Consider the following 57,671-nt stretch of genomic DNA (forward strand, 5'->3'; position numbering starts at 1 on the left):
GGTGGCTCTCGCCCCACCGAGGAGTGTCAAAAGACAAGCTAACACCGTATCTTAGAGCCTTTCAGCTCCGCTGCGAACTCTACAGAAAACCAGGTGACGAAGCGCTCAAACATGCTCTCGACGCCGCCCTCTGAAAATCAACAACGTGCTTCACAAGAGCGTAGATCAAATAGAGGGAGTTCATTCTTGGGAGGGAACAGAAAAAGTCCGTGGTAAATTAACCTCTGCCGAGACAGAGTTCACGGAACTTCTGGTGTCTATCAGCGAGCATTCTGTCGAATTTGCATATTGGCATAAGTCTCACAAAGAGTGGCGAAATATTTCGGTTCCATGTTCAGAAGTGGTAGAGAACGACCTTCCCCAAGGAATAGAAAACGTAGAAAAGCTCTATAGCACATTCTACGATTTCTTCACCGTTGAGTATGATGGGGAGATAGACCATTTCAATGAAAATGTCAATTCCTCAGAGGCGACAGCGGTTCATAAAATAGAGAAAATTTTCAATCGCTTTGGTGAAATTGCTCTTCCACTACGGGAACGACGATCAGACAAAGAACCACTCGAAATGAACGATGAAGCGGATGTTCAGTATCTTCTCCACGGGCTACTTAAACTGGACTTTGATGATGTCCGCCGAGAGCCGCACACCGAACGTCATAGCTCCGTGTCCCCTCGGATAGATTTCTTGATACAGGATGAAACGATTGGAATCGAAGTAAAACGAGCTTCGCCTACTCGTCAAGAGAAAGCACTTCGCAAGGAGCTATCTGAAGATAAGGAACAGTACCGGCTTGACACTAACATCGACACTCTGTTAATGTTCATATACGACCCTGAGAAGCAAATTGAAAACAAAGCCGAATTTGAGTCTTCATTCGAACAGGAAACGCCACAGATGGAAACCAGAGTGACGGTCACGAGATAGCACAACCGGGATTCAGATACTCATTCTTCAAGTCGGAGGTCGTCGGCGTCTAGATCGCCCGCAAGGTAGTCGCGGCCTTTCTGCGTAATCTGGTAGTAGCCCTTCCCCTCATCAACTTTCTCCAGTAGCCCGCGTTTCGAGAGTTTCCTCATCCGGCGAGCAACCGTCTCGTGGCTCTTGTCAATGAGGTTCCGCTGGTCATGGAGATTGTACCAGACCAACGCAGGCGAGAGTACGAGAGCGTCATCTTGGACCGCGAAGAACTCCAGAATGGAGTCATCTACTTCGTTCATTCCTGCCACTCGCGGGCGCATACCCGGAAATCTCGCGGGTTCCCGATAGTTGCAACGGTCGGATTTATCGCGATGGGTGTGAAAGTCGTTTCTGACATATACAGCACAAAGTTGAAATGGATAGCACAAAAGTAGGGTAGGTATAGAGCGCATCACCGGGCCGTCGATGGAGCAGGTAGGGGTGAGAAAGAGTTGGACGCCGACGAGCCACCGTCGGCCGGGGTGCCGCTCTCGTGAGCGAACACATGACCACGACCGATGCACGCCGCCAAAAGACAGGTGGCACGACCGACCGCCCGCGCCCCGGTTTCACTTTCACCTCCGAAATAGCGAATATTTGGGGGACGGGGTGGCGAAACGATTACTTTCACTTCCACCACACGCGTCTGGATTCCTCCTTTTGTACCCCCCTCCGTCAGTCCCGAGCGGTAATGTCGGAGACGAAGAAGACGGTCGAGATAGAGAACCGTAGCGACCGGTGGCGGTTCGTGTGTCCCCGCGGCCACCGGTCCTGGGAGCCCACCAACCACCACTTCTGGTGTTCGAAGTGTGCCCGCGCCGACGACGTCGACGGCGTGTTCCACGAACTGCGTGACCGTCGCGACGGCGGGCTGCTGGAACGCGAGCAGGTCCGACTGCTGACGCCCGTTGGTCCCTACGACCGCGACCTCGACGGAGGTGAGCGCGCGTGACCGACCTCGAACCGCTCGTCCCCGCCCGCGGCATCGAGATGTACATCGACGCCCGGCAGGACGAATTGAGCGAGGCCACGCTCCAGTCACAGGAGTACCGGCTGGAGGCATTCAGGGAGTTCTGCGACGAGGAGGACATCGACAACCTCAACGACCTGACCGGCCGGGACCTGTACGCCTATCGCGTCTGGCGGCGCGAGGGGAACGGCCTTGACCGCGAGCCCATCGAGCCTATCACGCTCCGCGGCCAGCTGGCGACGGTCCGCTCGTTCCTCCGGTTCGCCGCGGAAGTCGACGCGGTGCCCGAGGACCTGCAGAACAAGGTACCTCTGCCCACAGTCAACGGCGGGGCCGGCGTGAGCGCAACGACGCTGGAACCGGACCGCGCCGACGAGATACTCGACTACCTCCGGAAGTTCGAGTACGCCTCGAAGACCCACGTCATCGTCCTCCTGCTGTGGCACACCGGCGCGCGTATGGGCGGCATCCGCGCGCTGGACGTAGACGACTGTCACCTCGACGACGACAATCCCGGTGTCGAGTTCGTGAACCGACCGGACACCGACACGCCGCTGAAGAACAAGGACAAGGGCCAGCGCTGGAACGCGATCAACCACCACGTCGCCGATGTCCTCCGCGACTACATCGACGGCCCGCGGCACAGCGTCTTCGACGAGTACGGCCGCCGCCCGCTCATCACGACGACGAACGGCCGGGCGTCGCGCTCGACGATTCGCTCGGCGGTGTACAAAGTCACCCGTCCCTGCTGGCGCGGCGAGGAGTGCCCTCACGACCGCGACCCTGAGGATTGCGATGCCACTGCGCGGAGCCTCGCTTCGAAGTGTCCCTCCGCCCGGTCCCCCCACGACGTGCGGAGCGGGCGGGTCACCTCCTACCGACGCGAGGACGTGCCCCGCCGAGTGGTGTCCGATCGACTGAACGCGAGCGACCAGATTCTCGACAAACACTACGACCGACGCGGCGAGCGAGAGAAGTCCGAACAGCGTCGCGATTACCTTCCAGATTCATGATTAATTCCAATTTGACAAGCCGCGGTAACTACCAGACGAAGAGACGAAACCGGCAGATTTCAACTAGTGCCTGCACGATTCTGAGTCGGGTCCAGTATCGTGGCTAATCATATCATTCTCCAAGCGGTGCCAATTGCCACATGATCATTCTTCGACCGTGTCAATGAGGTCGGCCGCCGTCGCCGAAATTCGGTCCAACCGGTCATGGAGCGTCTCCGGCGCGTCGTCGTCCCACGCAGCTAGGTAGAATGCCGAGTTGTCCGGGTCCAACCCGAAGTGCCGACTCACGATGTAAGCGACGGCTTCAGCCTCGACTTCGAGACAGGATGTCTCCTCGTCAAAGTCGGGCTCGAAGTGCAACAGGGCGTGCGCGAATTCGTGAATGAGGGTTCTCGCGAGGTCCGCACGGTTGTCCCGGTCGACAACCTCGACAATCGGATTGGTCGTCGTGACACTCCGACGCTCGCACACCCCACGTGCCGAACCGTGCGTCCATTCCTCGGGATCGACAATGGTTGCGTCGACGCCGATGTCGTCGGTCGCCACCAACAGGTCCTCGACGAGACCGTCTGCCTCGCCATGGGTCTTGGTCTCGAGGTCGGGTAGCGGCTCTCCCTCAGTCTGCGAGACATCGAACACCGCCGTCGGCCGGAATCCCACGAGGCCTCGCGACCAGTTGTCTGGTTCTGCCTCATCGTACTCACACTCGGTATTTGCGTGGTACGAGGGCGAATTGCCGCACTTGGGACACTTGTTCGTGATGATGGGTGCCCAGATCCAGATCGCGTCCTCACCTTGCTGGACCTGCCGGTCGAACTCCTCTTGCCAGGTGTTGTACCCCGCGACTTTGGTCGCTTCGGGACACTGCAATTGGATGAGGAGCGTGTTCCGGGCCGAGTAATCGTGAAACTTGCTCTGGACGTCCAGCCACTGCTGGAACTGCTCGCTGGCTTGTGCGTCGTCGGTCAACTCCGCGAGGTCTGCAACCCACGCATCAAGCTGGTCACGCATGTCGTCGGCACGCGTGTCAGACTCGTCGAACGAGCAGGTAGTCTGTTGGCTGGCCGCTGTCTTGGGAAGGTCGGTTTGGATCGTCGACATCGTTGTGTCCGGGACGCACTCTCGGGCACGCCCCGCACCTCCCACGGGGCACACAAAATCCGTCTGTGGGTGCTACTCGCCGTCGTCGGCAGTCGCGGCCTGCCAGCCCGTGTGGAAGTACGCAACTGCCTTGTCCGATCCAAAGGCTCGTCCAGACGGAGAATGGACGAGCAACTGCTCGTCTGGAACGACGTCGATAACGCCCTCAGCACGGAGGTCCTCGACGAGATCGTGAGCAACCGACTCGTCGAAACGCAGAGCGGCCGTTCGCTCTTTGTCGCGGTCGTTGGCTAGCTGTCGACGCTCGAATCGCTCGTAATCTGGGATAGTCTCGTCCATGATGTCGCGAGAGGTCGCCCTCTCGCTTCACTGGGGGCGCAAAAATCGACTAACCAACAATCAGCGATTTTCTACCGATTGTTGGTTAGCGACACACCACTGTGTCCGGAGCTTTCGACCGAGAATGTGGTCAGGTCGGCAATTTCGGTGCAACGATGAACTGACAGATGGCCTCGGTGTCAGGGAATGGTGCGCTGATACGGACAGGATTGTGTCGATTCACTTGGAGTTTGCAAGGAGACTCACCCGGCAAGGCACGGTCGATCGTTCGGAGGCGGCTCGTTTCGAACCGCGTCAGTGCCTCGGTAGCCTCGAATGCAACCAGTTCCTGCTGCTGATGCCGGTACACTATACTGTCGACATCGCCGTCGGCATGGACTCGGAGTTCACCGTCGTCGTCGACATCGATCTCAACCCGTTCCGAAAGGACGCTACGGCAGACAGCGAAAACGAGAGATCTGCTCGCGAGGTGTGGGATGTCTCTGACAACTCAATCTCGAAGAGACTCGCTGGGGTTCTGATGAACTCGGCCGAAAGGAGTTTAGTCATCCGGGTGATCCCGTCAACCTCGAATACGCTCGCACTAGCGTTCATAGAGAACCATCCGACATCGTCTGAACTCATGATGAATTCCCTCACCCGCTAAGGGAGCACACAGAATCCAAGAGACGGTATGAGGGTATCATAGAACAGTTCGCATACCCCGCAAGTCGTCACAGGGTGAATCGTTCAGTACAGTCAAGTGACTCCGCGACACAACAGCCGCCAGTCGACGAAGGTGAAACACGCCGCGTCGAGATTGAGAGTATGGGCGATCAAGGTGACGGAGTGGCACGAGTCGAACGGGGTACGTCGTTATCGTCCCTGACACAGAAATCGGTGAACGCATCACTGTCGAGATCGAAGCGGTCAATCAGAACGTGGCTTTTGGCACCGTCACTGAGCGACATAGCTACTACGAGTGATATCCATCCTACGCCGCAGGACAAGACTTTGAAATTGGATTCAAAAATGGCGACAGGGTGGACGGACACGCTGGGAGAGTGATGGCTTCGGTCATGCCCGCATCTAACCGTTTTGATCAGGTAGTGGTTTCAGAGCAGGTGAAAGAGGGGTCACCGGCTCTGATGGGGTGCCTCTGACAGCCCGCAGTGCGTCGTTTGATACGTGTTTTTATAGTCCTATTGGCATTAGTCCGTACTCCATTGAAAATCGCTGAGGATACCTCAGCGATACGTCGACGACCAGCCGTGGTCCTGCGGTCGCCGACGTTGCTGTCAGAGGCACGGGCATTCGGGCCCGCGTGAGGAACATGTGCTATCCCCACTCAAAAGTTCCGAGAACATCAAAAATTGACAGACAACCTTGCACTCGAGGAATGTCGGTGCAAGACCTGTCTTCAGAAACCTACCAGTGAGTCCTAGAGAAGAATCCATAACGGACTGACATTGGTCTCCTTCAGCAGGGCATGCGTCTTTGTCTGGGAAGTTCAGATACAAGGACTCCGATATTAGTCGTGAGACCCGTGTGTGGAGTGCGCCGTTATGTCACCTGTCGATTGAAAGTGATGAAAGAATGAGCCGCTTGATTCCCCGGCGAAGTAGTCCACCGGCAGCTGGTTGGGAGATCCCGAGCTCCGCTGCCACATCACGGAGGCTCGCTTCCCGAGGTTCCTCAAAGTAGCCGGCCTTGAGTGCGAGGAGTAACGCTTCACGCTGACTCGTGGTGAGTCCTGCATCCGTTTCTAGCGGGCTCGCGTAGCCGTTCACTCGCTGTAGCTCAATTTCTATGTCGTTCTCCGACGCAAATTCCCAGAGGCGGGAGAGTTGCTCACGACTCGGCATCCAGACAGTCATAATCCAGGCTGCCCCGTCGTTTTTTATTTCAAGCGCTACCCCGTTAGAAATAGAAATGACTGGAGAGAAGAGTTGCGACTGATTCGTGTATTCAAAGCTGTAGATCGCCTCGTCGTCCGTTCGGAGGACTTGTTCGTAGTCCGCTATTGTGTGATCGTTTTGCAATCCAGCCTCAAACTGCTCGAAACTCTCTGAGTGAATGTGGTATAGATATTTACCCGAATGGGGGTCAGTTCCGGCTTCCGAGATCGGTTCTACCGTAGCTGTTTGGTCGTGAGCTAGTGTTTGTGTCAGGACCAAATCAGGATGTTGGACTCGGAAGACAGCCGTTACATCACTCATTACCTGTACGATACGGACAGCGACTACGAATAAACTGGCCTCGTTTCTTCGTCGTTTACTGACCCTTTTATATCAAACTGCTCCTTGGCGGCATAGTCAGGCTAAGACAGGCAGACGGCTCACTTGCGCTCAAACTGTGTACTCATTCCATCAAACGGAACGCAGGGAGGATGATGATAGTACCTCCTATGATGCACACGGTAATCTGTTCGTCCCCGATTCCCCCTGGTTGGGACTGCGATGAAAGAGGCGTCGGAATGATTACAGCTACAGTATTAAAAACGAAAGAAGCTGATTCTATTTCTTACTGACCGTATTTCCCTGTGTATACGTCCTAAACTCAGAATGAAGAGAACTGAACAAAGCTTTCAGAGCCTGCTCAGTTCTACCCGGTTCCCGAGAAGGGCGTGGTGAGCCAGGGAGATAGAATTTAACCTCATCAGCGTTATTCGTGTTCGTTCGGTGGCGTCGTTTTGTCATACACCCAATAGTACGATGTGGACAGAAATCGGAATTCTCCATAACTGTATAACCCGTTTTTCACATCGTGTCGAAGAATCACCGAGAGAGGGTAGACCAGCAATGCTGAGTCAGAAACTGCAGTAGTACAACGAGGTCCTGATCGATGATTGCGATGCGCAGATTGATGCCGAGTGGCCGTCGACCATACAGACGCTCTTGGGTGAGAACATGAGTGGCCGACGACCGTATTGTGACCTTGTACTCCCGACACAAAAACAGTTGGAGAATACTGTTCGGTTTGGCCCGGATTACCCTGCAGTGCTGGCGATGGGCAAGTACGCCACAACTTGTGTAGCCGTAGCTGCTTCAATTTCCCGAGGGGCTGCATGTAACCGCCTTGGCCACGCGACACGGCGTTGACGGTCCAAGTGTTTGCAGATGAGCGGGGCGAGTGCCTCGGGGCTTGACTCCGAGGGCAGTCCACTGTAACCCTGTCGGCAATCGGGAAAACGATGGTACTACCTCTTGTGTTTGTCGGGCGCTTCGCTGCATACAGCATCCCTGGCATCGGTGACAGTATCCGGCTGCCCGTCAGCACGACGCTGTTCATCGAAGAGGGTGAGCGACTGAACGCCGTTGCCGGCAGTTTCTCGCTCCGATAACTCTCGTGGAAGATTGGACAACTACCCGGGTCGGTGGCAGTCGGCGCAATTTAGCATCGGCGCTGATTGCATTTTGGGTGGCTGCGGCCTGTGCTGGCGCTGCTGCAGTGGGGTTTGTGGCCGTGGTAACTCGACCAGCCATGAACAATCGGCATCGACAGCTGTCAATTCTGCGGACTGAGTCCGCTTAGTTACAGTGGTCGATTGGTACAGTTTCTCTGTTCAGAGCCACTCGTGTAATCGTTGCAGAGTAAACACATGCATGGTACGGTGAGGACTACTCGTCCGTCTCGAGTTCTTTGACTATCGTCGCAGGATTCCCCTGAACGACGACGTCGTCAGGGATGTCCTCTGTCACGACTGCTCCAGACCCAATAACAACGTCGTCACCAACCGTTACACCGGGATTGAGAACCGCTTGGCCGCCGATCCAGACATTATCGCCGACCGTCACTGGTTTGCCGTACTCCAGCCCTTTGACCCGTTCGGTCGCATCAAGCGAGTGGGTCGCGGTGTAGATGTGGACGCCTGGCCCAATCTGACAGTTCTGGCCAATATTCACTCGGCAGACGTCTAGGATAACGCAGTCGAAGTTCGCATAGAAGTTCTCTCCCACATGGATGTTGTAGCCGTAGTCACAGCGAAAGGGCGGCTCTACATGGCATTCCTCGCCAAGTGACCCGAATAGGTCTTCGAGTAGCTTTCGGCGCGTCTCATGATTGTCCGGTGCTGTCCGATTGTAGCGTCTCGTCAGGTTACGCGCATGATTCCGCTCGGCCACGAGTTCAGGATCATCGGCGGCGTATAGTTCCCCGTTCAGCATCTTCTCTTTTTCACTGGCCATGGTTACGGTTGCCCGGACACGTCCGATACGTATTCCGAACTCCGTTTTTGGGGATTCGGAGGTATGCAAACCAGACGTTGCAGACAAGATGACCGAGATTTAAACTAGAGGCATAGCAAGAGTGCTGGATTCTCGAGCACCGTATTGGGGGATCGTACGCCGGTAAGTACAGGCTGGCAACCTATCGTTCAGTATGGCGTCGTCAGTTAATTTGTTGTACTACAGTCAGAAATAGGATCCGTCACTTCGAAGGTTACACTGACAAGCTCGGGATTGTGATCTGCGTTTTCTTCGAGAAAGACCTCGATATCGTTGAGTTCAAGATTTTTAGTCGTCGGCTCACCGTGTTGCGGTTCGAGGGTAAACTTTCGGCGGGATAACTGGCCTGACATGCCAAATAATTCTCTTTTTGCATGACAAATGACTGTTGCTAAGAGATATATTTCAGCCACCATCTCTTGAAGTAACGCTACTGATGATATTGGTTTGCACAGTATCTCGTGGAAGCCGTTCTCGTCTATGGTCGGCTGTCGGGGATATTGAGACAAAAACCGGCACACCGGCTTATTGAAGGGAATCTAGCGCTTCCCAGCGCTGCATGGATGGCAGGGTGTTCGGTTCCATCGCTTCAATTATGGGTATTTCAAAGGACGGAATCAACGAAACAATGATGATGCGGTCGCTGGCACGGCTAACCTAATGGACCCCCGCTGGACGTTCCTGGCGGTGGTCGCTACCGAGGAACAGACGCGACTCAATGAACTCGGAGCGCAGGTCGAACAGTCCTGAAAACCACGCCTGGTCTAAATACCCGACGCGGTCATGGATGGTGAGGGTGAGACTTTGGCGTATGGCGGGCACCTGAGGGGGTACGGCAGTGCCCGCACTGACGGCTATCGGTCATAGTCAAATGGACGTTGTGTCTAGGCAAGTAAACCGGGCGGCGACGTCACCCGTCGGCGGCCGCGCGCCGTACTTGCTCGCGCCCGGTGCGACGACGTTTATCGGACAGTGGACGGAGTCTACAGGGAGTTGCACTCGTCAGCGAATGAAGTGGCTTCTGGTCGGTGAATACGGCGATTGCCCACTGTCGGCGAAAATTCTCCCCGTTCGGTACAATATGATACGAAATATCATGGGCCGTGTGTCGGTTGAACGACCGGTCCTCGGCATCGTAAAAGCTGCCGTCACGTCGACAGGTACGTTCTAGAACGCCTCTGAGTTGCCCCCTGGTTCTGGAGCCACCCATGCGACCGCAATCCCGCAGATGGCGAGGACTCCAGCGAGTAAGAATGCAGTATCGAATCCAGCAATGTCAACAATAACACCGCCTGCAATCGGGGCAAGGAACGCTCCCGTCAACCCAACACTCGTCTGGAACGCGACAGCTGTCGCAGCGACCCGCGAATCGACAACCTCTCGAACGTACGTGAAGGACAGGCCGAGCGTTAGCTGGACTGCAAACCCGGTGAGAACCAGGAGCCCAATGAGCAGTGGAAGTGAGCGAAATCGGGTAAAGACGAGCACGAGTGGAGCGGCAACCCCAAAAGATCCTAAGACGATGGGCTGGCGGCGACCACCGAAGATCCGGTCGGACAGGAGGCCACTACTGATCCGGGAGACAACACCGATGGCCGGAAACACGGCTACCAGAAGGCCACTCGCTGCGAGTGAAAGCCCGAGTTCCGCTGTGAGATACGATGAACCCCAGCTATTCACGAACAGGTACAACGAATAGCCGAGAAACCCGAGCAGCCCAACTGTCCAGACATTCCGGTTCTGGAGAACCGCACCGAACTCCTGAATGGAAGGCGCGTCTCCCCGGGTCGTTCCGAGTCCTCGACTGGCCGGCCAAAACAGGAGGAGACCAACGATTGTGAGGCCCGCGAATGCAACAAAGATCGCGGGCCATCCGAATCGATGCGCAATCAGTGGGCCAGTCCCCTGACCAAGTGCGAATCCGATTGGCCCACTCGCGGTGAAGATGCCGACTGCCGTTGCCCGGTTCTCAGCGTTCGCTGCCCGACTCACGATATCGATGCCCGCATTCCAGACGACGACGTAGGCGACGCCACCGAGCGCTCGTGATGCAATCAACGATCGGTAGTCCCCTTGGCGCCCAGCGAACCATCCCCACGTCCCTGCAGCAACGAGTGTGAGAACCGCGAGTGCCATCGCGTGCCTGGAATCTGTTCGGTCGAGCACCGCCCCAGCCGGGAGGCTTGCAACCACTGCAGCGCCGAACATGATCCCGACGAGGAACCCAGCGATTGTCGGGCCGATACCCAACGAGTCACGAATGAGTGGGGTGACACTAGCCGGAACGATCTCATAGGCAGCCAATCCTGTCGAGATGAGGCTCGCCCCAACGACGAGTCCCCACGTCGACTGGTGGTTCTGTTGTGGTTCACTGTTGGTTGCGTCTTCAGACTGGGTAGTGGTAAGTCGGCTAGTCATTAGTTGAGGTGGTGGGCGCTGAAATCGAGAGGAGACGGTCGATCGTGATGAGGTTCGATAATCGCATATCCACGTTACATATCGCTTCGCATACCTCTGGGGGTTAAATAACAAACAACTTTGTCAATAGCTGGTCTGATGATTAACTAGCCCTACACATGTATTCCGACTCAGCACAGCAACAGAACTGGATGCACATTCGAATCGGCATTGAAAAAATCGTTCGCGCTACCAGTGTATTCGAATAATGGTTTCTTCTCCACCTGTTCTCGATTCGTCGACGGTGTTGCTCGTCGGGACGGATGACTGGATTGCGCGATTTGCCACGACCCTTGAGACACGGATTGATGCGACTGTGCATACAGCTCGAACCAAGGCGAAAGCGATCGACATCGTCCGGAAACGGACTCCGGACTGTCTCATCAGCGGATACACGCTCGAAGAAACGACGGGGCTGGAATTACTCAGAGAAATACGCACCGAAACCACGACTCTACCGGTACTACTCTGTACCGTCGACGGGAGCGAAGCCATCGCCAGCGAGGCTATCGAGGCTGGTGTTACCGATTATATCGTGCTCACGGAACCGGTAGAACAGATGCACGAAGAACTCCTCGAACGAAGTGAACAGGCCGTCCGATCTGCACAGCGGTCGGTAACGCAGCGGGAGCGGGCTAGACAGTTCGACGCTATCTTCAACGATTCGCGAACCGCGACGTGGGTGCTTGACCCGGATGGCTCGCTCGCCCGTGTGAACGAAACAGCACGGGAGATGATAGAAGAGGACGTCGAAACGATCGTTGGCGAGCCATTCTGGACGCTACCATGGTGGGCAGAGACCGATGCAACGAACGCAGACATCGAACAGATCGTGGAGAGCGCACTCGGCGGAACGTTCGGCAACGCGGTCGTCCAACAGCCCCCACACGTCCAGGACCCACGCGTCATCGATCTCTCCGTGCATCCGGTCGAGAACGAACGAGGTGACCTCGTCTCGATTGTCGTCGAAGGCGTCGACATCACCGAACGCGTCGGCCTCGAACGCGATCTCCGTCAATCAGAGCAACTTCATCGCGTCACGCTCAACAACATGACCGACACCGTCCTCATCACGGATGAGGCCGGCGAGTACACCTACGTCTGTCCCAACGTCCACTTTATTTTCGGCTACACAGCTGACGAGATTCACCAGCAGGGGACAATCGACGACCTCCTCGGTGAAGATCTCTTCGACCGCGACGAACTCGCGGCTGACGGCGTTCTCAGGAACATCGAAACCACAGCGACAGACAAGGCGGGTCGCGAACACACACTCCTCGTGAACGTCCGGGAGGTCTCGATTCAGGACGGAACACTCCTCTTCAGCTGTCGGGACATTACGAAACGAAAGCAACGCGAGGAGGCCCTCGCAACGCTTCAGGAAACCGCTCGGGACTTCCTCTACGCCGAAACCCATCAGGAAATCGCCCAGCACGTCGTCGACGACACACCCGGCGTCCTCAATCTGGATGCGAGTGCGGTCTATCTCTTCGATGCCGATACCAACGATCTTCAACCGGCAGCACACTCGGCGACGATGAAAGAACTCAACGGCCCGCTCCCCACCGTTCACGCCGACGGCGAGACTCTTCCGAGTTACAGTTTCGTCGAAGACGAAGCCCTATTCTTCGACGACGTTCACGAGACGGATCGGCTTGAGAACCGGGCGACTGACCTTCGCAGTGCAGCCTACATTCCACTCGGCAACCACGGCGTTTTCGTTGCTGGTTCGGACCGAGTTGGTATCTTCGACGACGTGACCAAGGAACTGGCCGATCTGCTCGCCGCAACAGCCGAGGCAGCCCTCGACCGCGTCACGCGAGAGTCACGACTCCGTGAACAGGACCGTACGCTCCAGCAGCAAAACGAACAACTCACCGCCCTGAACCGTATCAACGAGACGATTCGGGAGATCGATCAAGCCCTCGTGCAGGCCGAAACGCGAGAGGAGATCGATCACACGGTCTGTGAGTTGTTGACCGCCGACGATCGGTTCAGATTTGCCTGGATCGGCACAGTCGATTCAGCGACCGACACCGTCGATCCACGGGCCTGGGCAGGCACCGAAGAGGGTTATCTGGATAGCCAGTCGTTCACCGTCGACGCGTCAGGGACAGAGCCGGCCGGACAAACTGCAGCGACCAGCGACGTGACGATGGTTACGAACGTCGCTACCGGTCTCCGTGACGAAGTCTGGCGGAAGGAGGCACTCACTCGCGACTATCTCTCTGTATTGAGTATCCCGCTCGTGTACAACGACCTCATGCACGGTGTCCTAACAGTCTACGCTCCAGACCGGGATGCGTTCGACGAGACGACGAAAGCTGTCCTGGGTGAACTCGGTGAAACCATCGCGTCTGCTCTCAGCGCGATCGAGCGGAAGAATGCGCTGCTCTCGACCTCGATGACGCGTGTCGAGTTCGTCATCGACGATCCGGCGTTCGTCCTCACACGGCTTGCACGGGACACAGCGTGCACACTCACATATCAGGGTGGCGTCCAGCGGTCAACCGAGGGGAACTACGTGTTCGTTACTGTCGAGGGCGCAGCTCTGGCTGACGTTGCAGACACCGCTGCACAGCTAGTCGCAATCGACGATGTCCAACAGATCAGTACCGATGGTGATGGGGGTGTCTTGCGGCTTCGGCTCACTCAACCGTTTCTGGCTCTGGAGCTGGCTGATCACGGTGCTGTCTTCCGGAAAGCGACGGCAAACCCCACCACGACAACGCTCGTCATCGATATTCCGGATAGTATAGATGTTCGAACGATCACACAACTCGTCCGTGAGGCGTTCTCGACCGTCGAACTCCGCTCCAAACAGACGCTCGATCAGACCGCAGAACGCGACCTTTACGCGACGTTCCTCGAGAAACTGACCGAGCGACAGCTGGAAGTGATCCAGACGGCGTACTACAGTGGGTTCTTCGAGTCACCGCGTGAGAGCACTGGCGAAGATGTTGCAGAGACACTCGGTATCTCCCCGCCTGCATTTTATAAACACGCCCGCACGGTTCAGCGGAAACTGTTTGCCACGCTCTTCGAAGAGTATAACCACCCCATCGCAGCCTCTGTTAGTAGGGTTCAATAACAAACAACTAGTTCAGAATAGGGTTCTTTAACAAACATCTCATTATTCCCTTATACACTTATTACGATTTATCAGAGTGCTTCCGATCCACCGATCGGCGCTCGTGAATTCATCATGAGGAATGTCGATCCTGAACCAGACGAAGAAACACCGTACGAGTGTTTCGAGTGTGGCAATGTCATCTTCGCAGAGACCAGTCCCGGCCAGTGCCCCGACTGCAGTGGCCCGATGCGAAACCGTCGAACCCCGCTTGAATGACCATGGCTTCCAAAACCCATAGCTCACGCGGCGAATCAGAAGACGCGACGGTAGAATCGTCCGAGCCGGGATCGGCACTTCAAACGGCCCGTCGACAGCTGTACCGTGTTTCCGACCATCTTGACATCGACCAGAACATCGTCGAACGGCTCAAATACCCTAAAACGGTTCAGGAGGTCACAGTTCCAATCGAGCGGGGTAAGCTACCACGGCCTGAAGGCCGTGGCATTCAGCGTGGACTCCCACTCAAGCCAAATTTGGCACGGATGTGACTCCGTTCGTGTTCACCATCCCGCTGTTCAAGCGCACGCCTACGGGTGCGCCTCCCTCGCCTCCAGTTTGGTTGCGAAGGAGTTTTAGTCCGATGTTCTTCGAGGCGTTGTAGTCAGCGTGGTTCTCGTACCCGCATTGCTGACACGCGAACGACTCTTGGTGGCGATTCCCGCCGTGGGTGAACCCGCACGTCGAGCACCGCTGTGACGTGTACGCAGGATTCACCTGTTCGACCGAAATACCGCGTTCTTCAGCCTTGTACTCGACGTTCTCGTACAAACTTCGGAACGCCCACTCGTGAAACTTCCGTGCGTTCGGCATTCGCTCTCGAATGTTGGTCAAGTCCTCGAAGGCGATGTGCGAGCAGTCGTTCTCGACCGCTTCTTCGACAAGCTCGTTCGCAATGCGGTGTAGTTCCTGTGTGAACCGCCATGTCTCCGTCTCACCGACCGACTGGACGTTCTCATGTGCCCACCGCGTCCCACACTCCTGAAGCGACCGACGGCGCTCAACGTACTCAGTACGCCAGTGGTTGAGTTCGTCGGCAGACCAGAACGTCCCTGCCGAAGTGACAGCGATGTTCTCAACCCCGAGGTCTACCCCAAGAACCGTTCCGTTCTTGGAGCGTTCGGGGGTGTCCACATCCGCCTTTGTTCGGATATGGAGGTAGAGTCCGTCGTCTCGCTCGTGGAGCGTCGCACCTGTTCGTTCGTAGTCCTCGTTGAACAGGTACTCTGCGTGGGGTGTGTCGCGGTCCTCGTTGGGAAGGATGTACTCGGCGGTGACACGCCCGTCAACAGTAGACAGCGTGGCGTGGTCGTCGTAGAACGTTGCGTTGCGCTGGTTGTACTCACAGAACGGGGTCGTGAACGTCGGGAGCGAAGCGTACTCTCCTTTCTTCCACTTCGATACGACGCTTTTGAGCGCGTCTACAGCGCGGTCGCGTGCGGACTGAACGTGGTTGCTGTGTAGCTCGGTTCGGTCGCGCACGTCGCTGTAGGTTTCTTCATGGAGTACGGACTTCCGTGTCTCGACGTACTCTCCTTCGGACGCAACGTCTACGATGTAGTTAGCTGAATCGAGGAACTGCTGGATTGTCGCCCGAAGAAGGTCAGCGTCGCTATCGTCCACGTCGAGCTTGACGGGGACGGTTCGACGGACCTCCATATACCTCACAAAACACCGAGCGTTTTTATGTCTTAATTAGGGAGTCGCCCTGCCATCGACGGTGCTTGGTGGAGGGAGTGTCGGTTTCCTCCTGCGCCTAAAGGCGCAGGTATCCACCTTGCATCTCTATGACGCCGCAAATCAGTCGTTCAGCTAAGCTGCTTATTGACCAACAATCATTCTCTCGGGCGATCAGAATATTCTGGAGAGCGGACTGATTAGAACTAAAGCTGCGTTCAGACCCGGAATCGCACCTTAATTCCGTCCGGCCCTGTGACGGCGATACCGTCGCCCGTCTCAGTGACTGTATACTGACTGTCCGCGGCTCGCTCATGGACTTCGTCGAGTGTCTCTGTGTCGTGAAGGACCACTTCAAACCAAGATAGACCTGTGCCGCCGGCTGGCGTTGATCGATGGTTCCACGTGTTCGCACCGATATGATGGTGGTATCCGCCAGCACCGATGAAGAGTGCGGCTGGCACTTCCGTTTGTACATCGAACCCGATGGTGTCCACGTAGAAGTCGCTGAACACCTCCAGTGAAGACACTTCGAGGTGAACGTGCCCCACGTCCGTTCCAGCAGGAAGTCCTGACTTACCGGCGGCAACAGCCTCTACAGATTCCAGATCAAGGGGATACGTTCCCATCCGAACGCGCCCACCGTCACCGAGAGGCCAGTCCTCACGTGGGTAATCTCGGTAGATCTCGATGCCGTTGCCCTCCGGGTCAGTAAGGTACAGTGCCTCACTGACGCCGTGGTCGGATGCACCGCCGAGTTGCCAATGCTCCCGGATGCGGGCTAATGCATCGCCCAACGCCTCACGCGAGGGAACCCTGAACGCGTTGTGGAAGAGGCCTGCTCCCGACTGGTGTCGGGAGAGTGCATCCGGGTCGTGCTCTAGGACGAGCAGCGGGGTCTCCTCGACACCGAGAACGGCTGTCGTGTCGGCGTGACTGAGAACGCTGAGTCCAACGACGTCCCGGTAGAACTCGGCCATTTCCGTGAGCTCCGAGACGCGAAGCGCTGTCCGTCCGATATGTGTTTCCTGTGGGAGTGTTTCTGTATTCATTGAAGTCAATAAAATGGATGTGGGCGCTGCTTATCTATCTACGACCCGCGCCTGAGACGAATCAGAAGAGCTGTCCTCGTGGTCGAACAGCACGTGTTCGATCGAGAGTGCTCCAGGGCCACTCAGAGAAAGCGCTACTGCGATCAAGGTGAGTGTGAGCGTCAGTTCGATACCATTACTCGCGGCTGGATACCCGTTGGGTAGGTGGAACAGCAGTGTCGCGACGAGCATATCGATGGCGATTACCACACTTACGATTCGAACGGCCAGGCCGGCCAGCAACAAGATGCCGCCGACAAGTTCGAGGAGACCGACACCCCATGCCGCAATCGTTGGAAGCGGAACGCCGAGGCTCGCCAAGAAGCCCGTGAACCCCGAGATGCCCATCGACTTCGGCCCGATTGCGAACACTTTGCCAACGCCAGAGATGAGCATCGGAATCCCGAGGGCGAGTCGAACGATGGCAAGACTCCACCGCCTAGCCGTCTCGGACGACTGCTGATGTGACACGGTCTGGGCCATTAGATCTCCACCTCTGACTGGCCGCCAGTCATCTGGACAATCTGCCCCGTGACTCCCTCATTCGAGAGTAGATGGAGTACTTCGTCGACGATGGCTTCGGGTGCGGTCCACTCGGAAAAGTCCGCATCCGGCATCGCTTCGCGATTCCCGGGAACGTCGATGAGGAACGGAGCGATCGCGTTGACGCGGCCATCGAGTTCGACGTCGAGCGATTCGGCCAACGTGCGGACAGCGCCCTTCCCGACGTCGTACGCGAGCGTACCGCCGACAGGTTCGATAGCCCGGTCCGAGCTGAACAGGACGACACCGCTGTGCTCGTTGAGGTGGTCCGCAAAGGCCTTGACAGTCAGGAAGGCCGTTTTCGCGTGCCGATTGAGCGCGGCTTCGAACACATCACCGTCGGTATCATTGATGCCGCCCATCGAGAACCCCCCGGCGAGGCCGACGATATGATCGACCGGCCCGAGATTGCCGGCGACAGTCTCGGCGAATGCTTCGACCGCCGCCTGATCGGTTAGATCGACCTGGTGGTACGACACTGCGTCGGCGTACTCGGCCCGCGTCTCGACACCGTCTCTTGCACTTTCGGTAACGTAGGTACCGACGACGTTGGCACCGCGATCAATGAGCGCGTCCGTCACATACGGGCCCATATTCCCGGTAGCACCGGTTACCAGCACAGTTGCGTTTTGTAGTTCCATTACATTACCTAGTTTGTAGGCAAACCTTCTTATAGCTCAGGCAACAACCATGTGAGTAGGTTATGTCGACCCAACCACCCGAGGGTGATTCGGAGGAAAAGACCGACGTTGAGCGGCGAAATGCAGACGTCTGTAACGTCGTCGGAGCAGTTGAAGAGGTGGGGTCGAAGTGGAAACTCGTCATACTCAACGATTTACGAGATGGAGAAAAGCGGTTCAACGAACTCAAGCGGTCGACGGGAGCGAGTTCCTATACACTGTCTCGCGTCCTTAATGATCTGGAGGAGGAAGGATTCATCGACAACCGCAAGGAGTTGGAGTCACCAGTTGCAAGCTATTACACGTTGACCGAGAAGGGGGGCGATCTCTGCCCCGTATTTGATGCTTTAGATGAATGGGGAGCAGACTGGCTTGAGTAGTCCAACGACCGTCCGAGTCCCTGGTATCGCTGTATCTTCGAAGAACAGCGCCGTCATGAAACATTAGCGTAATCTTCAGAATCGCCGTTGACATCCTCCTCCGCCTTCAGGCGGAGGAATCCCACGGCACCGCACCGCTGGATTGGGATATTACGGTCTGCAGTCTACCACTTGTTCCTGCGGTTGGAATCCGCTGGACAAGTCGTAAAGGTAGACTCCGGGCTGTGCCAACCAGCCGATACTCCTATCCTCGTCCAAACTGGTCGAAGACTTGGAGTTACTTTGGTTCAAGTCGAGACGGATGTTCTCCGCCCCATTCACGTTAGCGTTGAACGCTGCATCACACGGCTCGCAGACGTACAACCCGCGCTCAAGACGCTGACTGTCGTCTTCCCTCCCGCAAACGCAACACGTCTTGCTCGTGTCTCGCTCGGACACTTCCACGACCGTGATGCCCTCGACTTTTGCCTTGTATTCGAGGATGTTGGTGAACCGGTCGAACGCCCAGCCGTGTAAGTCAAGGTTGCCGTGCTTTCCCCAGTTCTTCGACTCGCCGTCTTCGTCCTCGCGGACGCCTTCCAAGTCCCCGACGTTGATACGACCAACATCCTTCTCGACACACCGTTCAACGATGTGTTTGGCGAGACTGTGGAAGAAGTGGGTGCGGCGCTCCGACCACTTCACGTGGAGACGAGTGGCTCGTTCACCACCGGATTCGTCGCACTTGGCGATCTCTTTCGGGAAGTAGTACCCGTCCTGTTTCAGCCGATTTCCGGGGTACAGATCGGCGCCCTCGGTACTGTAGGCGACGGCGGCAAAGTTGCTGATGCCGAGGTCGATACCAGCAGTTTCGTTGCCGGGAGCGTCGGGAGTGTCGATTTCGTCTGTGCAGACAAGGTGGAGTTCCCACCGTTCCGTTGCATTGTCGTAGACGGCCCTGACTTGTTGCAGGTTTTCAACCTCTACGCCGGGCCGTGTCTCGTATTCGACGAGGATGTATTCCCACGCTCGGGGGTGTTCCTTGTGATTCGTTCCTTTGGAGAGTCTAACGCGGTTGTTATTGGTGTCGTGGCGGATGCCGTTCTGCTTCCACGTCACCGTGCTACGAGGGTGTTCTTCGTGGACGCGGCGGCCTTGGTCGTCGTAGTAGTTGCGTTTGCGGTAGCCGGGCGGATTGTCCCTGTCATCATCACTGGAGTACCACGAGCTGAAGGCTTCAGCGAGTTCCTCCAGAACCCGCTGACTGGACTGACTGTGCAGTCCCTTGTACTTGTCGTGACCTTTCAACTCGTCTTTCAACCCCTCGTGGTCGGGGATTTCGCCCGTCTCCTCCCATACGTCTCGGGAGTGGTAGTTAGCGACGTTCCAGAGCTTGCTGGCACTCCACCCGTGCCGGTCGAGCGAGTCCTCTACCTGCGCGTGGTTGAGGATTTTCGCTCGGTGGGTTCGGTGGACTTCCAGCATCCTGAACGCCTGTATAATCGCTTATACTCGCTTCTATTGTGAAATATTGGGTTGAAGACCGGTTGAATATCCGGGCTTGCTATCGACAATGGATTGTGGAGGGGTTGGCGGATTCATCCCGCGCCTAAACACGCGGGTATTCTCCTTGTTCTGTATAAGACCCGTGACCTCTTACCCAGGCGCTTGATCGTATCTTTGTAGGCCGCATCCCTCTCTGTCACCCTTATTGATATCATCAAAATGGCAAGCCTGCAGACCTTCTCTGTCCGCCGATTCTCGCGCACCAGACTTCTGATGACATCCGTGTAACCTACTATCCTCTATGTCCGGGAAGCGATATATAGGTTCAAATACGAACTAGGTAACGTAATGAAATCACAATTCCAGCGACGGTCAGATTGGAGACAGACGACGGCGCCGAGGGAGGTGCCCGAATGATGGTGTTTGATACGGCTTCCGGCGCGGTCGTTTTCCTGCTTGCGCGGATGCTGTTCGGTGGTGTCCTCGCGTTCATGGGCCTGAACCACTTCCTGAATGCCGAGCAGATGACTCCCTACGCCGAGGCGAAGGGCCTGCCAGCGCCAGGACTAGCCGTCTACGCCAGCGGGGGTCTGCTCGTCTTCAGCGGCTTGGGCATTATCCTCGGTGTGTTCCCGGCACTAGCTGCCGGCGCACTGGCGACGTTCCTACTTGTCTCGGCGGTGACGATGCACAACTTCTGGGCCGTCCCCGAAGACCAGCAGCAAGACGAGATGACCGGCTTCCTGAAGAACGTCGTGATGGCCGGCGGTGCGCTTGCCTTGCTGGCTGCCGCGGGCACGGTGTGGCCCTACAGCGTTGGCATCTCGCTATTCTGAGATCCTGCCCACTGTTCCTTGGGCGCGCTCTTTTCAGAATGCTTTCGACAACGGTTGTGGTGTTAGACTCAAACCCGCAGTCACACGGTGTGCTTTCGAGTTCTTTCCCACACTGCTGACTGAATGCAGTTTCTGACGATGTCACTCCCCAGCCACAGAGAACTCCAGTCTCCGTTGTAGTTTCACTACCTGTTGTCGCTCCTGTACTACCAGCTATGTCTCCACTTGAGGTGTTTACAGTAAGAGGAGTGTCACCGATGTAACTACCTGACACCGGTGTCCGCAAGCACTTTTGTACTAATTACTCCTCCCTGTAGATGCTGTTATACCTAACGCGAAATAATATGTCTCAACAGAAATCAGATTACGTAGACGACGCGGATGTTGACGAATCACTGGACGAACTGGCCTCCGAAGAGGCCATTGAGGAAACTGTTCAGAGCCTTGAAAAGAACGGGTTCGATGTTATCGTCGTTGATTCAGCTGACGATGCTCTTGCGGAGCTTCAGTCACTCATCCCTGCAGAGACGTCTGTGATGAACGGCCACTCGACCACACTTGAAGAGATAGGATTCGTGGAGTACCTGAGTGAAGGGGATCACGACTGGGCGAGTCTCCCCGACGAGATCTGGAGCATCGACGACGACGCTCAGCGCCAAGCTGCTCGCAGAGAGTCGCAAACGGCTGACTACTTCCTCGGTGGCATTAACGGCATTTCCCAGACCGGCGAACTCGTCGCGGCGGACCGATCGGGGAGCCGCATCGGTGCCTATCCGTTCGCTGCCAGTAACGTCGTCATTGTCAGTGGTGTGAACAAGATCGTGCCGACGCTCGACGACGCGCTAGACCGACTGGAGACCGTGGCCTACCCCCTGGAAAACGAGCGTGCGAAGGAGGCATATGGCGTCGACTCCGCGATTGCCAAACAGCTTATTCTCCGCCAAGAACTCGAAGACGACCGTACTACGGTTGTTCTCATCCGCGAGCACCTCGGCTACTAGCGGAAGTATCAGGTTATCGACCGGACAGTGGTCAGCGGTCGTATCTTTTTGCGTTATCAATCGTGTGCCCAATACTGAGCAACTGGTAACCCGATGTTGTATAGACTATAGACCCCGCTCCACGAAGGAACGTGGTCTCTCAAGCACACTCACGCGGTGTCTGCGAAATGCGTCATAGAAGCCTTGGGCCTTCACCCCCAGGGGATTCACAGTAACATCGCATCGACGTACTCACTCGCAGTCTGCCGTGCCGTTTCGAGTTCCTCGAGATCATCCAACACCACTGCCCGAGTCCGGGCACCATCGACGATAGTCATCAGTGAGCGAGTTACGTGGTCAGCGTCGACATCTTCGAACACGTCTTCGTCCATTCCGTGATTGATTACTGCTTTGAGCATGTACCGAATGTACTCATCGTTTTGCTGGAAGCGCTCGCTGAATGCCTCCTTGTACGGCGCCTGACTCCGCATTTCCAGCAACGCGATCGAGAGGTCAGGATTCTCTTGTGGTTTGACGAGGAGTTCGTTGAGCAGCAATTCCAGTCGTTCCTCCGGGTCAGTCGTTTCGACATCGTGTATCGAATCGACGAACTGTTCAAGGAGATAATCGAGAAAGGCCGCGAGGAGTTCGTCCTTCGTGTCGTAGTAATAATGCACTGCAGCAGTGGATTTCCCGTATTCGTCTGCAATCCGTTTAATCGTGAGCTCGGCGTACCCGTGTTCGCGAAGTGCCCTGTAGGTCGCCTCCATGATCGCTTCGTCAGGTTCTGAAAAAGTCCGATCTGAGGGGTCGGCCATTGATATTGATTTAGGCTTTGGTTGGATAACGGTTGTGACCACACGATGATTCCCGAAGAATTACTAACTAATTAGTTAGCTAATGCCCCGTTAGAGATCTCAGCTAATCAGTAACTCCCATTCTATCACTGCGGCCAAAGAGTTTTGACTAACTAGTTAGTAAGTTATGGTAGTCACCGCAATGGATGATGATACAGCTACCGAAATTCTGAAAGCAACGTATCGGGTTCTCTGCGTGCACGGCTACGCTGATCTCACTCTCGAACGCATCGCTGACGAGGCAGATCGGAGCAAAGCATCCATCTATCACCACTACGATAGCAAAGAGGGTCTCTTGATCGAGTTTCTTGACTTTCTGTACGACCAATACACTGCGCAGCTTCTGTCAATCGACGGTGGTACGCCGCGTGAACAACTCTATGCACTCCTTGACACGGTACTCACTGACGAAGACGCTGGGCCTGACCAAGAGATCCGAATCGCATTGTTGGAAGTGAAAGCACAAGCACCGTACAACGACGCCCTTCAGACGCAACTTGCCAGCTTCGATGAGGTACTCTTCGACCGGCTACGTGAGATCATCGCGGCTGGCATCGAGATGGGCGAATTCGATGCAACGGTCAAGCCGGCCGCCGCCGCTGACTTCCTCGTGACTGCCATCACGGGTGCCCATACGCGGCGTGTCGCCGTGGGGTACTCATCCGAGAAACTCTACGAAATGATAACACGGTACGCTGAAAGACAGCTTTTCGCAGACGAGCCATCGGAGGCGGCCCACTGATGGGGGTTCGAAATCGTATTTCCTCTCTGTTCAGAGGGCCCGACGAGTTCGATCTCACTACGGGTGACATCGGGAAGCCTCTGTTCTTCCTGTCGATGCCGATTGTCGTGACGAACCTCTTCCAGACGGCGTACAACCTCGCCGACACGTTCTGGCTCGGTCAGTATAGCACGGATGCCCTGGCGGCGATCAGCTTCGCGTTCCCGATGGTGTTCCTGCTCATCTCCCTCGGGATGGGGATCTCCGTCGCCGGCAGTGTGCTCGTCGCCCAATTTACCGGTGCAGACGAGGAACGCGAAGCCGAGTACGCCGCCTCGCAGACGGTTACGTTTGCGGTCATTGTATCAATCCTCCTCGGCGTCGTGGGCTACTTCGGCGTTGAGACGTTCCTCAGTCTATTGGGCGCGTCGCAGGATGTCCTGCCGATGGCGACCGGCTATATGGAGGTCATCTCGCTGGGCCTACTGTTCATGTTCGGTTTCTTCGTCTTCGTTGCGCTCATGCGCGGGTACGGCGATACGATCACGCCCATGCTCGTCATGTTCGGCTCGGTCGTACTCAATATCATCATCGACCCGTTCCTGATCTTCGGGTGGACTGTCGTAGAGAACGCGCCGCTCGTCGGTACGCTCTCCTTTCCCGAACTCGGGATCCAGGGCGCCGCCATCGCAACCGTGTTCTCGCGTGCACTTGCCCTGCTCGTTGGGCTCGCAATCATGTTCCGCGGAAACCGTGGGGTTCAGATCCATCTCCGGGAAATGATCCCGGATCTCTCGTACCTCCGGCGGCTCGTCCGCATCGGCCTGCCAGCATCGATTGAGGGTACGGGACGGGCGTTATCGATGAACTTGCTGTTGGTCATCGTCGCCCTCTTTCCGGACACGGTGGTCGCCGCCTACGGGATCGGGACGCGCGTGTTCTCGGTTATCTTTTTACCAGCTATCGCCGTCGCCCGCGGAGTGGAAACGATGACCGGTCAAAACATGGGGGCCAACAAACCAGACCGGGCAGAACGGGCAGCAGGGCTCGCAGCGAAGGTGCTCTTCGGCGTGCTGACCGTCGCGGGTATACTCGTCTGGGTGACCGCAGCACCGATCGCCGATCTGTTCACGACAAACCCCGACGTCGTCGAGATCACCACCCAGTTCATCCGGTATGTCGCGTTGACCTTCGGGTTTATCGGCATTATGCGGGCCTACACAGGCAGCTTTCGGGGTGCGGGGAAGACGCTCACTGCCGCGGCTATCTCCGTGCTGATGCTGGGCGTCATCCGCTTCCCGATTGCGTGGGTTGCTGCTGGCCCACTCGGGGAACTCGGAATCTGGCTGTCGTTCTCTATCTCGAACGTTGCGGGAGCAACAATCGCCTACGTGTGGTATCAGCGTGGAGCGTGGCAAGAGACAACACTCACGGAATCTCGACTCAACCTCAGCAAAACCGCCACTGAGGCCTCAGCAGATGGAGATTGATCGCAGTGACCCATTCAGAAATAGTCCCACAGTCGAAAATAGACGCACATCTCGACCAAGTTCTCAGTGATGCGGATGAACGCAGAGTCCGCCTCGCGCACGAGATTGTAGCCGAACCAGACGACAGGTGGTACAGGCAACTCGCAGTGAACGTCTACGCTTCGCTGACAGACACTCCGGATGTCGATACTGTCCTTCCCGCTGCCACCGCAATCGAACTGCTCTGCGGGTATGTACGTCTTCGGAATTTTATCGAGATGGTCCAAGAATACCTAGCCTACGAGAGGAAGCATCAGAATCGGACGCCCGTGCAGCACCAACTTCAACTGCGGGCTCGCAAACTTCGTCGGGCAGACTGGGGCATACTGGCTCCGGTCACGATTTAAAAGCGAGACTATCACTGTGAACCAGCTAAGCTCAAGACCAAGCCTCTGCTCAACCTATCGATTCGTAGAAAACACTTTCACCATCAACATTACGCTCGTGGTTAGTTGATCATTCTGTTGGAGCGAGAGCTCTCGTTGAGATAGTCAGTCCCAGTCAAACATTGCAAGCAGAAAGAAAGGGCAGGGAAGGGGGTGGATGGCACGTGGGGGTGGAACCCAGCCGGTGTGGGGAGGTACATTGCCAGACCGGCCATTCTCGATTTTGGCGTGACGCTGCATAGTGCTATTACCCTACCAATCCGGTAGAGCTATGATTTTGACGTGGACGAGCCAGGCGACTCTGCAGAGACTGTCGGCTCATCTGCGCTACTCCGGTGGGTAGCGAACGTCACAGCGACCCCATCCAACAAATGGCCGACTGCCTCGGCATGAACGTCTTTCCGTTCGGCGATCGCCGCTGGGCCGACATCCTGAGAATCGTATGTCTCGAACGCATCTGCCGGTATCTCGACCTCGTTCCCTTTAACGAGATGTCGACGTATCACGGCGAGGAGGCAGTGGATGTGGATGAGCTCTTGCTTTCGCATACACTGTACCTCTCACTCTAGGTCGGTAGCAATGTCACCACACTAATCCGGTATTGGCAGTCACAGGCCCTCGTCTGTGGTTGCCTCGACCGAGGCTGTGAGGAGTTTTTGCAACCCTGCACGGATATGTTGATGAAACGTCGAGGGTGAAATCCCGAGTGAATTCGCTATATCGTCTCCGGTACTTAGGCGCGGCCGTTCGAAGAACCCGGCGAAATAGGCGGCTTCGAGCGCATTGCGTTGTTTGTCCGTCAATCGCTCGTCGATCGTCGAGTGGAATCGATGTCCAGTCTGAATCGGTCTATCGACAGTCCGCTTCGCCCGTAGCTCAATCTCTGCCAACGTCGTCTCGAGAATGTCGATTATACGACCCACTTCGGCCGTCTGTGGGATTTCGACACGAACGGTTCCGTTTCCGTTTTTTGCGGTCATCTCAGTGACAGTCCCGCCCATCTCTGCAATCACTGTGAGGATCGATGACTCGTCCACACCGATCTCACAGAGACAGTTACCATTTTGATAATTGATCACTCGTGCATGATTGAGGCTCTCGAGTTGATTCGCTGTCTCTGAAACGGCCGTCGGAGATGCGCCCGTCACGGTAAAGTATTCGAGATACGAGGCGTCGTCTCGCCTCGCGATACCCTCAAGCGATACTGTCGCCTCTAGTTCTGTGGCAGTTTGGATGAAGAACTGCTGGTCGTCCCAACATTCGAATACGAGTTCGACGACACGATCCGCGGCGAGTGCCTCTTTCCGCTTCACTGCGGCTATCGCGTGTCCAATCGTTTCGCCGAGTTCCGCGAGTACTGTCTGGTGGCGCTCACCGATAGGGATCGAGTTGTCGGCATACACGACGAGGACACCATAGAGCGTCTCCCGATACGGTATCGGGATAGCGATGGGAACACTGCCGCCATCGATCGAGAGAACGTCGCTGGCTGCTTTGGATACCGGACGATTCGACCAGTCTCGACCCACACAGATGTCGTCCGTCTGGAGTGCTTGCTCAGACGGCCACACCGTCGCGTTGTCGTTCTCGACCACGTCGAGTAGCTCATTGAGGTCGCCATCGCCGAGTCCGGCCCACGAACGGGGTGTAAGATACCGATCTGGCGACTGTGGTTCTCCGATCCACGTAGCGGCGTACGCATCCACGGTCGCGAGTCTGTCACAGACTGCCTCTTCGATAGCGGTCCGGTCACCAGCCTTTACGAGCGCTTTTCCGATGTCGCGAATGACGGTGTTGACTCGATTCAGCCGCTCCAGATCGTCGCGCTGGCGTTCGATCTCGCGTTCACGTTCCCGCCGCTCTGTCATGTCACGTGTGACCTTCGCGAATCCCTGCAGTTCACCGTTCTCGTGAAGTGCCGTGATGGTCACGTGCGCCCAGAAGGTAGAGCCGTCCTTGCGGACTCGATAGCCTTCGTCTTCGACGTGTCCCTCGGTGCTTGCCTCTTCGAGTAACGATTCCGGAACGCCGTTCTCGACGGCTTCCTCTGGATAGAGGACTGAAAAGTGCTCACCGAGTATCTCTGATTTGGAATACCCTTTAATTCGCTCGGCGCCGCTGTTCCAAGTTCTGATTCGTCCATCGGCATCAAGGAGGAATATCGCATAGTCCGTGACCGCGTCGACGAACAGGTCGAACCGTTCCCGTTCACGTTCGGCCGCCTGTACCGCCGCTTTTCGGGCACTAATGTCGCGCCCTGCCCCGACGAGCCCCCAGACCGTTCCATCCCCGCGGGTGAGTGGAGCACCGTTGTACTCGTAGGGGAGTTGCGTCCCGTCCTTCGTCACGAGGAGTGATTCCTCCGTTTCGACGGTCTCCTGTTCGACGACGTTTGATATAGCCTCGGCGAGCCGTGACGTATCGCTATCGGGGACGAACTCCAGTGCGTGCATCGTGGCAATCTCGGCATCCGAATAGCCAGTCACCGTCGGGAGGCGCTCGTTCCACCACAGCATCTGGCCGTTCGTATCGAACACATACACGATCTCGGGGATGGCGTCGAGAATCCCGTCGATCAGCGTCGACTCGTCGAGGCGATCATGTGCTTCCTCGCTGTCCGTAGTGGTTGGTTCAGACGGTTTAGATTGGAAATGGCCGTAGAGTTCCCTCGTCGTGGACCGAGCGGTGTGGCGGAGTCGATCTTGAACAGCTGCCATTGATCGCTCTTCGGCGTTGATTAGTCTCCAGGCAGTTCCATGCCGGAGCGTCTGTGGAGACACGTCAGTTGCTTCGCCTCGGTCACGGAGTGTATACGGGCGGAGGGAAGCGGCTTCGGCGGTCTTGGTGACGATATCTCGAATCCCTTTCGGCGTCAAACGGTCTCGTTCTCTGGATGGGAATAGGATAGCAGTCTCGATATCCCGGTTGTAGAGATACGATTTGAGCAGGCGTATTGTCCCCAGCGAGTGAGCTGGATCCAGTGTGATTGTCACACTGGATGTCGATTCCGAGTGTTGTGGCGGTGGTTGTCTAGCACACGGCAAAGACAGTTCACCGCTCTCGAGGTTAAGTTGGTCGACGTCGAGTTCGACGAGTTCGCTGACACGGAGACCAACGTCGTAGAGTAATGTGATGATCGCCTCGTTCCGTTGTCGAAACTGGGGCTGAAAGGACTCATCGTAACAGGCTGTCCGCAGCCGTTGGATCTGGTCTGGTTGGAGCCACGTTGCAGCTCGTTCGGGGCTGGAATTGGTGGTTGGCATGAACGCGAACCCTCTCTCAATGAAGGTATTGTCCCTCTAGTGTACGATTATCTGCTCCTCTAATTTAAAAACACGTGAACATTTGACGTGGTGAAGCTGGGGCGACACAGGTAACAGTAGACGTGTCCGTGGCTTCACAGTGAATCTCTACAGGCGGAGGCTTCACTCTGCCTCGAGAGTCAAATACCCGTCTGAGTGGACATTGACGGTGTATTCGCAGTACTGAAACCTCACATGTCCGTCCAGTTGTGCGGATGGGTTGGGCCAGCTCGTGAACAGGGCGTCGAGCGCATCGGTGTCGATGGTGTCATGCAGTGGCGGCAGTTCGGATTCATCGACATCTTCACAGCCGGACACAGCCTGGATTACCGCTATCGACGGTGAAGCGTCCCCTTCTCGAACGTATCTAACACGTTGTGCCATTGCCACTTGTTTTTATTCACATGAGAGGATAGGTTTGGTACCGTAACTGTCCGTGGAACAGATGCTCGCCCACCACAGGCCAAGTGCTGAATGCAGGCGTAGATCTTAGGATGTGGCTACTCTGCCAGCGACATGACTTCGGAGGCTCCTCTCGGGAGCAAGCAGTGTCTCATCCACTACCACGAGAAGGCGTTCGTATTCCAACTCCCACACGAAGTGTGTCACAGTATCCTCTTAAGCGTTGAGCCAACTGTCGGGTCCCGGCTCCAGTCTTTCATCAACGGCTGTCAAGAGCAACTGTGACCAGGTATTTCAGCGCCGCCGATACTCTTCGAGAGCTTCTCCGCTCGCAGTTATCGATTTCCAGCGTTAGTCAGCGCTGTGAGTCGGGAGGAAACCGCAACTTGGGCACCCAGTGTGTTTCGTGGTCTGATAGCTCAATTTCCTGCTACAACTTGCACAATGGTATTGTACTCGTTCCATTAGGCGACAGTCATTCTCATAGACACATATGACTTGCGTGAGTTGAGTTCACGCAGCACTGTGTACTGGTAAGAGGGTCTCACAGACAGGCAGTTACCACTCGTATGCCCGCTGTGAATGTCTCCTACTCATAGTGGGATTACCTGCAACTGTCCCGAGTGGTTTGAGCAGTCTCTACGAGACTCGCACCCAACTATCGCTCGTGCTGAAGCTTCTCAGCCGTCTTGTTGCCGATACTGTCGACGCGCTGGAGGTCGTCGGTGTTAGCCACGTGTAGGTCCGCCACGCTGTCGAACTTAGCAGGGAAGTTGTGGAATAGGTCGTTGCTGAGCGTCGTTACCACTCCGCTCGCGTGTACATGCGGCGCCAGGAGTCTCTCTGGGGTGTCTGGACACCCAGACGTTTGCCACCGACACCTTCCTCGAAATCCTCGATCGTAAGCGCACTCGGCAACGGAGCTAAAAATCTCGCAGCCCGGCGATGTCCGCCACTCCGCAGACATCCGCTAGCCCGACCGCATTGCACCCTGCCTTGACGACGTCGATACCGGCACCTAGCTGTTAATCTATCCCACGAGTAGCCACCTCGACTGATCGACTGCAGACCACTTCACGGTCAACCAGTCCAACGGTTACACCAACTACGGCGCCCGCTGGTATATGGCCGTCGAGGGCGCCGACGCAATGCCCGAGGACACCGTTCGATGAGTCTTCAACGCAGACTGCGACCCCGGCATCCCACAAGAAAGTCGAACGAAATTCGGTAAGTGGCGGCCGTGTATCGACGACGAGGCTCCGAACGTGGCGGTGAGGAAATGACGATGCCAGGCGCTCGCCCAGTCACATGCAGGGCGCAACGACACGCTTGTTGGAGGGCCATGCGGATCACGAGGGCGGCGTGTCGGCCGCCCGGGGGCGGACATCACCCGGACGGCCGCCAAACAGGCACACACAATCAGTGGGGGCCGATAGTGCGCAGACGCAGACTCCGTTACAGGGCCCGATATGGATACCGGTGCCCAGTGCATTGTATCGGGGACACACCTGCTAAGTATACAGCCACTAACGAGGGGTTCGATGATGGCCAAAGCACTCTCAGAATAGCAAGAGGACTTAGTTGGAGATTGCTAAGCGGTCTTTTTCAATTCACTTGGTAGTAGATCTCTCTCTACGATCACTGGTAGATCGCGTTCCGTTGAACTTCGATCTTTCAACGATGTCCATTCGCAAATTGGAGTCCAATGATGGCTTCGGCGATACGGAAGCGGTTGAGCTGTTCGTTCGCTTCCCCATGAACTGTGTCACTCAGCGTCGATCATATTCTGGGCCTCGATCGTATCCCAGACTTCCCTGCCCGCGTCTGTAACGCCATAGACACGCCCCTTCCGGCGGTCCTCAGAGACCAAGAGCGTGACGAGATCCGAATCACGTAGTTCTTGGAGTGCTCGGGATATATGTGCGATACTGAGTCCGGTTTCATCAGAAATGAGTGACGGTGTCGCGGGTCCCTCTGCGAGGCGTTGTAATGTGTCAACGCGGTAGCGAGAACTGATGACGAAGCTAACGTCATCCCACTGCTCATCGGACGTCATAGGGGGGTCCGTCTCTGCCAGCTCTGGTCGTATTCTCCCATCATTGTAGGGTAGTTAACATATATTCATTCGGTAGCTGATTAATAGCGCTGATAGTTCAGATGGGTAAGAAATCACAAATTCGGAGATTGCTGATGGTAATCGACTGTTTCTTCACTTGATACAGATCCCCGTCCACGACGGTGTGATCCTGACGGAATCTGAGGCTGACTAAGAGATGTGGCGACGTCGAAAGCAAGACTACCGGAACCTGTCCCTTGAGCCGCGATGGGTGACGTAGAGTGTTTTGAGTGCAAAGAGGCTAGCAAATTGCGACATCATGTGGCCGACTCCAACTGGTGACGGCTAACAGCGCTTTATCCCACTGTCGAACATTAGGGCTACAGAGAATCGAAGAGAAAGCCCACGACTTTAGTCGTGAGAAAAGTCAGGATAGAATCGACCGCAAATCAACATGATGCTGTGTAGTCCAAGCAGTCCGAAAAAAAGTAGCACCTCTTGAATACTGTCAAGGCCGGCGATTAGCAGTGGTATGTATAATAATGGCAAGATAATCGAACTCCAGAAGAGAATGCGTAACAAGCCAAATTTCACGGATTGTAGGATATTGGAGATTCTTTGGAGCAAGGGGTGGTTCAGAACGTTGTTTTTTTGCAAATCTATCGGCCCCAACACGACAAAGTATAATCTCGCAACGCACGGTTAGTAATCCACTCGCTACATGCTCGTGAAACCGCAGTATTCCATTTCTACAGTTGAGATAGGCCGAGTGCCCGGGGTTGTTCGAAAGACTGACGCTCTCTCATGGTGACGAGACGCAGTCGGTGCCTCGAACCATTAAACTCCGAGGCAGTTCACGTTAGAGTTCTGGGTCGGTGATACGCAGTTCGCCCTCAACCTCATAGAGCCAGCCGTTGTCGAGCAGTTGTTCGATGGCATACTCAGTATCTGCTTGATCGGCTGGGAACTCTTCTTCCGCACGCAACAGTCTCTGAGCCTCTTCACGAGATATTCCGTTCTGTGGGGACTCAGTCCCAGACTCTAAGATTTCGTAGGCCTCCATGATCCAGTCCGGAAGTGAGCGCGAGTCATTTGACCACATTCGTATGCACCTGGGCTATCTGGTATCTATCGATTCGTGGGACAGTCCATTAAAACACTGCCCTCGGTGTCTGAACGGGCGACACTGAGAGGCGAACCTCAGTGATCTCACCTTCTTCCCAGCAGAGATTCCATGCTGGTCGGAAACCTATGTTTCCGAAGTATTCGCTACCTGATAGCGTGTATGCGAGGCTGGTAACTATTGCAAGGAGACCGATCGTGTCTGTGAGTCGCGTCGATCAGATGGCGGTGACGCGGGTCACGTCGTCGTCCAGTGCCTGTGCGTCTTCCGGGAGCAAGGCGACCACGAGATACTCAGCGTAGTCTTCGAAGTACTCGACGAGCTGGGCGATTCGAACCGAGTCGATAGCTTCCAGTGAGTCGAGCAACATGAACGGGACCGTCTCGTGGAGGTCGTGGACGAGGTAGCCTGCAAGTGCGAAGATGAGCCCCGTGACCTCGCGCTCACTCTCGCTCAGATGCTCGATGGTATCTTCGTAGGCTGCCCCGGCTTCGGTCGTTCGGACGATATGGATCTCGAACGCTGTCTGCTCCACCTTCTGTCGACCTTCACGGACGGTTTCTTCAACACGCTCGATCCAGATGCGATCGAGGTTCTCATAGGCTAAGATATCGAGAATCGCGTCCATATGTTCGTTGAACTCATCGACGGCGTCAGCTTCGATCTGGTCGATCTTCGTCCGTTCGTCAGTCAGTTGCTCGACCAAGTCCTCGCGATCGTTTCGGAGGTCTTCAGCACGGTCGAGCATACTCTCGATCTCCTCGATTTCTTCAGTGACGTCCTCTAAGTCAGACTCAAGGCTGTCGATCTCGAACTCGAGTTGGTTGGCTTCTTTGTGGAGTGAGAGTACTTCCTCGAAGTCTTCGGATTCAAGGTCGTCGACGTCAGCTTCGAGCGTTTCGACGTCGTCGGTTAATTCTTTGCGCTGGGATTTGAGCGAGTCGAGCTGCGTGTCTCGGCTCTCAAGTTCGTCTTCGATGTCCGCGAGTTTGCGCTCGATCTCTTCACGCCGATTTTGTTGCTGTTTGGCCTCACGCTGCTCTGCTTTCAGATCTTCAAGCTCTGATTTGACGTCATTAAGGTCTTGCATTAGGTCCTGTCGGCGTTCTTGGAGACGCTCGACAGTGTCCTCAATTTGGTTACGCTCGACTGTCGACCCACACGTCCAACACGTAACTGAATTACCGCCGTTACCGAGCAGTTCATCCGTTGGCGAACTAGTTGATTCAGACTGATCAGCTGCATCAAGCGTCTCGAGTATCTCGTAGTCGTCTTCTTCTAATCGCTCTTCGTTGTACTGGATGAGGCTCTGGAGGTCGGAGATCTGGGAATTCAGCGTTTGGCGTTTCTCGCGGAGTTGTTCGATCTCGGTTTCGAGGTGCTGGTGATCGCCCATCGGTGTCTCGGGTAACTCTTCGAGGTCGTCTTCGAGCTCGCTCCGTTCCTGCTTGAGTGACGTGATACTCTCGTTTTGCGTCTCGATTTGGCGCCGCACCGATTCGAGGTCTGAACGCGTTGAGCGAAGTTCGTCAAGTTTGTCTTCCAGCTCTTCTTGTTCCTGTCGACTCGTCTCAATGTCCTGATTGCTTTCGTCTATCTCTGCTTCTTTGTCAGCAAGCTCGTCCTTTTTGGCTCGTATCTGTTCCTGTATCTGCTTCCGATGTTGTTCGAGATCCGGAATATCCGTTTTTCTATCTTCGATAGCGGCTAGTTCGTCGTTAATATCGTCTTTTCGTTCTTCTAATTCGCGTATTTTATTCTTTATCTCTCCAATATCGACAGGCCGCATGATGATCTCACGAAGATCGTCCCCACGGGCGACAGACTGACGCGCTTCGTTGGTTTCGAGCAGGAACGCGAAGAGTTCTGCCACCTCGGGATCGTTAAGGTAGCCGTCGCCATCGAACGCGACTGAATCACCTGCACGAGTGAGTGTCTGTTCGTAGGTTTCACCATCGAGGTCAAGTTGGACGCGACCCTCGTCGGCATCACCTTTCAGAGTCGCATGAGTGCTTCCCATCGCGGCCATTATCGATTGCAGGAATGACGTCCGGTTGGTGGCATTCTTGCCAGTCAAGACGGTCACACCAGGGGGAATCGAAACGTGGGAACTGTCGATACCGCCTATATTCTCTACAGTGAATTCTGCTGTCTGAGACACCTGTTCGGAGGGGGCCATACGCCAAGGGAGTGGTTCGATCTATTAAAATCTTGCATGGTAAATTTGTTATGTCTGGGTGTAAGGCTATCCAGTCTTGTGTAGATGACAGAGAAGAGGATACACTGCAGTAAACTAATTCACTTCACAGCCAACGCCGAGTAATATGCTCTTCCGGCTCTCTAAATCAGGGATTAGCTCGAAGTCGCCGAAAAACACACTGAGTGTACTCTTTAATGAACTGTCCTGATTTTCCAGTGTAACAGACTCTATTCAACAACTCTCATATGAGAGATGGTGTCGCGAGACCGAATGCAAACAAAAATGAAAACGCAAGCAATAGCTTTCCTGTCCGTTCTAATGCTGGGTTGAGCGCCTCTCCCGTCGTCTCTTCTCGGATTGTCATCCAAAGTCGCCAAGCCAGCGGCGTCGTCAACAGTGGAGTAAGTGGAAACACACTCTGCCAACATACTGCGAAGACGAGAGGAACGAGATAGGAAAGTGCGAGCAGGGCAGTGTACTCGATTCTACTCCACTGGTATCCAATCTTCACAGCGAGTGTCCTCTTCCCCGTTTCACGGTCGGTTTCCAGATCGCGGATATTGTTCACCACGAGAATGTTCGTCGAGAGCGCGGCCGCCGGTAAACTCGCTACGACTGCCGCAACTGGGACTGTTCCTGCAGGTATCGAAATCGGAATTGGACCCACGGTAGCGACCGTCGATACAGCCTGAACGTAGTACGTTCCTGTGACCGCAACCAAACCGAAGAAGATGAATACAAACAGGTCACCGAGGCCATGGTACCCGAACGGATAGGGTCCGCCAGTATAAGCGAATCCAGCAAGAATTGAGAGGAGACCGACAGCAATGATCGGCACGCCACCGATATATACCAAGTAGATACCGACGAGTGCTGCAAGCGAGAACGACACGTAAATTGCTCCTTGGACACGCTTGGGAGAGATAAGACCCGACTGAGTAACCCTCTGAAATCCTTCTCTGTCTTCTGTGTCAGCACCACGAATTGCGTCGTAGTAATCATTCGTAAAGTTTGATCCTATCTGAAGAAAAAGCGCTCCGAGCAACGCAGCAACTGCAGGTCCAACAGCGAACACACCATCGTGAATCGCTAAACCGACGCCGACGATGACTGGGGAAGCTCCTGCCGGTAGCGTCTGTGGACGGATAGCCATCAACCACGCTCTCAAACGGGCTACACTGTGTTGATTGTCCATCGCTACAAGATTTCCAGTGACGCTATTTTTTTCTGTTGAGATCGATTCTCACCTGTCAGTGCGCTGTAGCGCCCATTATTCGACCGCGAGAGCGGACGGTTCACACCGAGAGAACGAGGCCCACCGCGTGGAGCACTTGAAGGTCCTATGCGACCTGCAGGACAGAACGGGGAACATCACAGAATTCGTCTCTCTCCCTTCCATCCACAAAATACTCGCCTCTGCGATGACGGCGTCGTCGAGTCCGGCGCCTCGAAGGCTGGTGATGAACTTCTCATCGCTGTCTCGCGACTGTTCCTCGATAATGTTGAACACATCCAATCGTGGGTGAAGTATGGTGATGAGTTCGGCCTGGAGATCCTGAACTGCGGTGTAGACGACTTTATGGGCACTATTCTCTCCGAGGAAATCACGAAGCAAGCGGGCGGCGAGTACGGCGAGTGCCGTTCGTTCAGGGACAATGTGGATATGCTGAGCGCAATCGGGTGCCCCCCGGTCAAGCGTAACACCGACTACAGCGAGCGCCGACGGATTGACCCGGACGACAAGGTGTTCAGCCCCGATCCAGGCGTGCCGTTCGCGCGCACGCCACTACTCGGATAGAGGAATCGGGAGTGATGACGACAACACACGGGGCGCTGGCAAGTTTTTCCGCCTCACCGCAACGATGTTCGACTCATTGTCTGCGGAATATAGTTGCAAACCGTAATCTTTGAGATACCGCCTGTAGGCCTGCAACGCGGAGGTGAGTAAAAGATTATAAATACTTGAACAGGCAACCTTCTCGTTGAGAGAAATGGCAGTTCAGCAAACACGACTAGAAATGGCTGAAGGGGAAGCAGACACGGTCTCTCGTGCTATTGTCCAACATGTTGCAGAGGTTGCAGACAAGGACTTGACCGAACTACCACCATTGTACGAAACGATTGACCCAGATGCATTAGATACGCTCTTAGATTCACTTGACGAAGATAACAGCTCGTTTTCGCTGGAGTTTACATATGCTGGACAACAGATTTCAATCAAAATAGATGAGACTGTGGGCTGTAGTGAGTAGTCAGTAGATTATTTTTGGAATTCTAAAATAGTCCGTCATACTAGGCAGTGAAGACGAGGGGCTCAGACGAGTCCTACATCCGCGGGAGCCATATAACGACTTACGGAAAATTGCGAGGATTAGAGGGGTCAGAAGTGACATCGTTCGTGGTGCCCTTTTATACTCGCTTTCGGACGGTCACTGCCGGTATTGGTGTCCTCAGTTATCCTGGACGAACGTGACTGGACAGGGTGCCTCAAGCATCAGCGTCTGTGCCAAGCTACCGAAGACAGCTTTGTCGGTCGGAGTACGGCGACTCCCACCGACCACGAGACGGTCGGCGTCAATCTCCGACGCTAGAGCGAGTAGTGCCTCGTCGGGTTCGCCGACCGCTCCGCGGATATCGTACTCAATCCCGATGTCCTCGAAGCGGTCGAGTATTGACTGGACTGTCTCGTGTTTGGCGGCGATCTCGTCAGGGGAGTACTCTTCGAGGAGCTCGTCGTACTCTGACTGAGAGAGAATCTGTGGAAAGCCCCCTCCTGATATCGGTGGGATCGTCGGCGTGAACTCGTCAGTGTCCTTAGGAATGGCGTGAGCCACTACGACGGTGGCATCGGTCGGTTTGGCGCTTTCTACAGCGACGTCGACGAGCCGGTGCACCCGGTCCTCATCTGCGTCGCTGACGGGAAGCAGGATTGACTCGACTGTCATATGTATACCAGTGACCATCAAGTATAATAATATTTGTTTTCCGTAATGGGCTGGCAGATTCGAAGAACGTGTCGCGTCATGTGACACCACTCACTGGTGAGGTTCGGCTTGACTACCGTGACCGATTGTCGCCAATCTCACCAGGTCTCTATCGTCGCTCAGTCGTCGGAGGGTGTTTTGCTCACCGTTGAGTCGACAGTGGATCGGGTCACGAACCAAGTCGCCACGAGGGCTCCTGCGACGACGAGTTGGGCGTAACCGACGATCCGGAGCATCCCCACGCGCCCGAATGCGTCAACGAGCGGCATTGGAGCGAACGGCGAGAGCGCGAATCCACCATAGGTCATCATGGTAATACCACTCAGAGCGCGCCCGCGAACCTCCTCTTGGACGACCGACGCCACCCAGTCGTTCACCGTAGGCATGACAATGCCGAATCCCATCGCACCGGCGATGACGACACCTGCTATCACGAGTGGGGCGGAGTTAGCGGCTGTGAACAGGAGGAATCCAGCACCTCCAACAGCGAAGGCGGCCGCCATCACCGTAATGTGCTGTACGTGTTGTTTGATTCGACCATACAGCGTGGCGGCAACGACTCCCGCGACCATCACGCCCGAAATCACCAGTCCGATCTGTGAACCGCCCACGCTGAGCGAACTTTGGAGGTAGTACGGGACCTCAATCATGACTAGATTGGTCGCCATCATCCCGAGAAGTACCAGGAGGTAGATACCGATCACTAGTTTCGCAGGCGCCTCCCGTACGATCTTGGCGGCCGCCTCGAGCCGGCTGACTTCGTTGTCTCTTGCCGACTCTTTCACATCGGGTTCCGGCAGGAACCGAATGATCGGTGGGACGAACAAAAGCGCCCCCGCGAAAACGAGGAAGATATATCGCCAACCGATACTCGAAGCGATGTAACCCCCAAGGGTGGCTGCGACAGCACCGCCACCGGCCTGTACCGCGCCGTAGTAACCCATAACCGATTCGCGACGGTTGCCTGAATAGTAGTCTGCGATGAGTGTCGGCACCGTCACCATGAGTGCACCGACGGCGATTCCATCAAGAATACGCGTTGCGAGGATCAGGTAGATTGAGTCGAGGAAGAACGCGGCGCTCGTCCCGACACCGTAGATGATCACTGCAGCGATCAGGATGGGCTTGCGCGCGTACTTGTCGAGCAGATACCCTGTGAGCGGCGCGACAACGATCACGATCCACGCTGAGGTTGTGCTAACGAGCTGCGCCAGCGTCTCCGAGTTCGGCAGGTGGGAGAACGTCTCCTGGATGGCTGGAATGGTCGGATTGATTAGCGCCCCAGAGAACGACGGGATGACGCCGATTAAGACCAACGTCACGAGCATCGACCAGTGGAACGACTTCGAGTGGTCTGCCGACATGCTCATTCACCGGATCTTGTTCCGCTCTCCGAACGGTGCATAATTGCAAATCGACTCCCTAAGAGATGACGTGGCATACACTTAGATGTGTACCCACAACTATTATAAATATCTTTCTATGACGGTTGCAGTGAGTGCAAGGCGCTTAGGTTCAACTTTTTATGGGTCTGCCCGATTCGGTGTCTTCCCTAATAGGCGTCGAGCAGCAGTGATCAGGATCGCCATACACCGGCGGCGATTCCCGGAACGATGACGCTCACGAGGCTGAATGCGATGATTGTCACGAGAACATCTGGTGAGGGAAAGCTTGTCGTCGCAACGAGCAATGCTATGGCCGCGTTTCGAGCCGTAGTTGACGTCGCGAGGACCTCTCGGGTGGATTTTTCCGGACCACCGAAGGCGTATCCTGTGATCATCGAACCAACCACGATCACGGAAGATATAATCATCACGCCAGTCCCGACCAGCCGGCCGATCTCGCTGACGTTGATTGCCAGCAAGAGCGCTATTAGAACAAAAAGTAAGATAGTCGAGAGCCTGCGCATCGGGCCGTGTAACGTCAAGGCGAGCGCCTGATGGCATTCACGTAAACCGAATCCTACGAGTAGTGGAAGAAGCTGAACGAGGATGACCATCCGTGCTATCCCGATCAGGTTGACACCTACATTCCCGGGGACGAGAAGCGCCAACGACGCCGGGATTGTGAAAACGGAAACGGTCGCTAACATGACCATGAGACCACTTGCGAAGGCAACATTGCTGTTCGATATTTCTGCGAGCTTCGGTCCGAACGGTGCACCGGGCGACACAGCAATCAAGAACAATCCGACTGTGTGACTTGTGTTCAGTGGAGCGATGAGGACTGCTGCCATCACTAATAACGGAACGCCGACGAGATTTACGAACATAGACCGCATCACGAGCCCGAACTGGGTAACCGAGGCCAGGACGTCGTCAATACGAATCTCAAGACCAACCGAGAACATAGTCGCGAGGACGAACATCGTGACCAGCGGATCCACAAGCGCGGCGGGGCTTAGAACCACCATTCATACTTGACTCGGTCAGAGAGCGTCAAAAGTGACGTGGACCAGTCGCGTCGGCACCATGTCTGTATTCACAGCGCCTGCCTCGTTGTATTGCGGGCATCAGTACGGGCACTGGAATCTGCGGTGGTCTCGAAACGATAATGTATATACGCTTCTGCCAACATTTGGCTAATATGGTTCGACCAGCCTTAGTGCTCCCCCCAGAGCCCGACGAGCGGTGGCAACTGGCAAAGCAGATGGGCGTCACCGACGCCGTAATACATCCTCTCGAAATCGGCGATGACAAAACTTCGTGGACCTATGACGAGCTCCGCGGACTCCAGAACTGGCTTGAAGACGCCGGCCTGAACTTCTCCGTACTGGAAGGCAGCGTTCCGCTAACCGACCGCGTCCGCCTTGGGCTCAAGGGCCGAGACGAAGACATCGATGAATTCAAACAGTTCCTCCGGGACTGCGGCGACCTCGGTATCTCTGTCGTCTGTTACGACTGGATGGCCGGCGTCCGCTGGGCTCGGACTGAGGCACATATCGAGTCTCGCGGTGGGTCCTACGTGACCGGCTACGACAATCAGAAGATGCAGGGTGGACCGACTGTAGCGGCTTCCGAGCGTAGCCACGAAGAGATCTTCCAGGCGTTGGCGTATTTCCTTGAGGAGGTTATTCCAGTGGCCGAAGAGGCGGGCGTCAAGCTTGGACTCCACCCTGATGATCCGCCGCGCGAGTCCGTTCGCGACGTCCCCCGTGTCGCCAATAGTGTCGAGAACTACGAGCGAATCTTAGATGTCGTCGACAGCGAGCACAACGGCGTCACGTTCTGCCAGGGCAACTTCGCCGCGATGGGTGCAGATATCCCGAAGGCGATTCGAAACTTCGGTGAGCGAATCAACTTCGTTCATTTCCGTGATGTCGAGGGCGATGCAAACCAGTTCGTCGAGACATGGCACGACGACGGTCCGACAGACATGCACGCAGCGATGGCAGCCTACGAGGAGGCCGTCGACGGCGAGGTGCCGATGCGACCTGACCACGTGCCAACGATGGCCGGTGAGGACAACTCCAATCCCGGCTACCACACGAAGGGACGACTGTTCGCAATCGGCTACATGCGTGGTCTGATGGATTCAGTCGAGTAGGGCAAAAAATAATCTATCGTACCGGTCGACGACCGATACTACCGATCAAGATTTTCTGATGTCGGTGGCGGGTGTTCTTTCAAGTGGTCCTGGCGTACTTCTACAGTGTCGTCACTGTTGCTCCGAGGTGTAGAAGTCCCGGAGGACGTGGAATGCTTTCTTTTTGCGACCGTGCTGATCAACGACGCCCTTCCGGTTGTAACCGCGCTGGTATTCGTTCTGGCGCATCGGTGCTCGGAAGTCGAAGAGGATCCACGGAGATATGCCGGCCACTTGCTCTTTTGCTGCGACCGCTTCCGTCTGACCCCGGTAGATTGCAGCCTGATACTCCTCACTCCAGCGGTCGTCCTCTGTTCCGTGGTTGCCCCACTTGGCACCGCCGCCGGTCTCGGAGATAACGACCGGCGTCCCGTCGGGATCATCCTGGAAGTGCTGCATATCCTCGGAATCACCGTAGTACCATCCGAAGTACTCGTTGATACCAACCACGTCAAGGGCGTCCTCCAGCGGATCTTGGATGACAAGCCCGTCGTCGGTCTCGTCTACGAAACACGCCGCGGTCACGAGTCGCGTGTCGTCGAGATTCCGGACATAATCGGCCATCTCTGGGAGCACCTCATTTCGAGTTTCGTCATTGTGGTCGGTCTCGTTCGCGATTGACCAGAGCACGACCGATGCGCGGTTCCAGTCGCGCTGAATCAGCTCGCGGAGCTGTTGCCGGTACAGCTCCTGTATGTCCTCGTCGCCGAAGTTGATGTCCCAGTATGCGGGGACTTCCTCCCAGAGGAGAATGCCTTCCTCGTCCGCCGTCCGGGCCATCTCTTCGGTGTGGGGATAATGTGCCAGCCGTGCGAAGTTACAGCCCAGTTCGTTGATCCACTGGAAGCGCGTCTGGACATCTTCTACGTCGAGCGCACGCCCCTTGCCAGCGACTTCCTCGTGGAGTGCTATACCGCGGAGCCACACCTCCTCGCCGTTGACAAGGACATCGCTCCCTCGAACCTCAACCTCACGGAAGCCGACACGGTCGGTGACCGCGTCGTCGCCATACGTGAGTTCAATCTCGTACAGGCGTGGGTTATCAGGACTCCACAGTGTCAGGTCGTCGCGGTCGAACGAGAGCTCCGCGCTGAGCCGTCCATCACTGTCGGACGTGAGCGATTCGTCGACATCAAGTTCTGGGAGGGAGATAGCGGCCTCAGCTCCCGTATCGGACCCGTCAAGCCAGGCATCGATATGGACATCGACTGCATCATCGCTGACGGTAGTCTCGACTTTGAAGTTTCGCAGGTACGTTTCCGGGACCGAAACGAGGTCGACCGATCGGTTGACACCACCGAAGTTGTACCAGTCGGTGCTCTCGTTCGGAATACCGTCCTCGTAGCGCTTGTTATCCATCCGAAGGACGATCACGTTCTCGCCGTCTTGGAGTTCGTCGGTGATTTCGAAGCTGAAGGGTGTGTAGCCTCCCTCGTGGTCTCCGAGGCGCTCGCCGTTGAGCCAAACTTCTGCCTTGTAGTTTACCGCACCGAATCGGAGGAACGTGCGGTCTTGTTCGTCGATCTCCTCTCGGTCGAACGTCCGCGCGAACCACACCCAGCCTTCGAAGTGACGGAACTCGGGCATTTCCTCGCCCCAGCTAGATGGGACATCCACCGAGTATCCGTCATAGATATTGAAGTCCGTGATGTCGTCGTTGCCCGACGCACTGGGCTCGTAGATCGATTCAAAGCTCAGCGCCGGCTGCCCGTCATCGTCAGGAAGTGCCGCAACGTCGTCGTCATCATCGTCGACGAAGTCGTCGAAGTAATCCCGGAACATCTCGTACTGATCGGGAATTGCCTGCCATTCGCCGTCAAGCGAGTAGCTATCTCGCGGATACTCTAACAGTTGCATCAATTATAGACGACGGGTCAACCGCATAAAAAAGTTCTGTGACGGGTCAACACTCCACGCCTCGCGTAAATTTAGGCGTCGATCGTCGTCTGCAGATCGTCTAATCTGCGACGTCAATACCCAATGCTGCGCTGACGGCCGGTCGTTAGTTTGAGACCTGTTCGACTCGTGGTTCGAGACCGTGGACAAGCGCATCGCCAGTCGCGTTGTCGAAGAGATGGATTTGAGCACGGTCAAGCGCGATGTCTACTGTCTCTCCGGTCTCGATGTCGACAGTCGGCTCGACGGTCATCAGCAACTGGTCTGTCTGAGTGTCGGTTTGGTCTCCCTCGTCGAGATCCGTCTCGAAGGCCACGTCCGCTCCCTCGGGACGCAAATAAACGACGAGTTCGTCGCCCATTGGCTGGACGACGTCGACCTCCATCGTAATCACGTCCGTCGCGGTGGCCGTGGTGCGGTGGGAATCGAGGTAGACATCCTCCGGACGAACACCGAGGACAACATCATCACCGTCGTTAGCGCCGACAGACGGTGGAATGTCGATATCCATGTCGAGGTCTGGGGCGACGAACGAACCACCGTTTATCTGACCGTTGATGAACCGCATGCTGGGCGAGCCAACGAAGCCTGCGACGAACAGGTTTGCTGGCTCGTTGTAACACTCGAGCGGCGGTGCGAACTGCTGGAGTTGTCCGTCGTTGATGATGGCGATGCGGTCGGACATCGTCATCGCCTCCGCCTGATCGTGTGTGACGTACACCGTGGTCACGTCCAGTTCCTGCTGGAGCCGCTGGAGTTCCGTCCGCATGTGAACCCGAAGCTTCGCGTCGAGGTTCGCTAACGGTTCGTCCATCAGGAACACCTCCGGATCCATGACGATCGCTCGGCCGATAGCGACGCGCTGGCGCTGCCCGCCCGACAGTTCGTCGGGCATCCGGTCGAGCATCCCGTTTATCTGTAAGATATCGGCAGCCTGGTCGACGCGTTTGTCGATCTCCGAGTGCTTGTAGTTCTTCAGTCGGAGGCCGAAGGTCAGGTTCTCCCGGACGGTCATATGAGGGAACAGCGCGATGTTCTGAAACACCATCGCGATGTCCCGGTCCTTCGGGGGCTTGTTCGTCACGTCCGTCCCGGCGATCTCGATGAGACCACTGGTCGGTTTGGTCAGCCCAGACACCGTCTCGAGTGTCGTCGACTTCCCACAGCCCGATGGGCCGATGAGCGAGATGAACTCGCCGTCTTTGATGTCTAAGTTCATGTCGTCGACCGCGACGACGTCGCTGTACCGCTTCGTTACACCGTCGAGTTTGAGGTGAGTCATGGTCTGTCTGGATGTTGGTGGTAATTGTGTGCCAAGGCTATCCCTTGATAGAGCCGGACGTGAGCCCGCTCACTATCTTCCGTTGTGCGAGCAGGACGATGAGCGCGACGGGCACGACGCCGATGAGGCTTGCGGCCGCCATCAGGTCGTACCTGACGGAGACCTCGGTCTGATAGCGCAACAGCCCCCAGACGATGGGCGACCAGTTCTGGGGAGAGCCGGTCGTCATCAGCTGGGAGAAAAAGAACTCGTTGTAGGCCGTGATGAACGTGAGGATACCTGCAGTGACGAATCCCGGCGCGGAGAGCGGCGCGATGATACGGTAGAGCGCGCCGATTCGAGTCGTGCCAGTTACTCGGGCAGCGTCTTCGAGCCCGTCGGGAATCTGGCTATAGAACGTCGTCAGGAGGAGGATGGCGAACGGTAGAGAAAGCGCCGTCAGTGGAAGTCCGACGGCCGCCGGTGAGTTGAACAAGTTCGGACTGCTAACTCCCAGCACGGTCACGTTCCCCGTCAGGAGTTTGAATAGCCCGACGATGAACGTCGCGCCGGGGAAATACGAGATAGAGATGAGCAAGAGGAACAGCGGCCGCTTCCCCCGGAACTCCATTCGCCCGAACGTGTATCCCGCGAGGCTCGCGAACACCAGCACGAACGCCGTCACGCCCGTCGCGATGATGAGACTGTTACGCATATAGAGGTGGAACGGAACCGCCTGAAACGCGCCGATGAACGACGTTGGGTCGAAGCCCGCTGGCAGCAGGCCGGCACTCGTCGTTTCACCTGGTGACGAGAGCGCCAGCATCAGCAGGTAGTAGAAGGGGAACAGCGAGATGAGCAGGATAAGGAGCGTCGTCCCATAGAACGTGTACCGGAAGAGTGGGCTGGAGTCGTCGTCGAGATCGACCGCGAACAACCGGTCTGAGAGCGAGGAGTCGGGCGCCATCTCAGATACCCCCCGCACGCGAACGGCTGAGGACCACGAGGTAGATCATCGAGACCGAGCCTATCAACAACGCCGTGAGGAACGCGAGTGCCGATGCGGTCCCGTAGAGGCTCCCGTTGAACGTCCCGACGACGGCACACGTGATCGACGGCATCGTACTACAGTTGGCGATAGCGTCGATCTGCCCGTAGACGCGCATCGATCCGATAGAGGTCAGGAGCATCGCGACCATCAACGTCGGTATCGCCTGCGGGAGCGTGATCATGCGGAACTGTTGCCATCGTGAGGCCCCGGCAACCTTCGCAACGTCGTAGAGGTGCTCGTCGATGCTTTGGAGTCCCGCGAGCACGATCAGTGCGACGTATGCCGAGCGTTTCCAGATGGCTGCCAGCGTCACGATTCCGACTGTCGAAGCGCTGTTGCTGAGCGGTCGCGCCCCGACGAGGCCGATATCGTGGAGGATCCGGGTCCCGAACCCACCGGGGATGAACATGAGGTAGAAGATCATCCCCTGGATGACGATTGGGACAGCCCAGGGAATCAGTACCGCGGTCCGCACGATGGAGCGGCCTCGGAACGTCTTGTTGAGAACTAGGGCCTGCACGAAGCCAAGCGCGGTAATCAGCACGACACTCACCGCCGTGTAGATCATCGTCGTTGGCAGAATGCTCTGGAACGGGTTGCTCAAGTCGAAGAACGGACGGATGAGTATCGCTCCGCGCTGCCCAGTCACGATTTCAACGTAGTTCTGGAGGCCGACGAACGCACCGGTGAACTGACTGAAGCTGTCCGCGTACATCGATGTCCGGAGTGTAAAGAGGATCGGCCACAGCGCGATAGCCGTGAATATCACTAGCGTCGGCGCGAGCACCAAATACGCGAACTTGGTCTCCGAGAGGTTCTCGACCCAGTTGTTCACGTAGGCACCGCTCCGTCGGAGACTGTTCGGAACTATCGACGCCTTTTGCGTTGCTGTCCGGTTACTACTGGCCATAGCTGTCCTCGATCTGCGCTAACTGTTCCTTGGCATCGGCCATCCCCTTCTTGGGAGCCTTGCTTTGGGAGACTACGTTGTGGACTTCTTGGGAGATGACCTTCGACTCCTGGAAGTAGATGGGTGTGACCGGGCGGGGCATCGCGTTGTCAGCCATCACCGAGAACGTATCCATGTACTGGCCGAAGAGCGAGTGGTTCTTCACCGCCTCGGACTGCAGGAGTTTCGGCTTCGCTGGCAGATAGCCCGACAGATTGAACCACTTGACAAGGAAGTCGTCCTTCATCACCGTTTGCAGCACTTCGAGCGCCGCGTCCTGCTTGTTGGAATTCGGATTGACCGAGAGGTTGTAGCCAGCCAGTGGTGACATCGTCCCACCGACACCCTCGTACGTTGAGTCTGACTGTTGAATCCCATACGGCTTCGGCATGAGACCGAGTTTCTCGTTCACGGCGTCGCCGAAGTTGTCTCCCGAAGATGCGAGCTTGGCGAACGCGGGGTTGCCGACAGTATAGGCGAACGAATTTCCGTTGAGGAAGGCATCGAGGTCTTTGGTGTATCGCCACCCGAGCACGTCAGATGGGACGATGCCACCGACGAACGAATCGTTGTCCAGCGAGTGCTGGTCCTCGTGCCCCCACATGAACGTCCGAAGCATCCGGAGTGCGCTGAGAACCTGTTCTTCGTCGATAGTGATCGGCCGGTCGCCGACGGGTCCGAACAGATGCTCTCGACCGCCGAAGTACGCACCACCCCACTGTGACATGATGGAGTTGAACGTACAACATGTGATGGTTTGTGAAAGCTCGAAGGGCATCGTGAGCCCATACTGGAGCCCCTGCTGCTCCTGGATATCGGCGGCGATCTGGGAGAACTCTTCCCACGATTTTGGTTCCGTACCCCAGTTCTCAGCATCGGGGTCGTACCCGGCCTCCCGAGCAAGGTCGCGCCGGTACCACATCCCTCGAACGTCCATGATGAGAGGGACCCCGAAGATGTTCCCGTTTCGGCCACGGCTCGAATCGATGCTCTCGGCGTTGTACTCGTTCTCGAGGGTCTGGACGTGTTCAGCGGGGAGTGCATCACTGAGGTTCAATAACTGTCCGCGGCGGATGAACGGGATCGACCACCCGACGTCCATAGTCAGGATGTCCGGACTGCTCCGACCGGCGTTGAGCCACTGTCGGTACTGCTCTTCCAGCGTTCCGGGTGACTTGGTACTGACCTCGATATTGATGTCCTCCGAGAGCCCCGCCTCGTGGAGCGCTGGCTCGAACTGTTCTATGGCCTGCTTTGGCGTCCGAGCTATCAAGTTCATCGATACTGTCGTCGACCCGGTTGAACCGCCACTGCCTCCCCCGGTCGTGTTTGATCCACTACCACCGTCGCCCGAACACCCAGCAATCGAGGCGCCAATGCCTGTCGTACCAACTGCTCGAATAAACCGTCGCCTGTGTACACCACTATCGTCGGACATGTTACGACCAGACATACATATACTATAATATTAATAGTTTTTGGCCCATGCAATTTCTGATCATGCTTGAAAGACACAACCATACCACTAAAATGTAGTCTTAGATCGACTACCGACTGAGAAGGGGCATCGGCTGCTGGATGTCTCAACTCAGAGCTTTCTGCCATCCCTCTAGCTACCCAAGCGCCCGGCGTGTCAGGCTCGTCCATTGCGATACCGCCAATCGTCCGAGGTCCACCCGCCGTCTGCATGGCGCACCTCATCGGTGACGAAGGTATCCTCACGGGCGAAGAAGAGAGCACAATTCGCCATACCTGCGACGGAGTTGCACTACGCTATCGTTGACCGTCGCTTGATGTCTTAGTCGGTGAAGCCCGCGGATTCTTGTGTTTCGTCGTGATATCGGTGTAGGTGAAGTGGAGACCAGCGCGGCCAACCACAGCGTCCAAAACCGATCGCCTCAGACGCCGCTGAACGCGGAGAATCCGCCGTCGATCGGAATCACTGTCCCGGTGATGAACTCAGAACCGGGTGCAATCAGCCACAGAATGGTCGTCGAGAGGTCCTCCGGATCGCCGAATCGGCCTTGCGGAGTATGGTCGATGATAGACTGTCCGCGATCCGTGAACTCCCCGGTTTCCTCGTCGATCAACAGATAACGGTTCTGTTCGGTGAGGAAGAACCCCGGCGCAATCGCGTTCACGCGGATATCTGGGGAATACTCCTGTGCCATGTGGACGGCCAACCATTCCGTGAAGTTCGAGACGGCGGCCTTCGCGCCTGAATACCCGGGAATCTTGGTTAAAGGTGTGAACGCGTTCATCGACGAAACGTTCAGGATCGTTCCCTTCCCCCGATCGGCCATGTACTTGCCGAAGGCCTGCGACGCGAGAATCGTTCCCACGAAGTTGATGTTAACGACACTTTCGAGGCCCTCCTTCGACAGATCGAAGAAGGACGTGTCTGCCCCCGTCGTTGCGTCGGGATGATTCCCGCCGGCGGCGTTGACGAGAACGTCGATGCGCCCGAATTCGTCGACGACCGTCTCAGCGGCCGCATCCAGTTCAGCGCGGTCGAGCACCGACGCCGGAATAGTGATGGCATCGATCCCCCGTTCCGCAAGTTCGGCTCGTGTCTCCTCAAGTCCCTCTTCCCCGCGGGCGAGGAGTGCGACCTTGCCGCCGTTCTCACCGATCGCTTTTGCCATTTCGGAGCCCAAGACGCCCGATCCACCGGTTATCACGCAGACTTTGCCGTCGATATCGAAATCGTTTGGAACAGTCATCGTGGTCTACAACCCAGATCGTAGCGGAGGTGTATGTATGTTCGTGTTTTTGGCGAACGTGGACGAGCCGAGGACAAATCTGTCGACCCGATCTTCCGGGGCAGATTATGCCGACCGGCCTGTCAGTACACTCGTCTACACTACTCGAATCCGTAGAGAGACTTAGGTCGATCGTAGGCCAGGTGAGTCGCGAGATTCTCGGCATGAGCCATCGGTATTTGCCCTCGATCGACCAAGTCGCCAAGCATGTTCGCCAACGAACGGCGGAACATCTCGAAACGGGAACTGAACGACATCAGCTTCCGGGAATCACTCACCATCCCAGCATGATTCGCGAGCAGGTCGACGCTGGCGACCTGACGCAATTGCTCGTCTATTCCATACGGACTGTCATTGAACCACCACGCAGGACCGACGCTGACGTTCGGGAACGCCCGCGACAGTGTCGTGATGGACGGATAGTGTGTCGGGTCGACAGTGTAGAGGACAATATCCATTTCATTGTCGAACGTGTTCAGGAAATACCGGAGGTTATCTGTCAACTCGATCGACTGCGTCGAAACATCCCCACCCGCGTCGGCGCCGACAGTCTCGTAGAGGGAGTCACGGTAGTCGCGGACAGGCCCGATATGAAGCTGCATGACCCAGTCTTTCTCGGCATTGAGCTTCCCTACCTCTTCGAGCAAGAACGCCTGAAGGTCACGAACACCCGTTTCCGTCAGGTTCTGTCCGTCGATGGCCCGTTGATAGAGGGTTCGCGCACGCTCTCGACTGACCGGTCTGGAGACTGGTTCGGTCAGACTGAGGTCGCTAGCCCGACAGCCGTGTTCAGCGAAGTAGTCGTGTGTCTGAGCCATGGCATCCAGGAACCCCGATAGCGTCTCGGTCCGAATTCCGGTTGCCGACTCAAGTTCTTCGACGAACCCATACCACGATCCATTGTCAACCTGGAACGCTCGGTCAATGCGCCACGTCGGACACACGTTAAGCCCGTCAATGTCGTCGGCAGCACGTTCGTGCTCCGAGAGCGAAGAAGTCGGGTCGTCCGTCGTACAGAGAACTTCGACATCCATGGCATCGAGAAGTTCTTGAGGACGCATGTCACGGGTGGATAACTGTGCCTCTGTCTCGCGCCAGATCTCTTCAGCAGTCTCTGATGATATCGGCTTCTCGATACCAAACTGCCGTTGCAAATCGAGATGTATCCACTCGTAAGTCGGATTGCCCGCAAGTTCTGGGAAGACCTCCGCCAGTGCCATCCACTTTTCCTTGTTCGAGGCGTCGCCGGTTATCTTGTGCTCCGGAACACCTCGTTTTCGCATCATCGACCATACGTAGTGGTCTGTCGCTCCTTCTACCTCCCAGATATCGTTCCAGCCGTCATTGGCTACGATTTCGTTGAGGTCAGCGTGACTGTGCGGGTCAACTATCGGAAGATCTCTGATACTGTCGTACAGTTCAACAGCTTTCCCCGACTCAAGGAGGTAACTGTCATCAACGAAGCCCATGTATTCGGGTCGCTGGTTCATATATATAAATCTAACGACAAGCCGGGCGGTATCGAGTCGATTCTCTTGCAATCCAATAGATTCTCCAGCAACGAATCAGGTGAGAAAGGGCTTCAGACTGGGGCTTGTCCGAGCAGCTCGAGTTCATAAACGGCAGAGATAGCTCGTATGTCAGCCATTGCTGCTCGTTACGCAGTGCTCATTTGAGAATCGAATACCGGAAACGACCGTGTGTTCTCGAAGAGCGAATCACCAGTCAGTACGATAGCTTCAGCATCTAACTGTAGCAAAAATCAGACGAGACGGGTTGGAATAACACAAGTACAACAGTTATCTCATGAGTCCGTTTAAGCTGCGTCACGGTGTAGAAGGTCCTGAGTGGGAGATCGCTTCAAGTGATTATGACATTCTTAGGCCCTCATCTAGCCGTTTCTCACTTGTCGAACGATTCTATCGGAAGTGATTGACAGGACTGGAGATCAACAAGCTGGTCCGAACGAGTTGGAAGCTGCACAGAGCACCGAGTGACGTCGGCCACCACTGTTACTAACACCAGTACACTAGTTATTTCCAACCAAAGGACCGCGTACTTCCTGTTCCGGCCCTGGAAGTATAGGTCCAGGTGCCAGACCTGCCTAGCGCGAAAGTTCCGAATGTAATTCGAATTGAAATATCTATTCTTCGTTTTCTGGCCCTTAGATGGTCTGAAACACAGGATTCGATAGAAGAGAACAAGGTATAAGTGGCGTCGCTTTGTTGTATGAACTATGCCCACGAACACGCCGCGAAAGATAGAGGCGGTCCGCAAGACCTGCCGAATTATCGATATTCTCCAGACGCGTGGCGAGGCAGGTATCACGGAAATATCCGAAGAGATGGATTTTTCGAAGAGTGCAGTACACGGCCATCTCGCTACCCTCGCAGACGAGGGGCTCGTTGTGAAAGACGGACATTCGTATTATCTTAGTCTGCAGTTCGTCGACATCGCCGAATCAATCAAGGAGCGGATCGCGAAGCGAGAGATCGTCAGAGAGCAAGTTCGTACGCTCGCAGAAGAAACCGGTGAAGTCGTTCACTTTGGTGCAGAGGAGAACGGGCAGGTAGTCTATCTCTCGAAATCCAAGGGTGATTCAGCAGTCGAGACCGCCTCGAAAGTCGGTAAACGGATGCCAATGCACTCGACATCGCTGGGCAAAGCAATACTGGCCGAACTACCAAGCGAAGACGCAGAACGAATCATCGACCAACACGAACTGACCGCACGGACAGAACACACGCTTACTGATCCTGACGAGCTGCTGGCGGAACTGGGCGAGACACGTGAGCGCGGATATTCCATCGACGACGAGGAAAACATCCCAGGGGTCCGCTGTATTGGGATGGCTGTCTCAGATCCGGAGGCAGGTGTCTTCGGCGCACTCAGCATCTCGGCACCATCCCAGCGGATGACAGAAGATAGAATCGAAAACGAACTCTCTGAGAAGATCGCGCAGGCCGCCAACGTCATCGAAGTCAACTCCATGTACTCGTAATCCCACGCCTCAGATTGATCTACGGCGCGAAGTGGACCATCTCATCAAAACATTTGTAAGCGGGTATCGGGTATCTACCTCTGATGTCGGAGAGCTACAAGAATTATGTACGCGGTGAGTGGGTCACCGCCGAGTCCGGAGAGTTGTTCAAGGTTATCGATCCAGCACAGTCCGACGAAGTCGTCGGAATGTATCAACAGTCCAGTGAAGCGGATGCTAACGGGGCGATAGAGGTCGCAGCTGCTGCACAGGACACGTGGGCGGCAACACCCGGACCGGAGCGGGGAGCGGTGCTGAAGCAGGCGGGCGACACGCTCGCGGACCGGAAAGAGGAAGCCATCGAGACGCTGGTTCGCGAAGAAGGGAAAGCACGGTCCGAAGCAGCGGGCGAAGTGCAGCGAGCTATCGATATCTTCGCGTACTACGGTCAGAAGGCGAGGGACCTCGGGGGGAAACACAAGGCGTCTAGCAGTCGCAGCACGGACCTCTACACGAAAGTCGAACCGCTGGGGACCGTCGGACTCATTACGCCATGGAATTACCCAATCGCGATTCCGGCCTGGAAACTTGCCCCAGCACTCGCGGCAGGCAACTCTGTCGTCATCAAGCCCGCAACCGCTGCACCTGGCCCGACGCGAATACTCTTCGAGTGCCTCGATTCGGCTGGTCTGCCAGACGGCGTCGCAAATATGGTCACAGGCTCTGGGAGCCAAGTCGGAACACCACTCGTCGAACACGACGACATCGATGGCGTGTCCTTCACTGGAAGTACGTCCGTCGGAACGCACATCGCAGAGAGTGCCGCTGCGGAACGCAAGCGGGTTCAATGTGAGATGGGAGGAAAGAACCCGACTGTCGTGATGCCGAGTGCGGATCTCGACGAGGCTGCAGAAATAGTCGCGAATGGAGCTTTCGGCACGACGGGCCAATCCTGTACTGCCGCGTCACGGGCCATCGTTCACGAGGACGTCTACGAGTCGTTCGTTGAGAAAGTCGTCGAATACGCCGACTCAGTGGATATCGGTGCCGGTCTGGACGACCCAGATATGGGCCCACACGTTTCGAAGAGTGAGCTCGCCTCCACGCTGGAGTATGTCGATATCGGACGTGAGGAGGGTGCCACTCTCGAAACCGGCGGGACCCGATTGAACGAGAACGACTTCGAAGACGGATTCTACGTCGCTCCGACCGTATTCTCCGACGTGAGCAACGACATGCGCATCGCACAGGAGGAGATATTTGGCCCGGTGCTATCCGTCATCGAAGCTGGTGATTTCGACGACGCGATAGAGTTAGCGAACGACACCGACTACGGACTCGCCGCGAGCATCGTGACCGATCGACTCTCTGAGGCCGACGCGTTCGTCGACCGTATTGAATCCGGTGTCGCTAAAGTGAACGAGAAGACGACTGGGCTGGAGCTACACGTTCCCTTCGGCGGCTACAAAGACTCTTCGACGAATACCTACCGCGAACAAGGAGACGCTGGCCTCGATTTCTTCACCTCGACAAAGACCGTCTATCGAAATTACTGAATCCTATCATCAGTGGACAGAGCAGACCGCGTGGTGAATCGCTTCCTCAACTGTTCACGTACGTCGCCGTCGTTAGCTAATTGGAATGGGATTTATGGACAGTTATTTATACTAGCAGTTACTGGGTCTACACAATGACACTCGGTATAGAGGAGGTCAAAGACCGTCTTAGAGGTGTGGCGGTCGGTCTCTTGACCCCCTTCGACGACCAAGGTGAGATAGAGTACTGGAAGATTGAAAAAAACGCACAGGCACATTATAAACGCGGAATTCGCACGTATCTCGCGGCTGCGAACATCAGCGAGTACCACTCCTTGTCTCAGGAAGAGCGTGTTGAGGTGACCGAAACGAGCGTGAAAGGGCTCCCATCCAACGCGTGTGTACTCGCTGGCGTCGGTGGGAGCACGTCGGCAGCCCGTGATTTGATTCAGGCCTACGACCGCATCGGCGTCGACGCGATGATGATAATGCCGCCAGACCACACGTACCTGCACGAACGTGGGTTGCTCGACTACTATCACAAATTAGCCGACGTGACCGAAACGCCGCTGGTCCCGTACGTCCGTGGCTTCGACCCATCTGTCGAGTATCTCGCGGAGCTTTCTCGAATCGACGGTGTCGCTGGCATCAAGTATGCTCTCGAAGATCCGATAAAACTCGGTGCGGCGACGAGCAAGGGTGCTGACGACGTCGTGTGGGTCAACGGCTTAGCAGAGCCCTACGCAGTCTCCTACTGGGCCGAGGGTGCAGAAGGCTTCTCCGCTGGTGTAAGCAATTTCCGGCCAGAGGTCGGTCTCGCCCTGTTCGAAGCACTCTCGAACGGGGACTGGGAACGCGCTCGAAACCTCCGGGATATCTGTCTGCCCTATCAGAACTTCCGCGACCGAACCGGCCAAAACAACTCGATTGCAGGCGCTATCAGTGTCCCGGCTGTAAAGAAGGGCCTCGAACTCGCCGGGATGCACGGTGGGAGTGTGCGAGAGCCGATCCAGCCCCTGTCATCGGTAGAAGCACAAGAAGCGACGGAGATCTACAACAAATTGGACGACGATATCGCACGGCTGATTGAGTGAGTTATCGTAGAACAAAGAGCTAAGACAGAGACCTACGTAAGTTAGCACATGACACAAAACATGACAAGCGACACAGAATCGCTCCCGTTGCGGAGTGGACTCAGGACACGGACGCTCTCGGACGAACGACTTCGCTTCTGCCGGCAGATCGGCGTCGAAGACATCTTTCTAGACCACCGGGATCCGCGTGGCGACGTTTTTGAAGACGAGGGTAGCAACGACAGCGAAACGATCACGATTGACGAAGGCGTCGTCCCGTCCGTTTCCGAGTTAGTACAGGCGCGCCGGCGCGCAGAAGATGCGGGCCTGCGGCTGATGGGCATCCAGTCGCTGAGTTACAACGTCTACGGAAAGATCATGCTCGGCAAGGATGGACAGGAAGCGCAACTGGAAACCATCAAGAATCTCATCCGGAACGTGGGACAGGCCGATATTCCGATACTGGGCTATCAGTGGAATCCGCGGGGCGTCGTGCCGATGCGCACATCACAGACGGTCCGTCTGCGTGGCGATGCGCGAGGGAGAGGCTTCGACATCGAGGACATCTCCGACCCGTACGAACGAGCCCCAGGTGTGGAGCGTGAGTACGAGGAAGCGGAACTCTGGGACAACTACGAACGATTCCTCGAAGAGGTCCTGCCCGTTGCCGAAGAGGCAGGCGTCGAGATGGCACTTCACCCCGCCGACCCACCCACGGTCGAACAACTCGGCGGTATCCCCCGCCTGTTTCGTAGCTTTGAGGCGTTCCAGCGCGCGATGGATCTTGTGCCGAGCGAGAATCACGGACTTAAGCTCTGCCTTGGATGCTTCTCTGAGATGCCGGACACGGACATCACTGATGTGATAGAGTACTTCGGCTCTAACGACGATATCGTCTTCGTCCACTTCCGAGATGTCATCGGCACCTGGCCGAGTTTCACGGAGACGTTCGTCGACGACGAGCAGAGTAACTTCGATGCACTAGACGCTGTCGAAGCGCTACAAGAGGTCGGGTTCGATGGCGTGATGGTTCCGGACCACGTCCCAGAAATCGTTGACGACACTGAGTGGGGCCACCGCTCCCGAGCCCATGCAATCGCGTATCTCAACGGTCTGCTCGCGTGTTCTCGGCGGGAGTAACAGCCGCTGACCGGCGGTATCCGAACTAACCAGTTTAATAGTGAAGACACGTTGTGGGAACATATCGCAAGTTTATTTGATTGCTTAACCGAGGTATGTTCTATGAACGTGCTGGTCACCGGCGCATACGGTCGGTGTGGAACCGCCATAATCGACAATCTGCACCAGAGCTCGGACTACGAGTTAACGTATCTGAACCGCTCTGACCGGCCTGACGATCACCGATACGGTTCGTTCGATACGCACGTCGCCGACGTATCCGACTACAATGCGATTCGTCCCGCCTTCGACGGGCAGGACGCCGTCGTTCATCTTGCAGCCTATCCCTACACTGACGGCGACTGGTCAGATGTTTTCGAACCGAACATCCTCGGGATGTACAACGTCTTAGAGGCTGCACGGGACGCGGAAGTTGAGTCCTTTGTGTTCGGATCTACGAACCACGTGCAAGGGCTGTACGAAGCCGAACTAGCACCCGATATCTACCGGCGGGAACACCCGCTATTACTCGACCACACGGACCCCGTCCGGCCGGATTCGTTCTACGGTGCGACGAAATCGTTCGGCGAAGATATCGGCCGGTATTACGCGGAAGCAATGGATTGGCCGCGACGGTTCTATGCCCTGCGTATCTGTACTGTTCAGTCGGCCGCATACGACAATCCATACGGCCCTGCAGAGAGACGCGTCGAAGAAGGCGAAATCACTCGGGGCGACGCAGCGTATCAACAATCAGTGAAGCGAACGAAAGCCACGTGGCACTCCCGTCGTGACTTCGCTCACCTGATCGACTGTTGTCTGCAGGACTCTGACGTGACTTACGGGATATTCAACGGCGTCAGCGCTAATGACCGCCGCTGGTTCTCCATCCAGAACGCTCGCGAACGACTCGGATATCAGCCCCAGGACAATGGCGAAACTTGGAACGAACCCCCCACGACCGAGCAGCGCGACACGGAGTCGTAACACGTCGAAACCAGAAAAGCTGAATACGACGGTACGATATCAAAGGGTGTGACACAAAAATTTCCCATAGCAGTTATTGGGACGTATAGCCCTGCAAACAGTGCGGGAGTCCACACGGTCGCAGTCAATCCGGATACCGGTGCGTTGGACCAACTCGACTCCGTCGTCGCTGGCCCGGACCCTACGTTCGTCGCATCACATCCGCACGACGATTACATCTACGCCGCAGTTCGAGCTGAACCAGAAGGTGTCATCAAGGCCTTCCAGGTTGACAACGACACCGGCGAGCTATCGCTCGTAAACAGCGTCGAGAGTGGGGCACTCAGCCCTTGTCACTGTAGTGTCGATGCGACAGGAGAGTACCTGTTTGTTGCTCATTACACAGGTGGGGCTGTGTCGATGCTCCCGCTCAAAGCCGATGGTGGAGTGGCTGCGCCGACTGCAGTTATAGAACATAGCGGCTCCAGTACCGATCCTAACAGGCAGACAAGTCCACATCCGCACTCGGTCAATCCCGGGCCGGATAACGACTACCTCTATGTTCCGGATCTCGGAACTGATCAAGTCGTAATTTACGATATTCGGCCTGAAGAGGACAATATCGCATTGTATCAGACGGTGGATATCGAACCTGGGTCCGGTCCACGCCACCTCTCTTTCAGTCCCGACGACGAGTATGTATACCTCATCAACGAACTTGATTCGACGGTTACCGTCTTCCAGCGAACCCTCGACGGTGAGTTGACGAAGGAGTCGAAGGTATCCACTCTCCCATCCGATTTCGATGAAAAAAACAAGACTGCGGAGATCCAAGTTCATCCCTCCGGCCGATACGTGTTCGCCTCGAACCGGGGTCGAGACACTATCGTCACATTCGCTGTTGATGGTGACGAACTACATCGCATTGAGGAGGCACCGACCGGTGGCGAGTGGCCCCGGCATTTCAACGTTTGTCCGACGGGAGAGACTCTCTTTGTAGAAAATCGGGATACCGACGAGGTAATCGCCTTCGATATCGACATCGAGACAGGTGGTCTCACTCAAACCGAACAACGATTGAACGTCACA

52 protein-coding genes and 4 pseudogenes (1 of these 56 running past the window's edge) are annotated in these 57,671 nt (G+C 56.0%); 25 read left to right on the top strand and 31 right to left on the bottom strand.

Annotated features, from left to right (window positions below; genetic code table 11):
- Both EGH21_RS19675 and EGH21_RS19680 read left to right on the top strand, forming a co-directional pair.
- Positions 1–134, top strand: a pseudogene (locus EGH21_RS19675) (IS1595 family transposase); the annotation flags it as partial.
- A gap of 11 nt (positions 135–145) precedes the next feature.
- Positions 146–925, top strand: coding sequence for a PD-(D/E)XK nuclease domain-containing protein (locus EGH21_RS19680; protein ID WP_220620118.1), 780 nt, complete (start codon positions 146–148; stop codon positions 923–925).
- A gap of 20 nt (positions 926–945) precedes the next feature.
- Here EGH21_RS19680 and EGH21_RS19685 read toward each other — a convergent pair whose 3' ends face one another.
- The gene (locus tag EGH21_RS19685) at positions 946–1,218 is read right to left on the bottom strand and encodes a PadR family transcriptional regulator (RefSeq protein WP_220620119.1); all 273 of its coding nucleotides are present in this window, start codon (positions 1,216–1,218) and stop codon (positions 946–948) included.
- A gap of 431 nt (positions 1,219–1,649) precedes the next feature.
- Between EGH21_RS19685 and EGH21_RS19690 the strand changes: the two genes are divergently transcribed.
- Positions 1,650–1,910, top strand: a complete 261-nt coding sequence (locus tag EGH21_RS19690) for a hypothetical protein (protein ID WP_220620120.1) — start codon at positions 1,650–1,652, stop codon at positions 1,908–1,910.
- Between the two features lie 38 nt (positions 1,911–1,948).
- Positions 1,949–2,941 (top strand): tyrosine-type recombinase/integrase, encoded by a 993-nt coding sequence (locus EGH21_RS19695; protein WP_220620197.1) that lies wholly within the window; start codon positions 1,949–1,951, stop codon positions 2,939–2,941.
- Between the two features lie 144 nt (positions 2,942–3,085).
- Here EGH21_RS19695 and EGH21_RS19700 read toward each other — a convergent pair whose 3' ends face one another.
- Both EGH21_RS19700 and EGH21_RS19705 read right to left on the bottom strand, forming a co-directional pair.
- Positions 3,086–4,042 (bottom strand): ArdC-like ssDNA-binding domain-containing protein, encoded by a 957-nt coding sequence (locus EGH21_RS19700; RefSeq protein WP_220620121.1) that lies wholly within the window; start codon positions 4,040–4,042, stop codon positions 3,086–3,088.
- Positions 4,043–4,114: 72 nt separating this feature from the next.
- Positions 4,115–4,384, bottom strand: coding sequence for a DUF8069 family protein (locus tag EGH21_RS19705; protein ID WP_483867066.1), 270 nt, complete (start codon positions 4,382–4,384; stop codon positions 4,115–4,117).
- 220 nt (positions 4,385–4,604) lie between these two features.
- On the opposite strand from EGH21_RS19705, the gene EGH21_RS19710 reads away from it, so the two are divergent.
- On the top strand, positions 4,605–5,027 hold the full coding sequence (locus tag EGH21_RS19710) for a hypothetical protein (RefSeq protein WP_220620123.1): 423 nt from the start codon (positions 4,605–4,607) through the stop codon (positions 5,025–5,027).
- Between the two features lie 104 nt (positions 5,028–5,131).
- A pseudogene (locus tag EGH21_RS19715) lies at positions 5,132–5,346 on the top strand (TRAM domain-containing protein); the annotation flags it as partial.
- Positions 5,347–5,928: 582 nt separating this feature from the next.
- Here the strand turns inward: EGH21_RS19715 and EGH21_RS19720 are convergent.
- Positions 5,929–6,579 (bottom strand): helix-turn-helix domain-containing protein, encoded by a 651-nt coding sequence (locus EGH21_RS19720; RefSeq protein WP_220620124.1) that lies wholly within the window; start codon positions 6,577–6,579, stop codon positions 5,929–5,931.
- Between the two features lie 974 nt (positions 6,580–7,553).
- Here EGH21_RS19720 and EGH21_RS19725 point away from each other — a divergent pair.
- Complete coding sequence (locus EGH21_RS19725; RefSeq protein WP_220620125.1) at positions 7,554–7,703, top strand: hypothetical protein; 150 nt, start codon at positions 7,554–7,556, stop codon at positions 7,701–7,703.
- A gap of 277 nt (positions 7,704–7,980) precedes the next feature.
- Here the strand turns inward: EGH21_RS19725 and EGH21_RS19730 are convergent, their stop codons facing one another.
- Entirely contained in the window at positions 7,981–8,547 is a 567-nt protein-coding gene (locus EGH21_RS19730; RefSeq protein WP_220620126.1) for a sugar O-acetyltransferase, read from the bottom strand.
- 1,206 nt (positions 8,548–9,753) lie between these two features.
- Positions 9,754–11,004 carry an MFS transporter gene (locus EGH21_RS19735; protein ID WP_220620127.1) on the bottom strand — a complete coding sequence of 417 codons (1,251 nt, stop codon included), beginning with the start codon at positions 11,002–11,004 and terminating at the stop codon, positions 9,754–9,756.
- Positions 11,005–11,251: 247 nt separating this feature from the next.
- Here EGH21_RS19735 and EGH21_RS19740 point away from each other — a divergent pair, with 247 nt between their 5' ends.
- The 3 genes and pseudogenes from EGH21_RS19740 to EGH21_RS24775 all read left to right on the top strand — a co-directional run.
- The gene (locus EGH21_RS19740; RefSeq protein ID WP_220620128.1) at positions 11,252–14,134 is read left to right on the top strand and encodes a bacterio-opsin activator domain-containing protein; all 2,883 of its coding nucleotides are present in this window, start codon (positions 11,252–11,254) and stop codon (positions 14,132–14,134) included.
- A gap of 114 nt (positions 14,135–14,248) precedes the next feature.
- Positions 14,249–14,392 carry a rubrerythrin-like domain-containing protein gene (locus tag EGH21_RS19745; RefSeq protein WP_220620129.1) on the top strand — a complete coding sequence of 48 codons (144 nt, stop codon included), beginning with the start codon at positions 14,249–14,251 and terminating at the stop codon, positions 14,390–14,392.
- A 2-nt stretch (positions 14,393–14,394) separates the two neighbouring features.
- Positions 14,395–14,589: pseudogene (locus EGH21_RS24775) on the top strand (Glu/Leu/Phe/Val dehydrogenase); the annotation flags it as partial.
- Positions 14,590–14,638: 49 nt separating this feature from the next.
- Here the strand turns inward: EGH21_RS24775 and EGH21_RS19750 are convergent.
- The 4 genes from EGH21_RS19750 to EGH21_RS19765 all read right to left on the bottom strand — a co-directional run bounded on the left by EGH21_RS19750 (position 14,639) and on the right by EGH21_RS19765 (position 18,125).
- Positions 14,639–15,832 (bottom strand): RNA-guided endonuclease InsQ/TnpB family protein, encoded by a 1,194-nt coding sequence (locus EGH21_RS19750; RefSeq protein ID WP_220620130.1) that lies wholly within the window; start codon positions 15,830–15,832, stop codon positions 14,639–14,641.
- 236 nt (positions 15,833–16,068) lie between these two features.
- Positions 16,069–16,902 carry a VOC family protein gene (locus tag EGH21_RS19755; RefSeq protein ID WP_220620131.1) on the bottom strand — a complete coding sequence of 278 codons (834 nt, stop codon included), beginning with the start codon at positions 16,900–16,902 and terminating at the stop codon, positions 16,069–16,071.
- A gap of 30 nt (positions 16,903–16,932) precedes the next feature.
- Positions 16,933–17,424 (bottom strand): DoxX family protein, encoded by a 492-nt coding sequence (locus EGH21_RS19760; RefSeq protein ID WP_220620132.1) that lies wholly within the window; start codon positions 17,422–17,424, stop codon positions 16,933–16,935.
- The gene (locus EGH21_RS19765) at positions 17,424–18,125 is read right to left on the bottom strand and encodes an SDR family NAD(P)-dependent oxidoreductase (protein WP_220620133.1); all 702 of its coding nucleotides are present in this window, start codon (positions 18,123–18,125) and stop codon (positions 17,424–17,426) included. The genes EGH21_RS19760 and EGH21_RS19765 overlap by 1 nt, the downstream gene beginning before the upstream one ends.
- A gap of 62 nt (positions 18,126–18,187) precedes the next feature.
- On the opposite strand from EGH21_RS19765, the gene EGH21_RS19770 reads away from it, so the two are divergent.
- On the top strand, positions 18,188–18,544 hold the full coding sequence (locus EGH21_RS19770; RefSeq protein ID WP_220620134.1) for a winged helix-turn-helix transcriptional regulator: 357 nt from the start codon (positions 18,188–18,190) through the stop codon (positions 18,542–18,544).
- A gap of 150 nt (positions 18,545–18,694) precedes the next feature.
- Here EGH21_RS19770 and EGH21_RS19775 read toward each other — a convergent pair whose 3' ends face one another.
- Positions 18,695–20,008, bottom strand: coding sequence for an RNA-guided endonuclease InsQ/TnpB family protein (locus tag EGH21_RS19775; protein WP_220620135.1), 1,314 nt, complete (start codon positions 20,006–20,008; stop codon positions 18,695–18,697).
- A gap of 437 nt (positions 20,009–20,445) precedes the next feature.
- Between EGH21_RS19775 and EGH21_RS19780 the strand changes: the two genes are divergently transcribed.
- Positions 20,446–20,865: a DoxX family protein gene (locus EGH21_RS19780; RefSeq protein ID WP_220620198.1), complete on the top strand. Its 420-nt coding sequence runs from the start codon at positions 20,446–20,448 to the stop codon at positions 20,863–20,865.
- Between the two features lie 344 nt (positions 20,866–21,209).
- Positions 21,210–21,866, top strand: a complete 657-nt coding sequence (locus tag EGH21_RS19785; RefSeq protein ID WP_220620136.1) for a lactate utilization protein — start codon at positions 21,210–21,212, stop codon at positions 21,864–21,866.
- 206 nt (positions 21,867–22,072) lie between these two features.
- Here EGH21_RS19785 and EGH21_RS19790 read toward each other — a convergent pair whose 3' ends face one another.
- Entirely contained in the window at positions 22,073–22,663 is a 591-nt protein-coding gene (locus EGH21_RS19790; protein WP_220620137.1) for a TetR/AcrR family transcriptional regulator, read from the bottom strand.
- 181 nt (positions 22,664–22,844) lie between these two features.
- Between EGH21_RS19790 and EGH21_RS19795 the strand changes: the two genes are divergently transcribed.
- From EGH21_RS19795 to EGH21_RS24885, 3 genes are all read left to right on the top strand, one after another.
- Positions 22,845–23,444 carry a TetR/AcrR family transcriptional regulator gene (locus EGH21_RS19795; RefSeq protein ID WP_220620199.1) on the top strand — a complete coding sequence of 200 codons (600 nt, stop codon included), beginning with the start codon at positions 22,845–22,847 and terminating at the stop codon, positions 23,442–23,444.
- Complete coding sequence (locus EGH21_RS19800; protein WP_220620138.1) at positions 23,444–24,913, top strand: MATE family efflux transporter; 1,470 nt, start codon at positions 23,444–23,446, stop codon at positions 24,911–24,913. Before EGH21_RS19795 ends, EGH21_RS19800 begins: the two co-directional genes overlap by 1 nt.
- A 257-nt stretch (positions 24,914–25,170) precedes the next feature.
- Complete coding sequence (locus EGH21_RS24885; RefSeq protein ID WP_483867067.1) at positions 25,171–25,299, top strand: DUF8129 domain-containing protein; 129 nt, start codon at positions 25,171–25,173, stop codon at positions 25,297–25,299.
- A 308-nt stretch (positions 25,300–25,607) separates the two neighbouring features.
- Here EGH21_RS24885 and EGH21_RS24780 read toward each other — a convergent pair whose 3' ends face one another.
- From EGH21_RS24780 to EGH21_RS19835, 9 genes are all read right to left on the bottom strand, one after another.
- Positions 25,608–25,886: a UPF0058 family protein gene (locus EGH21_RS24780; protein ID WP_220620139.1), complete on the bottom strand. Its 279-nt coding sequence runs from the start codon at positions 25,884–25,886 to the stop codon at positions 25,608–25,610.
- Positions 25,887–25,946: 60 nt separating this feature from the next.
- A complete protein-coding gene (locus tag EGH21_RS19810) occupies positions 25,947–28,601 on the bottom strand; it encodes a bacterio-opsin activator domain-containing protein (RefSeq protein WP_220620140.1) in 2,655 nt (884 codons plus the stop codon).
- 162 nt (positions 28,602–28,763) lie between these two features.
- Complete coding sequence (ddfA, locus tag EGH21_RS24785; RefSeq protein WP_220620141.1) at positions 28,764–29,024, bottom strand: DdfA family disk-determining factor; 261 nt, start codon at positions 29,022–29,024, stop codon at positions 28,764–28,766.
- 676 nt (positions 29,025–29,700) lie between these two features.
- Positions 29,701–29,850: a helix-hairpin-helix domain-containing protein gene (locus EGH21_RS19820; RefSeq protein WP_220620142.1), complete on the bottom strand. Its 150-nt coding sequence runs from the start codon at positions 29,848–29,850 to the stop codon at positions 29,701–29,703.
- 957 nt (positions 29,851–30,807) lie between these two features.
- On the bottom strand, positions 30,808–31,098 hold the full coding sequence (locus EGH21_RS24205) for a winged helix-turn-helix domain-containing protein (protein WP_236035700.1): 291 nt from the start codon (positions 31,096–31,098) through the stop codon (positions 30,808–30,810).
- Between the two features lie 411 nt (positions 31,099–31,509).
- Positions 31,510–31,773: a DUF8028 family protein gene (locus EGH21_RS24890; RefSeq protein ID WP_483867065.1), complete on the bottom strand. Its 264-nt coding sequence runs from the start codon at positions 31,771–31,773 to the stop codon at positions 31,510–31,512.
- A 184-nt stretch (positions 31,774–31,957) separates the two neighbouring features.
- Complete coding sequence (locus EGH21_RS19825) at positions 31,958–32,161, bottom strand: hypothetical protein (RefSeq protein WP_236035701.1); 204 nt, start codon at positions 32,159–32,161, stop codon at positions 31,958–31,960.
- Positions 32,162–32,438: 277 nt separating this feature from the next.
- Complete coding sequence (locus EGH21_RS19830) at positions 32,439–34,400, bottom strand: archaea-specific SMC-related protein (protein WP_220620144.1); 1,962 nt, start codon at positions 34,398–34,400, stop codon at positions 32,439–32,441.
- A 262-nt stretch (positions 34,401–34,662) separates the two neighbouring features.
- On the bottom strand, positions 34,663–35,616 hold the full coding sequence (locus EGH21_RS19835) for a 1,4-dihydroxy-2-naphthoate polyprenyltransferase (protein WP_220620145.1): 954 nt from the start codon (positions 35,614–35,616) through the stop codon (positions 34,663–34,665).
- 82 nt (positions 35,617–35,698) lie between these two features.
- Between EGH21_RS19835 and EGH21_RS19840 the strand changes: the two are divergent.
- A pseudogene (locus tag EGH21_RS19840) lies at positions 35,699–36,219 on the top strand (7,8-didemethyl-8-hydroxy-5-deazariboflavin synthase subunit CofH); the annotation flags it as partial.
- Positions 36,220–36,439: 220 nt separating this feature from the next.
- On the top strand, positions 36,440–36,673 hold the full coding sequence (locus EGH21_RS19845; RefSeq protein WP_236035703.1) for a HalOD1 output domain-containing protein: 234 nt from the start codon (positions 36,440–36,442) through the stop codon (positions 36,671–36,673).
- A 198-nt stretch (positions 36,674–36,871) separates the two neighbouring features.
- On the opposite strand, the gene EGH21_RS19850 is transcribed toward EGH21_RS19845, so the two are convergent.
- From EGH21_RS19850 to EGH21_RS19860, 3 genes are all read right to left on the bottom strand, one after another.
- Positions 36,872–37,366: a universal stress protein gene (locus tag EGH21_RS19850; protein WP_220620147.1), complete on the bottom strand. Its 495-nt coding sequence runs from the start codon at positions 37,364–37,366 to the stop codon at positions 36,872–36,874.
- 158 nt (positions 37,367–37,524) lie between these two features.
- Positions 37,525–38,769 carry an MFS transporter gene (locus EGH21_RS19855; RefSeq protein WP_236035704.1) on the bottom strand — a complete coding sequence of 415 codons (1,245 nt, stop codon included), beginning with the start codon at positions 38,767–38,769 and terminating at the stop codon, positions 37,525–37,527.
- A gap of 212 nt (positions 38,770–38,981) precedes the next feature.
- Entirely contained in the window at positions 38,982–39,818 is an 837-nt protein-coding gene (locus tag EGH21_RS19860) for a bile acid:sodium symporter family protein (RefSeq protein ID WP_220620148.1), read from the bottom strand.
- A gap of 173 nt (positions 39,819–39,991) precedes the next feature.
- Here EGH21_RS19860 and EGH21_RS19865 point away from each other — a divergent pair, with 173 nt between their 5' ends.
- Positions 39,992–40,951 carry a mannonate dehydratase gene (locus EGH21_RS19865; RefSeq protein ID WP_220620149.1) on the top strand — a complete coding sequence of 320 codons (960 nt, stop codon included), beginning with the start codon at positions 39,992–39,994 and terminating at the stop codon, positions 40,949–40,951.
- A 111-nt stretch (positions 40,952–41,062) separates the two neighbouring features.
- Here EGH21_RS19865 and EGH21_RS19870 read toward each other — a convergent pair whose 3' ends face one another.
- From EGH21_RS19870 to uxaC, 7 genes are all read right to left on the bottom strand, one after another.
- Positions 41,063–42,847: a glycoside hydrolase family 2 protein gene (locus EGH21_RS19870; protein WP_220620150.1), complete on the bottom strand. Its 1,785-nt coding sequence runs from the start codon at positions 42,845–42,847 to the stop codon at positions 41,063–41,065.
- Between the two features lie 145 nt (positions 42,848–42,992).
- Positions 42,993–44,168, bottom strand: a complete 1,176-nt coding sequence (locus EGH21_RS19875) for an ABC transporter ATP-binding protein (protein WP_220620151.1) — start codon at positions 44,166–44,168, stop codon at positions 42,993–42,995.
- 37 nt (positions 44,169–44,205) lie between these two features.
- Complete coding sequence (locus tag EGH21_RS19880; protein ID WP_220620152.1) at positions 44,206–45,114, bottom strand: carbohydrate ABC transporter permease; 909 nt, start codon at positions 45,112–45,114, stop codon at positions 44,206–44,208.
- A gap of 1 nt (position 45,115) precedes the next feature.
- Positions 45,116–46,033 carry a carbohydrate ABC transporter permease gene (locus tag EGH21_RS19885; RefSeq protein ID WP_328765727.1) on the bottom strand — a complete coding sequence of 306 codons (918 nt, stop codon included), beginning with the start codon at positions 46,031–46,033 and terminating at the stop codon, positions 45,116–45,118.
- 64 nt (positions 46,034–46,097) lie between these two features.
- Complete coding sequence (locus EGH21_RS19890) at positions 46,098–47,426, bottom strand: ABC transporter substrate-binding protein (RefSeq protein ID WP_220620154.1); 1,329 nt, start codon at positions 47,424–47,426, stop codon at positions 46,098–46,100.
- Between the two features lie 619 nt (positions 47,427–48,045).
- Complete coding sequence (locus EGH21_RS19895; RefSeq protein WP_220620155.1) at positions 48,046–48,870, bottom strand: SDR family oxidoreductase; 825 nt, start codon at positions 48,868–48,870, stop codon at positions 48,046–48,048.
- Positions 48,871–49,010: 140 nt separating this feature from the next.
- Positions 49,011–50,378, bottom strand: a complete 1,368-nt coding sequence (gene uxaC / locus EGH21_RS19900) for a glucuronate isomerase (RefSeq protein WP_220620156.1) — start codon at positions 50,376–50,378, stop codon at positions 49,011–49,013.
- Positions 50,379–51,145: 767 nt separating this feature from the next.
- Here uxaC and EGH21_RS19905 point away from each other — a divergent pair.
- The 6 genes from EGH21_RS19905 to EGH21_RS19930 all read left to right on the top strand — a co-directional run.
- Positions 51,146–51,910: an IclR family transcriptional regulator gene (locus tag EGH21_RS19905; RefSeq protein ID WP_220620157.1), complete on the top strand. Its 765-nt coding sequence runs from the start codon at positions 51,146–51,148 to the stop codon at positions 51,908–51,910.
- A gap of 83 nt (positions 51,911–51,993) precedes the next feature.
- Positions 51,994–53,445: a 2,5-dioxovalerate dehydrogenase gene (gene xacF / locus EGH21_RS19910; RefSeq protein WP_220620158.1), complete on the top strand. Its 1,452-nt coding sequence runs from the start codon at positions 51,994–51,996 to the stop codon at positions 53,443–53,445.
- Positions 53,446–53,579: 134 nt separating this feature from the next.
- Positions 53,580–54,518 (top strand): dihydrodipicolinate synthase family protein, encoded by a 939-nt coding sequence (locus tag EGH21_RS19915; protein ID WP_220620159.1) that lies wholly within the window; start codon positions 53,580–53,582, stop codon positions 54,516–54,518.
- Positions 54,519–54,578: 60 nt separating this feature from the next.
- The gene (locus EGH21_RS19920; RefSeq protein WP_220620160.1) at positions 54,579–55,637 is read left to right on the top strand and encodes a mannonate dehydratase; all 1,059 of its coding nucleotides are present in this window, start codon (positions 54,579–54,581) and stop codon (positions 55,635–55,637) included.
- A 102-nt stretch (positions 55,638–55,739) separates the two neighbouring features.
- Positions 55,740–56,603, top strand: coding sequence for an NAD-dependent epimerase/dehydratase family protein (locus EGH21_RS19925; RefSeq protein ID WP_220620161.1), 864 nt, complete (start codon positions 55,740–55,742; stop codon positions 56,601–56,603).
- Positions 56,604–56,651: 48 nt separating this feature from the next.
- On the top strand, positions 56,652–57,671 hold the 5' portion of the coding sequence (locus tag EGH21_RS19930; protein WP_220620162.1) for a lactonase family protein. Its footprint extends 27 nt past the window's final position; the window shows 1,020 of its 1,047 coding nt (coding positions 1–1,020); the start codon lies at positions 56,652–56,654; its stop codon lies beyond the right edge, outside the window.

This window comes from Haloarcula rubra (assembly GCF_019599465.1).
Classification (GTDB): Archaea; Halobacteriota; Halobacteria; order Halobacteriales; family Haloarculaceae; genus Haloarcula; species Haloarcula rubra.

What these genes read in the sequence shown, in the direction of transcription:
- EGH21_RS19870 (WP_220620150.1), bottom strand. Translation starts at nt 42,847, where the DNA reads ATGCAACTGTTAGAGTATCCGCGAGATAGCTACTCGCTTGACGGCGAA.
- EGH21_RS19825 (WP_236035701.1), bottom strand. Translation starts at nt 32,161, where the DNA reads ATGGAGGCCTACGAAATCTTAGAGTCTGGGACTGAGTCCCCACAGAAC.
- EGH21_RS19925 (WP_220620161.1), top strand. Translation starts at nt 55,740, where the DNA reads ATGAACGTGCTGGTCACCGGCGCATACGGTCGGTGTGGAACCGCCATA.
- EGH21_RS19775 (WP_220620135.1), bottom strand. Translation starts at nt 20,008, where the DNA reads ATGCTGGAAGTCCACCGAACCCACCGAGCGAAAATCCTCAACCACGCG.
- EGH21_RS19875 (WP_220620151.1), bottom strand. Translation starts at nt 44,168, where the DNA reads ATGACTCACCTCAAACTCGACGGTGTAACGAAGCGGTACAGCGACGTC.
- EGH21_RS19850 (WP_220620147.1), bottom strand. Translation starts at nt 37,366, where the DNA reads ATGACAGTCGAGTCAATCCTGCTTCCCGTCAGCGACGCAGATGAGGAC.
- EGH21_RS19835 (WP_220620145.1), bottom strand. Translation starts at nt 35,616, where the DNA reads ATGGACAATCAACACAGTGTAGCCCGTTTGAGAGCGTGGTTGATGGCT.
- EGH21_RS19780 (WP_220620198.1), top strand. Translation starts at nt 20,446, where the DNA reads ATGGTGTTTGATACGGCTTCCGGCGCGGTCGTTTTCCTGCTTGCGCGG.
- EGH21_RS19770 (WP_220620134.1), top strand. Translation starts at nt 18,188, where the DNA reads ATGTCGACCCAACCACCCGAGGGTGATTCGGAGGAAAAGACCGACGTT.
- EGH21_RS19750 (WP_220620130.1), bottom strand. Translation starts at nt 15,832, where the DNA reads ATGGAGGTCCGTCGAACCGTCCCCGTCAAGCTCGACGTGGACGATAGC.
- EGH21_RS19865 (WP_220620149.1), top strand. Translation starts at nt 39,992, where the DNA reads ATGGTTCGACCAGCCTTAGTGCTCCCCCCAGAGCCCGACGAGCGGTGG.
- EGH21_RS19745 (WP_220620129.1), top strand. Translation starts at nt 14,249, where the DNA reads ATGAGGAATGTCGATCCTGAACCAGACGAAGAAACACCGTACGAGTGT.
- EGH21_RS19685 (WP_220620119.1), bottom strand. Translation starts at nt 1,218, where the DNA reads ATGAACGAAGTAGATGACTCCATTCTGGAGTTCTTCGCGGTCCAAGAT.
- EGH21_RS19755 (WP_220620131.1), bottom strand. Translation starts at nt 16,902, where the DNA reads ATGAATACAGAAACACTCCCACAGGAAACACATATCGGACGGACAGCG.
- EGH21_RS19720 (WP_220620124.1), bottom strand. Translation starts at nt 6,579, where the DNA reads ATGAGTGATGTAACGGCTGTCTTCCGAGTCCAACATCCTGATTTGGTC.
- xacF (WP_220620158.1), top strand. Translation starts at nt 51,994, where the DNA reads ATGTCGGAGAGCTACAAGAATTATGTACGCGGTGAGTGGGTCACCGCC.
- EGH21_RS19810 (WP_220620140.1), bottom strand. Translation starts at nt 28,601, where the DNA reads ATGCCAACCACCAATTCCAGCCCCGAACGAGCTGCAACGTGGCTCCAA.
- EGH21_RS19920 (WP_220620160.1), top strand. Translation starts at nt 54,579, where the DNA reads ATGACAAGCGACACAGAATCGCTCCCGTTGCGGAGTGGACTCAGGACA.
- EGH21_RS19880 (WP_220620152.1), bottom strand. Translation starts at nt 45,114, where the DNA reads ATGGCGCCCGACTCCTCGCTCTCAGACCGGTTGTTCGCGGTCGATCTC.
- EGH21_RS19845 (WP_236035703.1), top strand. Translation starts at nt 36,440, where the DNA reads ATGGCTGAAGGGGAAGCAGACACGGTCTCTCGTGCTATTGTCCAACAT.
- EGH21_RS19700 (WP_220620121.1), bottom strand. Translation starts at nt 4,042, where the DNA reads ATGTCGACGATCCAAACCGACCTTCCCAAGACAGCGGCCAGCCAACAG.
- EGH21_RS19795 (WP_220620199.1), top strand. Translation starts at nt 22,845, where the DNA reads ATGGATGATGATACAGCTACCGAAATTCTGAAAGCAACGTATCGGGTT.
- EGH21_RS19740 (WP_220620128.1), top strand. Translation starts at nt 11,252, where the DNA reads ATGGTTTCTTCTCCACCTGTTCTCGATTCGTCGACGGTGTTGCTCGTC.
- EGH21_RS19785 (WP_220620136.1), top strand. Translation starts at nt 21,210, where the DNA reads ATGTCTCAACAGAAATCAGATTACGTAGACGACGCGGATGTTGACGAA.
- EGH21_RS19695 (WP_220620197.1), top strand. Translation starts at nt 1,949, where the DNA reads ATGTACATCGACGCCCGGCAGGACGAATTGAGCGAGGCCACGCTCCAG.
- EGH21_RS19915 (WP_220620159.1), top strand. Translation starts at nt 53,580, where the DNA reads ATGACACTCGGTATAGAGGAGGTCAAAGACCGTCTTAGAGGTGTGGCG.
- uxaC (WP_220620156.1), bottom strand. Translation starts at nt 50,378, where the DNA reads ATGGGCTTCGTTGATGACAGTTACCTCCTTGAGTCGGGGAAAGCTGTT.
- EGH21_RS19895 (WP_220620155.1), bottom strand. Translation starts at nt 48,870, where the DNA reads ATGACTGTTCCAAACGATTTCGATATCGACGGCAAAGTCTGCGTGATA.
- EGH21_RS19830 (WP_220620144.1), bottom strand. Translation starts at nt 34,400, where the DNA reads ATGGCCCCCTCCGAACAGGTGTCTCAGACAGCAGAATTCACTGTAGAG.
- EGH21_RS19800 (WP_220620138.1), top strand. Translation starts at nt 23,444, where the DNA reads ATGGGGGTTCGAAATCGTATTTCCTCTCTGTTCAGAGGGCCCGACGAG.
- EGH21_RS19765 (WP_220620133.1), bottom strand. Translation starts at nt 18,125, where the DNA reads ATGGAACTACAAAACGCAACTGTGCTGGTAACCGGTGCTACCGGGAAT.
- EGH21_RS24205 (WP_236035700.1), bottom strand. Translation starts at nt 31,098, where the DNA reads ATGACGTCCGATGAGCAGTGGGATGACGTTAGCTTCGTCATCAGTTCT.
- EGH21_RS19890 (WP_220620154.1), bottom strand. Translation starts at nt 47,426, where the DNA reads ATGAACTTGATAGCTCGGACGCCAAAGCAGGCCATAGAACAGTTCGAG.
- EGH21_RS24885 (WP_483867067.1), top strand. Translation starts at nt 25,171, where the DNA reads ATGGTCCAAGAATACCTAGCCTACGAGAGGAAGCATCAGAATCGGACG.
- EGH21_RS19730 (WP_220620126.1), bottom strand. Translation starts at nt 8,547, where the DNA reads ATGGCCAGTGAAAAAGAGAAGATGCTGAACGGGGAACTATACGCCGCC.
- EGH21_RS19855 (WP_236035704.1), bottom strand. Translation starts at nt 38,769, where the DNA reads ATGTCGGCAGACCACTCGAAGTCGTTCCACTGGTCGATGCTCGTGACG.
- EGH21_RS19790 (WP_220620137.1), bottom strand. Translation starts at nt 22,663, where the DNA reads ATGGCCGACCCCTCAGATCGGACTTTTTCAGAACCTGACGAAGCGATC.
- EGH21_RS19760 (WP_220620132.1), bottom strand. Translation starts at nt 17,424, where the DNA reads ATGGCCCAGACCGTGTCACATCAGCAGTCGTCCGAGACGGCTAGGCGG.
- ddfA (WP_220620141.1), bottom strand. Translation starts at nt 29,024, where the DNA reads ATGGCACAACGTGTTAGATACGTTCGAGAAGGGGACGCTTCACCGTCG.
- EGH21_RS19725 (WP_220620125.1), top strand. Translation starts at nt 7,554, where the DNA reads ATGGTACTACCTCTTGTGTTTGTCGGGCGCTTCGCTGCATACAGCATC.
- EGH21_RS24780 (WP_220620139.1), bottom strand. Translation starts at nt 25,886, where the DNA reads ATGCGAAAGCAAGAGCTCATCCACATCCACTGCCTCCTCGCCGTGATA.
- EGH21_RS19905 (WP_220620157.1), top strand. Translation starts at nt 51,146, where the DNA reads ATGCCCACGAACACGCCGCGAAAGATAGAGGCGGTCCGCAAGACCTGC.
- EGH21_RS19735 (WP_220620127.1), bottom strand. Translation starts at nt 11,004, where the DNA reads ATGACTAGCCGACTTACCACTACCCAGTCTGAAGACGCAACCAACAGT.
- EGH21_RS19860 (WP_220620148.1), bottom strand. Translation starts at nt 39,818, where the DNA reads ATGGTGGTTCTAAGCCCCGCCGCGCTTGTGGATCCGCTGGTCACGATG.
- EGH21_RS19690 (WP_220620120.1), top strand. Translation starts at nt 1,650, where the DNA reads ATGTCGGAGACGAAGAAGACGGTCGAGATAGAGAACCGTAGCGACCGG.